General features: G+C 62.4%; 40 protein-coding genes and 3 tRNA genes. 9 read left to right on the top strand and 34 right to left on the bottom strand.

The window, feature by feature from the left end; genetic code table 11:
- Positions 1 to 2: 2 nt before the first annotated feature.
- Together AC2CGW_RS24840 and gltX are read right to left on the bottom strand one after the other, a co-directional pair.
- Positions 3 to 78 (bottom strand) — tRNA-Ala (locus AC2CGW_RS24840).
- A 236-nt stretch (positions 79 to 314) separates the two neighbouring features.
- A complete protein-coding gene (gene gltX, locus AC2CGW_RS24835; protein ID WP_054893088.1) occupies positions 315 to 1796 on the bottom strand; it encodes a glutamate--tRNA ligase in 1482 nt (493 codons plus the stop codon).
- 143 nt (positions 1797 to 1939) lie between these two features.
- Between gltX and AC2CGW_RS24830 the strand changes: the two genes are divergently transcribed.
- Both AC2CGW_RS24830 and AC2CGW_RS24825 read left to right on the top strand, forming a co-directional pair.
- A complete protein-coding gene (locus tag AC2CGW_RS24830; RefSeq protein WP_186666792.1) occupies positions 1940 to 3013 on the top strand; it encodes an HlyD family secretion protein in 1074 nt (357 codons plus the stop codon).
- Positions 3003 to 4553: an MDR family MFS transporter gene (locus AC2CGW_RS24825; protein WP_189657716.1), complete on the top strand. Its 1551-nt coding sequence runs from the start codon at positions 3003 to 3005 to the stop codon at positions 4551 to 4553. Before AC2CGW_RS24830 ends, AC2CGW_RS24825 begins: the two co-directional genes overlap by 11 nt.
- Before the next feature lie 36 nt (positions 4554 to 4589).
- Here the strand turns inward: AC2CGW_RS24825 and uvrB are convergent, their stop codons facing one another.
- The gene (gene uvrB / locus AC2CGW_RS24820) at positions 4590 to 6605 is read right to left on the bottom strand and encodes an excinuclease ABC subunit UvrB (RefSeq protein WP_186666793.1); all 2016 of its coding nucleotides are present in this window, start codon (positions 6603 to 6605) and stop codon (positions 4590 to 4592) included.
- Positions 6606 to 6893: 288 nt separating this feature from the next.
- Here uvrB and AC2CGW_RS24815 point away from each other — a divergent pair, with 288 nt between their 5' ends.
- Together AC2CGW_RS24815 and AC2CGW_RS24810 are read left to right on the top strand one after the other, a co-directional pair.
- Positions 6894 to 8090 carry an amino acid aminotransferase gene (locus AC2CGW_RS24815; protein WP_484574756.1) on the top strand — a complete coding sequence of 399 codons (1197 nt, stop codon included), beginning with the start codon at positions 6894 to 6896 and terminating at the stop codon, positions 8088 to 8090.
- A 62-nt stretch (positions 8091 to 8152) separates the two neighbouring features.
- Positions 8153 to 8228 (top strand) — tRNA-Asn (locus AC2CGW_RS24810).
- Between the two features lie 80 nt (positions 8229 to 8308).
- Here AC2CGW_RS24810 and AC2CGW_RS24805 read toward each other — a convergent pair.
- From AC2CGW_RS24805 to AC2CGW_RS24730, 16 genes are all read right to left on the bottom strand, one after another.
- The gene (locus AC2CGW_RS24805) at positions 8309 to 8869 is read right to left on the bottom strand and encodes a DUF1285 domain-containing protein (protein WP_484574755.1); all 561 of its coding nucleotides are present in this window, start codon (positions 8867 to 8869) and stop codon (positions 8309 to 8311) included.
- Positions 8870 to 8879: 10 nt separating this feature from the next.
- On the bottom strand, positions 8880 to 9485 hold the full coding sequence (locus AC2CGW_RS24800) for a DUF4823 domain-containing protein (protein ID WP_186707945.1): 606 nt from the start codon (positions 9483 to 9485) through the stop codon (positions 8880 to 8882).
- Between the two features lie 65 nt (positions 9486 to 9550).
- Entirely contained in the window at positions 9551 to 10519 is a 969-nt protein-coding gene (locus AC2CGW_RS24795) for a GTP 3',8-cyclase MoaA (protein ID WP_484574754.1), read from the bottom strand.
- Positions 10520 to 10649: 130 nt separating this feature from the next.
- Positions 10650 to 11285 (bottom strand): TetR/AcrR family transcriptional regulator, encoded by a 636-nt coding sequence (locus AC2CGW_RS24790; RefSeq protein WP_065861191.1) that lies wholly within the window; start codon positions 11283 to 11285, stop codon positions 10650 to 10652.
- Positions 11286 to 11855: 570 nt separating this feature from the next.
- Entirely contained in the window at positions 11856 to 12638 is a 783-nt protein-coding gene (locus AC2CGW_RS24785; RefSeq protein WP_186721175.1) for a TatD family hydrolase, read from the bottom strand.
- A gap of 38 nt (positions 12639 to 12676) precedes the next feature.
- The gene (locus AC2CGW_RS24780; RefSeq protein WP_186721176.1) at positions 12677 to 13663 is read right to left on the bottom strand and encodes a DNA polymerase III subunit delta'; all 987 of its coding nucleotides are present in this window, start codon (positions 13661 to 13663) and stop codon (positions 12677 to 12679) included.
- On the bottom strand, positions 13656 to 14288 hold the full coding sequence (gene tmk / locus AC2CGW_RS24775) for a dTMP kinase (protein ID WP_288377837.1): 633 nt from the start codon (positions 14286 to 14288) through the stop codon (positions 13656 to 13658). The genes AC2CGW_RS24780 and tmk overlap by 8 nt, the downstream gene beginning before the upstream one ends.
- A gap of 9 nt (positions 14289 to 14297) precedes the next feature.
- The gene (mltG, locus tag AC2CGW_RS24770) at positions 14298 to 15482 is read right to left on the bottom strand and encodes an endolytic transglycosylase MltG (protein ID WP_484574753.1); all 1185 of its coding nucleotides are present in this window, start codon (positions 15480 to 15482) and stop codon (positions 14298 to 14300) included.
- Between the two features lie 3 nt (positions 15483 to 15485).
- Positions 15486 to 16307 (bottom strand): aminodeoxychorismate lyase, encoded by an 822-nt coding sequence (pabC, locus tag AC2CGW_RS24765; RefSeq protein WP_484574752.1) that lies wholly within the window; start codon positions 16305 to 16307, stop codon positions 15486 to 15488.
- A complete protein-coding gene (fabF, locus tag AC2CGW_RS24760) occupies positions 16307 to 17551 on the bottom strand; it encodes a beta-ketoacyl-ACP synthase II (protein WP_186666803.1) in 1245 nt (414 codons plus the stop codon). Before fabF ends, pabC begins: the two co-directional genes overlap by 1 nt.
- A gap of 175 nt (positions 17552 to 17726) precedes the next feature.
- On the bottom strand, positions 17727 to 17963 hold the full coding sequence (gene acpP / locus AC2CGW_RS24755) for an acyl carrier protein (protein WP_186666804.1): 237 nt from the start codon (positions 17961 to 17963) through the stop codon (positions 17727 to 17729).
- 204 nt (positions 17964 to 18167) lie between these two features.
- A complete protein-coding gene (gene fabG / locus AC2CGW_RS24750) occupies positions 18168 to 18908 on the bottom strand; it encodes a 3-oxoacyl-ACP reductase FabG (RefSeq protein WP_054925392.1) in 741 nt (246 codons plus the stop codon).
- 17 nt (positions 18909 to 18925) lie between these two features.
- A complete protein-coding gene (gene fabD / locus AC2CGW_RS24745) occupies positions 18926 to 19864 on the bottom strand; it encodes an ACP S-malonyltransferase (protein WP_484574751.1) in 939 nt (312 codons plus the stop codon).
- A 127-nt stretch (positions 19865 to 19991) separates the two neighbouring features.
- Positions 19992 to 21002, bottom strand: coding sequence for a phosphate acyltransferase PlsX (gene plsX / locus AC2CGW_RS24740; protein ID WP_186666807.1), 1011 nt, complete (start codon positions 21000 to 21002; stop codon positions 19992 to 19994).
- Between the two features lie 3 nt (positions 21003 to 21005).
- Positions 21006 to 21188: a 50S ribosomal protein L32 gene (rpmF, locus tag AC2CGW_RS24735; protein ID WP_008096416.1), complete on the bottom strand. Its 183-nt coding sequence runs from the start codon at positions 21186 to 21188 to the stop codon at positions 21006 to 21008.
- Positions 21189 to 21201: 13 nt separating this feature from the next.
- Complete coding sequence (locus tag AC2CGW_RS24730; RefSeq protein ID WP_411384067.1) at positions 21202 to 21729, bottom strand: YceD family protein; 528 nt, start codon at positions 21727 to 21729, stop codon at positions 21202 to 21204.
- Between the two features lie 95 nt (positions 21730 to 21824).
- Between AC2CGW_RS24730 and AC2CGW_RS24725 the strand changes: the two genes are divergently transcribed.
- Positions 21825 to 22403, top strand: coding sequence for a Maf family protein (locus AC2CGW_RS24725; RefSeq protein WP_484574750.1), 579 nt, complete (start codon positions 21825 to 21827; stop codon positions 22401 to 22403).
- Between the two features lie 33 nt (positions 22404 to 22436).
- Here the strand turns inward: AC2CGW_RS24725 and AC2CGW_RS24720 are convergent, their stop codons facing one another.
- The 3 genes from AC2CGW_RS24720 to rluC are packed head-to-tail and all read right to left on the bottom strand — an operon-like array spanning position 22437 to position 25078.
- A complete protein-coding gene (locus AC2CGW_RS24720; protein WP_186666809.1) occupies positions 22437 to 23432 on the bottom strand; it encodes a S49 family peptidase in 996 nt (331 codons plus the stop codon).
- Positions 23433 to 23434: 2 nt separating this feature from the next.
- Positions 23435 to 24115, bottom strand: coding sequence for an HAD family hydrolase (locus AC2CGW_RS24715; protein ID WP_484574749.1), 681 nt, complete (start codon positions 24113 to 24115; stop codon positions 23435 to 23437).
- Between the two features lie 6 nt (positions 24116 to 24121).
- Positions 24122 to 25078 carry a 23S rRNA pseudouridine(955/2504/2580) synthase RluC gene (rluC, locus tag AC2CGW_RS24710; RefSeq protein WP_186666811.1) on the bottom strand — a complete coding sequence of 319 codons (957 nt, stop codon included), beginning with the start codon at positions 25076 to 25078 and terminating at the stop codon, positions 24122 to 24124.
- 742 nt (positions 25079 to 25820) lie between these two features.
- Here rluC and rne point away from each other — a divergent pair.
- Complete coding sequence (gene rne, locus AC2CGW_RS24705; RefSeq protein ID WP_484574748.1) at positions 25821 to 29045, top strand: ribonuclease E; 3225 nt, start codon at positions 25821 to 25823, stop codon at positions 29043 to 29045.
- Positions 29046 to 29146: 101 nt separating this feature from the next.
- Here rne and murB read toward each other — a convergent pair whose 3' ends face one another.
- From murB to AC2CGW_RS24665, 8 genes are all read right to left on the bottom strand, one after another.
- Positions 29147 to 30166: a UDP-N-acetylmuramate dehydrogenase gene (murB, locus tag AC2CGW_RS24700; RefSeq protein ID WP_411384064.1), complete on the bottom strand. Its 1020-nt coding sequence runs from the start codon at positions 30164 to 30166 to the stop codon at positions 29147 to 29149.
- Positions 30163 to 30627: a low molecular weight protein-tyrosine-phosphatase gene (locus AC2CGW_RS24695; protein WP_186666814.1), complete on the bottom strand. Its 465-nt coding sequence runs from the start codon at positions 30625 to 30627 to the stop codon at positions 30163 to 30165. Before AC2CGW_RS24695 ends, murB begins: the two co-directional genes overlap by 4 nt.
- Positions 30627 to 31391 (bottom strand): 3-deoxy-manno-octulosonate cytidylyltransferase, encoded by a 765-nt coding sequence (gene kdsB / locus AC2CGW_RS24690; protein WP_484574747.1) that lies wholly within the window; start codon positions 31389 to 31391, stop codon positions 30627 to 30629. Before kdsB ends, AC2CGW_RS24695 begins: the two co-directional genes overlap by 1 nt.
- On the bottom strand, positions 31388 to 31573 hold the full coding sequence (locus AC2CGW_RS24685) for a Trm112 family protein (RefSeq protein ID WP_054893060.1): 186 nt from the start codon (positions 31571 to 31573) through the stop codon (positions 31388 to 31390). The genes kdsB and AC2CGW_RS24685 overlap by 4 nt, the downstream gene beginning before the upstream one ends.
- Before the next feature lie 41 nt (positions 31574 to 31614).
- Positions 31615 to 32610 carry a tetraacyldisaccharide 4'-kinase gene (lpxK, locus tag AC2CGW_RS24680; RefSeq protein ID WP_186666816.1) on the bottom strand — a complete coding sequence of 332 codons (996 nt, stop codon included), beginning with the start codon at positions 32608 to 32610 and terminating at the stop codon, positions 31615 to 31617.
- Positions 32610 to 33044, bottom strand: a complete 435-nt coding sequence (locus AC2CGW_RS24675) for an ExbD/TolR family protein (RefSeq protein ID WP_186666817.1) — start codon at positions 33042 to 33044, stop codon at positions 32610 to 32612. Before AC2CGW_RS24675 ends, lpxK begins: the two co-directional genes overlap by 1 nt.
- Positions 33041 to 33676 (bottom strand): MotA/TolQ/ExbB proton channel family protein, encoded by a 636-nt coding sequence (locus AC2CGW_RS24670; protein ID WP_054893125.1) that lies wholly within the window; start codon positions 33674 to 33676, stop codon positions 33041 to 33043. Before AC2CGW_RS24670 ends, AC2CGW_RS24675 begins: the two co-directional genes overlap by 4 nt.
- 111 nt (positions 33677 to 33787) lie before the next feature.
- Entirely contained in the window at positions 33788 to 36010 is a 2223-nt protein-coding gene (locus AC2CGW_RS24665) for a DNA internalization-related competence protein ComEC/Rec2 (protein ID WP_484574746.1), read from the bottom strand.
- Between the two features lie 141 nt (positions 36011 to 36151).
- Here AC2CGW_RS24665 and AC2CGW_RS24660 point away from each other — a divergent pair, with 141 nt between their 5' ends.
- Complete coding sequence (locus tag AC2CGW_RS24660; protein WP_186666819.1) at positions 36152 to 36778, top strand: DUF2062 domain-containing protein; 627 nt, start codon at positions 36152 to 36154, stop codon at positions 36776 to 36778.
- On the opposite strand, the gene AC2CGW_RS24655 is transcribed toward AC2CGW_RS24660, so the two are convergent.
- The 3 genes from AC2CGW_RS24655 to AC2CGW_RS24645 all read right to left on the bottom strand — a co-directional run bounded on the left by AC2CGW_RS24655 (position 36662) and on the right by AC2CGW_RS24645 (position 39141).
- A complete protein-coding gene (locus AC2CGW_RS24655; RefSeq protein ID WP_186666820.1) occupies positions 36662 to 37441 on the bottom strand; it encodes an ABC transporter permease in 780 nt (259 codons plus the stop codon). The two genes, AC2CGW_RS24660 and AC2CGW_RS24655, sit on opposite strands and share 117 nt — an antisense overlap.
- Positions 37438 to 38370 carry an ABC transporter ATP-binding protein gene (locus AC2CGW_RS24650; protein WP_186666821.1) on the bottom strand — a complete coding sequence of 311 codons (933 nt, stop codon included), beginning with the start codon at positions 38368 to 38370 and terminating at the stop codon, positions 37438 to 37440. Before AC2CGW_RS24650 ends, AC2CGW_RS24655 begins: the two co-directional genes overlap by 4 nt.
- A 147-nt stretch (positions 38371 to 38517) precedes the next feature.
- Entirely contained in the window at positions 38518 to 39141 is a 624-nt protein-coding gene (locus AC2CGW_RS24645) for a glutathione S-transferase (RefSeq protein ID WP_186666822.1), read from the bottom strand.
- Between the two features lie 184 nt (positions 39142 to 39325).
- Here AC2CGW_RS24645 and AC2CGW_RS24640 point away from each other — a divergent pair, with 184 nt between their 5' ends.
- Both AC2CGW_RS24640 and AC2CGW_RS24635 read left to right on the top strand, forming a co-directional pair.
- Positions 39326 to 41773, top strand: a complete 2448-nt coding sequence (locus tag AC2CGW_RS24640; RefSeq protein WP_186707971.1) for an acyl-CoA dehydrogenase — start codon at positions 39326 to 39328, stop codon at positions 41771 to 41773.
- Positions 41774 to 41904: 131 nt separating this feature from the next.
- Positions 41905 to 42315 carry a PA2817 family protein gene (locus tag AC2CGW_RS24635; protein ID WP_186666824.1) on the top strand — a complete coding sequence of 137 codons (411 nt, stop codon included), beginning with the start codon at positions 41905 to 41907 and terminating at the stop codon, positions 42313 to 42315.
- A 99-nt stretch (positions 42316 to 42414) separates the two neighbouring features.
- Here AC2CGW_RS24635 and AC2CGW_RS24630 read toward each other — a convergent pair.
- Positions 42415 to 42490: transfer RNA gene (locus AC2CGW_RS24630), tRNA-Gly, on the bottom strand.
- Position 42491: the final 1 nt, after the last annotated feature.

Raw genomic sequence — 42491 nt, 5'->3', positions numbered from 1 at the left:
ATTGGTGGAGCTAAGCGGGATCGAACCGCTGACCTCCTGCATGCCATGCAGGCGCTCTCCCAGCTGAGCTATAGCCCCACAATGTCGCTTTGAACCGAATCACCGGCTGGGTGCCTGATGCTTCATTTTCGTTCATCGCTGTGGACGGGGCGCATATTAAGATCGGATTGCAGCACTGTCAAACGAATTCGTGAAAATATTCAAAATTTTTTTCACAGATAACAATCACTTACCGCCCTGCCCTGCTCCTGGGGAATGCCGGGTGCCGTGGCAGCGGGACAAGCCCGCTGCCACGGCATTGTGTGACAAGCCAATCAGGCAATGTTTGCCAGCAGCTTTTCCCACTCTTTGTTCTCTTTCTTCGACACACCGCCCAGCAGCTCCAGTGCCTGACGCAGACGGTAGCGGGTCAGGTCGGGGCCGAGAATCTCCATGGCATCGAGCACCGACACCGAGCTGGCTTGCCCCGAAATCGCGGCGAACATCAGCGGCATGGCGTCACGCAGCTTCAGCTCCAGGGCCTCGACCACCGCCTGGATGCAGCCGGTAATACGCTCCTTTTCCCACTGCCGCAGGCTTTCGAGCTTCCACAAGATCAACTGCATGACCTGACGCACCTGATCGGGCGACAGTTTCTTGTGCTCGAACAGCTTGGCATCGAGCTTGAGGGCGCCCTCGAAGAAGAACCCGCCCAGTGGCGCGATCTGGCTGAAGGTTTCGACACGCCCCTGTACATGCGGTGCGATCTTCATCATGTAGTCGCTGTTGAACGCCCACTTCTGCACACGCGCAGCAAACTCCTCGACCGGCAGGTCGCGCAGCCACTGGCCATTGAGCCAGGACAGCTTCTCGATGTCGAAGATCGGCCCGCCAAGGGAAATGCGCGACAGGTCGAAATGCTCGACCATTTCTGCCAGGGAGAACTTTTCACGCTCGTCCGGCATCGACCAGCCCATGCGCCCCAGGTAGTTGAGCATGGCCTCAGGCATGAAGCCCATACGCTCGTAGAACGTGACCGAAGTCGGGTTCTTGCGCTTGGACAGCTTGGATTTGTCCGGGTTACGCAGCAGCGGCATATAGCACAGCTTGGGCTGCTCCCAGCCAAAATACTCGTAGAGTTTGATCAGCTTCGGCGCCGACGGCAGCCATTCCTCGCCTCGCAGGACGTGGGTGATGCCCATCAGGTGGTCGTCGACCACGTTGGCCAGGAAGTACGTCGGCAGGCCGTCGTTCTTCATCAGCACCTGCATGTCCATGCGGTCCCACGGAATTTCGACATCGCCACGCAGCATGTCAGGCACCACGCAGATGCCCTCGCTCGGCACTTTCATGCGAATCACGTGAGGCTCGCCAGCGGCCAGTCGACGCTGCACTTCCTCGGCGCTCATTTTCAATGCGCGGCCGTCATAGCGCGGTGTTTCGCCGCGAGCCATCTGTTCGGCACGCATCTGATCCAGCTCTTCGGCGGTGCAGAAGCAATAGAACGCATGGCCGGCATCGACCAGTTGCTTGGCGTACTTGGCGTAGATCTCACCGCGCTCGCTCTGCCGGTAGGGGCCATGCGGGCCGCCAACGTCCGGACCTTCGTTCCATTCGATCCCGAGCCAGCGCAGGGCGTCGAAGATCTGCTGTTCCGACTCGCGGGTCGAACGCAACTGATCGGTGTCTTCGATACGCAGGATGAACTCGCCGCCGTGCTGCTTGGCAAAGCAGTAGTTGAACAGGGCGATGTAGGCGGTGCCGACGTGGGGGTCGCCAGTGGGCGATGGCGCGATACGCGTGCGAACGGTGGTCATGGACAGTCTCGGACGAAAGATGAAACAAAGGCGAGATGTTAGCAGGGTGCGGGCATCGGGCTCCAGCAATGGCGCTATCGTCACTTGTGGCGGTGCATTGCCGAGCTGTTAAATTTGCTTACATTTCTGGAACGATAGTCCCTATGCCTGCTCAACTCAAACGCCGCCTGCTGATCTTTCTCGCCTTGGTGGTGCTGATCGCCCTCGCCTTTCTCGCCCATTGGTACTTCAAGGGGCGCTTCTACGAAAGTACCGACAATGCCTATGTGCAGGGTGAGATCACACGCATTTCCAGCCAGCTTGGTGCGCGGGTCGACGAGGTTCTGGTAGAGGACAATCAACACGTCATGCGAGGCGACCTGCTGGTCCGCCTGGAGGTCGCCGACTTCCAGCTGGCGGTCGAGCGCGCCCGGGCGGCACTGGCGACGCGAGAAGCCGAGCGTGTCCAGGCGCAAAGCCGACTGATCCAGCAAGACAGCTTGATCGCCGCCGGTCGAGCCCAGGTTGCCGCCAACCAGGCCACTCTCGATCGCTCGCGCCTGGACCTCAATCGTGCCGAAGCCCTGCGCAAACCCGGGTTCGTCTCGGAAGAGCGAGTCACCACCCTGTCTGCAGAAAACCACGTCGCCCGCTCCCAGGTCGACAAGGCCCAGGCCGACCTGCAGAGCCAGCGCCAGCAGATAGATGCACTGACGGCCGAACTCAAGCGCCTCGATGCACAAATTGCCAACGCCCGAGCAGACCTGGCACAGGCAGAACTCAACCTTACCCGCTGTGAAATCCACGCCCCCATCAGTGGCACCATCGGTCAGCGCAGCGCCCGCAATGGCCAGGTGGTGCAGGCCGGCGCCTATCTGCTGTCGATCGTCCCGGACGAAGACATCTGGGTGCAGGCCAACTTCAAGGAGACCCAGATCGGCAACATGCATCGGGGCCTGCGTGCCGAACTGACCTTCGACAGTTATCCCGACACCCCGATCGAAGGCCGTGTCGATAGCCTGTTCGCTGCATCCGGGGCGCAATTCAGCCTGCTGCCACCGGACAATGCCACGGGTAACTTCACCAAGGTGGTACAACGCATTCCGGTCAAGCTGACCTTTGCCGCCAATAACCCCTTGCATGGCCGTATTCGCCCAGGCATGTCGGTAACCGCCACCGTCGACCTGCGCGACACGGCCGATCAGGCAGAGCGCGGCGAGCCCCACGATGGCCGGTGATCAACTGCTGCGACCGACCGCGGAGCCGAGCAGGCGCGACTGGATTGCGGTGATGAGCGTGATGCTCGGCGCATTCATGGCAGTGCTGGACATTCAGATCACCAACTCCTCGCTCAAGGATATCCAGGGGGCACTGTCTGCCACCCTGGAAGAGGGCTCGTGGATCTCGACCTCCTACCTGGTGGCGGAAATCATCATGATCCCGTTGACCGCCTGGCTTGTGCAGCTGCTTTCCGCCAGGCGCCTGGCGGTGTGGGTGTCGCTCGGTTTCCTGGCGTCCTCGTTGTTGTGCTCGATGGCCTGGAACCTGGAAAGCATGATCGTGTTTCGCGCCCTCCAGGGCTTTACCGGCGGCGCCCTGATTCCGCTGGCCTTCACCCTGACCCTGATCAAACTGCCCGAACACCATCGGGCCAAGGGCATGGCAATGTTCGCCATGACCGCGACCTTCGCGCCCTCCATCGGGCCGACCCTGGGCGGCTGGCTCACCGAAAACTGGGGGTGGGAATACATCTTCTACATCAACATCCCGCCGGGGCTGGTGATGATCGCGGGCCTGCTCTACGGGCTGGAGAAGAAACAGGCGCACTGGGAGCTGCTCAAGAGCACCGATTACGCCGGCATCGTCACCCTGGGGGTCGGCCTGGGTTGCCTGCAGGTGTTCCTGGAAGAAGGTCATCGCAAGGACTGGCTGGAGTCCAGCCTTATTGTCGGCCTGGGTACCATGGCCCTGCTCTGCCTGATCACCTTCGTCATCCTCCAGCTTTCCCGAGCCAATCCCCTGATCAACCTGCGCATCCTCGGCAACCGCAACTTCGGCCTGTCGAGCATCGCCAGCCTGGGCATGGGTGTAGGGCTTTATGGGTCGATCTATCTGCTGCCGCTGTACCTGGCGCAGATTCAGGGCTACAACGCCCTGCAGATCGGCGAGGTGATCATGTGGATGGGTATTCCACAGCTGTTCCTGATTCCGCTGGTGCCGCAACTGATGAAGGTCATTGCACCCAAGCTGCTCTGTGCACTGGGGTTTTGCCTGTTCGGGGCTGCCAGCTTCGGCTCGGGAGTGCTCAACCCGGATTTCGCAGGGCCGCAGTTCAACCATATCCAGATCATTCGTGCACTTGGGCAGCCAATGATCATGGTCACCATCTCGCTGATCGCCACGGCTTACATTCAGCCTCAGGATGCGGGCTCGGCCTCGAGTCTGTTCAACATCCTGCGCAACCTGGGTGGCGCCATTGGTATCGCCTTGCTGGCCACCTTGCTGGATGCACGGACCAAGGTGTATTTCGACTACCTGCGCGAATCAGTGGTCCCGAGCAACCCGCAAGTGGCGGAGCGACTGGCCCAACTGGCCGAACGGCTAGGCAGTGACAGCGCAGCACTGGGGCGCTTGAGCGAAATCACCCACCAGCAGGCACTGATCATGGCCTACAACGATGCGTTCCACCTGGTAGGGATCGGTTTGGCAGTCAGCATGGTGGCAGTACTGCTGACACGCAAACTGCCACAGGGACTGAAGGCCGGGGAGGCACATTGACCAGTATCCCGGACGCTTCTGCACCGATGCGCGCGCTTAGCTGGCAATAAGCCGCTCACGCAACTGCCCGATCTCATCGCGCAACTGAGCGGCGGCCTCGAACTCCAGGTCGCGGGCCAGCTGGAACATCTTCTCTTCCAGCACTTTGATGCGCTTGGTGATCTCGCCAGGGGTCTGCAGCTCTGCCTCGTAGCGCGCAGCCTCCTCCGCCGCCTTGGCCATGCCCTTGCGCTTCTTGCTGCGCGCACCGGGCACCGTGGCACCTTCCATGATATCGGTGATGTCCTTGACCACCCCCTTGGGCACGATGCCATTCGCTTCGTTGAACGCGACCTGCTTGTCCCGACGCCGCTCGGTCTCGTCGATCGCCCGCTGCATGGAGCCGGTCACCTGGTCGGCATAGAGGATCGCCTTGCCGTTGAGGTTACGTGCTGCGCGGCCGATGGTCTGGATCAGCGAACGCTCCGAACGCAGGAAGCCTTCCTTGTCGGCATCGAGAATGGCCACCAACGACACCTCCGGCATGTCCAGACCCTCGCGCAACAGGTTGATGCCCACCAATACATCAAAGGTGCCCAGACGCAGGTCTCGGATGATCTCCACACGCTCCACGGTGTCAATGTCCGAGTGCAGGTAGCGCACACGCACATCATGATCTGCAAGGTAGTCGGTAAGGTCCTCGGCCATGCGCTTGGTCAGGGTCGTCGCCAGCACCCGCTCCCCCACCGCCACTCGCTTGCCGATTTCCGACAGCAGGTCATCCACCTGGGTGAGGGCTGGACGCACCTCTACCTGAGGATCGACCAGACCGGTCGGCCGTACCACCTGCTCGACCACGCGCCCGGCATGCTCAGCCTCGTAGGGGCCGGGTGTCGCCGAGACGAAGATGGTCTGCGGGCTGACCGACTCCCACTCGTCGAAGCGCATGGGCCGGTTATCCAACGCCGATGGCAGACGGAAACCGTACTCCACCAGCGTCTCCTTGCGAGAACGGTCGCCCTTGTACATGGCGCCGACCTGGGGAACGCTGACGTGTGATTCATCGATCACCAGCAACGCATCGGCAGGAAGATAATCGTAGAGCGTCGGCGGCGGTGCCCCAGCCGGGCGGCCGGACAGATAGCGCGAGTAGTTCTCGATACCGTTGCAATAGCCCAGCTCCAGGATCATCTCCAGGTCGAAGCGCGTGCGCTGCTCCAGACGCTGGGCCTCCACCAGTTTGTTGGCCTTGTTGAGGTACTCAAGCCGCTCGCCGAGCTCCTCCTTGATGCCGTCCACCGCCTCGAGCAGGGTCTCGCGCGGGGTCACATAGTGGCTCTTGGGGTAGAAGGTGAAACGCGGCAGCTTACGGATCACTTCGCCGGTCAAGGGGTCGAAGGCGGCGATGTTCTCTACTTCGTCGTCGAACAGCTCGATACGGATAGCCTCGAGGTCCGATTCGGCCGGGAAGATGTCGATCACGTCGCCACGCACCCGGAAGGTGGCGCGGGCAAAATCCATCTCGTTTCGGGTGTATTGCAGGTCGGCCAGCCGGCGCAGCAGTGCGCGCTGGTCGAGCTTGTCACCGCGATCGACGTGCAGAACCATCTTCAGGTAGGTTTCCGGGCTGCCCAGACCATAGATACACGACACCGTGGTGACAATGATCGCGTCGCGCCGCTCAAGCAATGCCTTGGTCGCCGACAGACGCATCTGCTCGATGTGGTCGTTGATCGAGGCATCCTTCTCGATGAAGGTGTCCGACGACGGGACGTAGGCTTCCGGCTGGTAGTAGTCGTAGTAGGAGACGAAGTACTCCACCGCGTTGTTCGGGAAGAACGCCTTGAACTCGCCGTACAGCTGAGCAGCCAGCGTCTTGTTCGGCGCCAGCACCATGGTCGGGCGCTGGACCTGCTGAATGACGTTGGCGATGCTGAAGGTCTTGCCGGAGCCGGTCACCCCGAGCAGGGTCTGGTGCGACAGCCCCGCCTCGATACCCTCGACCATCAGGCGAATGGCCTCGGGCTGGTCGCCGGCGGGCTGGAATCGGGTGACGAGCTGGAACTCGGACATGACGGGACCTCGTGGATGTCGCGGCAACTGTAAATTTAGCCAGTAGTCTATACGCAAAAAGGCGCGCCGGGGTGGCCTTCGCCGCTGCAGATGTGAACGCTCATTGCAGTGGACCCGGCAATTCGACCAATGGTCGAAAAATATTTGCGCAAAGCGCCTGAAAACCTGTGCCAGAGTGTCGCAGTGACCGGTCGGTATCACTATACTGACTCCCCGTTTGCACCGCTTCAGTGCACTGGGCTGGAGGGTGCATCTCCTATCACTCTCCTATTCAGAGCCAAGGTAACAATGAGCCTGTTTTCCGCTGTCGAGCTGGCACCCCGCGACCCCATCCTGGGCCTCAACGAAGCATTCAACGCCGACCCACGTACCGACAAGGTCAACCTGGGCGTCGGTGTCTATTGCAATGAGGAAGGCCGCATCCCGCTGCTTCGCGCGGTGATCGAAGCCGAAACCCAGCGTGTCGCCCAACATGCCTCCCGCGGCTACCTGCCGATCGACGGCATCGCCGCCTACGACCAGGCCGTGCAGAAACTGCTGTTCGGCGCTGAATCCCCACTGCTGGCTGCAGGCCGCGTAGTGACCGTGCAGGCTGTCGGCGGCACCGGCGCACTGAAGATCGGTGCCGATTTCCTCAAGCGCCTTTCGCCGAACGCGGTCGTCGCCATCAGCGATCCGAGCTGGGAAAACCATCGCGCCCTGTTCGAGACTGCAGGCTTCCCAGTACAGAACTACCGCTATTACGACGCACCGAGCAACGACGTCAACCGCGCCGGCATGCTCGAAGACCTGAACAAGCTGCCATCGGGCTCGATCGTCGTCCTGCACGCCTGCTGCCACAACCCGACCGGTGTCGACCTGTCGCTCGACGACTGGAAGAACGTGCTGGAAGTGGTCAAAGCAAAGGGCCACGTACCGTTCCTCGACATGGCCTACCAAGGCTTTGGCGACGGTATCAGCGAAGATGCCTTCGCCGTGCGCCTGTTCGCCGAGTCGGGCCTGGAGTTCTTTGTCTCCAGCTCGTTCTCCAAATCGTTCTCGCTGTATGGCGAGCGCGTTGGCGCACTGTCGATCGTCACCGCCTCGAAAGACGAGAGCACCCGCGTGCTGTCGCAGGTCAAGCGCGTGATCCGCACCACCTACTCCAACCCGCCGACCCACGGTGCAACCATCGTCGCCACCGTGCTCAACAGCCCGGAACTGCGCCAGATGTGGGAAGCCGAGCTGGGCGAGATGCGTGAACGCATCCACGGCATGCGCAAGCAGATGGTCTCGCTCCTGGCCGAGTACGGCGCCAACCGCGACTTCAGCTTCGTCGGTCGCCAAGTCGGCATGTTCTCCTACTCAGGCCTGACCGTGGAACAGGTCGCGCGCCTGAAGAACGACTTCGGCATCTATGCGCTGGACACCGGTCGCATCGCCGTGGCCGCACTGAACCAGAGCAACATCCACGTGGTCGCCAAGGCCATCGTCGAAGTGCTGTAACTGTTTGATTTGCCAGGGGGCGGCTTGACTTCCCCTTGGCATTCAGTAAGATACGCGCAGATTCCGCGATAGCTCAGTCGGTAGAGCAAATGACTGTTAATCATTGGGTCCCTGGTTCGAGTCCAGGTCGCGGAGCCAGACACTGAAAAACCTCCAGATGCGCAAGCACTGGAGGTTTTTTTGTTTTCCGGGATCAGAAAGATCGCCGCAAGATGCGCTCAGCGGTCGCGCCCGATAGGGTAGAACACCCCACCACTCCAAACCCCCAACCACTCCTCGCCATTGATCACGCGCGGCACGGCAAGCTCCACCAGTTGGTAGAACACATTGCGGTGGATGAGCGCTTCGAGGTTGCTGCGCATCAGCAGGTAAGGCGATGGCTCATGCGTTGTCGGATCGGTCTCTACCCGAATAGGGTGATCAGGACCGGCATCGACCTGATCCTCGACATTGCTGGTGAAACGCAGGACCTGCTGCTCACCACTACCCTCCACTTCCAGGCTGACCGCCACGAACGGCGCATCATCGACACGAATGCCGACCTTCTCCACAGGCGTTACCAGAAAATAGTCATCACCGTCACGACGAATGATGGTAGAGAACAAGCGCACCATTGGCTTGCGCCCGATCGGCGTCCCCAGGTAATACCAGGTGCCGTCGCGGGCGATGCGCATGTCGATATCGCCGCAGAAATCAGGATTCCACAGGTGCACGGGAGGCAGTCCCTTGTCCTTGGGAATCTGCGCCAGAAGATCGTTGGCCTTACCCGTACCTGTCATCACCCGTTCCTTACCGACTCATTCCCAGGAGACTACGAGCGTACTCGCGCATGGGTGCCGCGAGCAAATCCTGCGGCGTGTTGTCGTGGAACGTCAACAAACCGCCACGGCTCTTGATGCGCGCTGTATCGATCAAGTAGCGAGTGCTGGTTTCGATCAGCATCATCTGCACTACACCGGTATCCCAGCCAAGGCGATCCACTGCCTGCTCGTCGTACCATTCATCGCCATTACCAATGCGGTCATCGGTGCGGGCGAAGCGGGTATAGAGCACGTAATGGGCGCCCACCGAACGCGCCTGCGCGATGGCGTCCTCCAGACCCAACGGCGCCTTGGCGCGACGCACCAGCGGGAAATACTCGACGAAGCTCTTGAATGCCTCTTCGGCAACGGCATTCTGCTGCGGCACCGGGCCTTTTCCAGGCGGAACGAAAGCGCCCTGGCCAATGAAGATGAACGAATCAGGCTGCAGCCGGACCGACAAGGTTCGAGTGGTATCACTGTGATCGAGCAGACCGGCGTCGCTCATCTGATAGCGAACACCTTCGCCCATGTCGCTGACTTTCATGCAGCCGCTCAACGCCATCAGCGCCAGCAGCAAGACCAGGCTACGCATCTTTCCTCCAGTGACCGGTGACGAAAAACCGGCGAATAGCCGCCAGATGCAGCTTTTGCGCCAGCTCAGCCGCCGATCACCTTCATCACGGTCACACCACCCGAGAACGCCAGCTCCTGCTTGTCCGCCAGGGCCTTGACCAGCAGCCGCTGAATCACCGGAAGCGCCTGGTGACGCGGCTTGTCGAGCAGGTCGCCGATAAAGTGACGATTCCCCGAGGACAGGCAGCCATGCAGCCAGCCGGTAGACGACAAGCGCAAACGCGAGCAGGTCCGGCAAAACGGCACGCTCTCGTTGGCAATCACACCAAAGTGACCTTGGCCGGGAATCTGGTAGCGCAGGGCCGTCGCATCCAAGGCCGCTGGCGCCTGCTGGAAGTGATATTGATGGCCGATCAGTACCAGCAATTGCTCGAGACTGACGAACTGACGCAGGAATGCATTCGAATCAAGCGCCAGATGGCCCATGCGCATCAACTCGATAAACCGCAGTTCATAGCCTCTTGCCAGGCAGTAGTCGAGCAGCGGCACCACCTGATCGAGGTTGTGTCCGCGCATCGGCACCATGTTGACCTTGATACGCATACCCGCTGCACTCGCCTCCTCCATGCCCCTCAGCACGCTGGCCAGGTCGCCGCCCCGGGCAATGCTGCGAAACGCGGTCGGGTCAAGGGTGTCGAGGGAGACATTGAGCCGGTCGATACCTGCCGCGCGCAACACGGCAAGCTTGCGACTCAACAACTGGCCGTTGGTGGTCAAGGCGATATCCTTGAGCCCCAAGCCACCGACAATCTTCAGGAACGGCTCCAGGCGAGGGCTGATCAACGGTTCGCCACCGGTAATGCGCAGGCGCTCGATACCTGCGGCATCGACCAGATAAGCCACCCCGCGCGCCAGCGCATCGGCGCAGAGCTCATCCTGTGCAGCCACCAGGCGCTTGCCATCGGGCACGCAGTAGCTGCAAGCATAGTTGCAGGCAGCCGTCAGGCTGACGCGCAGGTTGCGAAAACGCCTGCCTTGACGATCGACGATCATGGATGACTCCGGCATGAGAAAAAGCGAGCCGGCAAAACTTGACTCAAAGATCAAGTTTTTGCAAGCCCTGTCGCCGAAGCGGGCGTGGCTGGCGGAGCCTGCCCATCATGGGCAGTACCCCGCAGGGGTTTCAGGCTGCCGGTTCCGGATCGCGCTTGCGCTTGTTGCCCATGCGCACGCCGATGTCCATCAGGAACTGGAAGAAACCTTCCTGATCCTCGAGAACGTTGCTCCAGAACGGCGAGTGATACAGCGCTACAGCGCCATGCACCAGCGCCCAGGCAGCACAGTAGTGGAAGTACGGCGGCACATCCTCGAGCTTGCCTTCGCTGATACGGCCCTTGATCAACTGGGTCAGGCGCTCGAAATTGGAGGCGCGGATACGGTGCAGTTCCTCGACCATCTCCGGCACTTGGTTACCCTTGACCACCTTCTCTTCAAGACGGTCGAACAAGCGGTAGCGCTGAGGATCACGCATCCGGAACTCGAAGTAGGCACGCGACAGGGCTTCCTTGTCGCGGTCGACGTCGTCCGAATGCAACAGCGCATTCAAGTCACGCTCGTAGTCGAGCATCAGGCGCAGGTAGATCTCCGCCTTGGACTTGAAGTGCTTGTAGATCGTGCCTTTGCCGATACCGACAGCGTCGGCGATCATCTCGACGGTGACACTGTCTTCACCCTGTTCGAGAAACAGCTTGAGCGCCGTGTCGAGGATTTCTTGCTCGCGGCGGCGAAACTCACGGACCTTACGAGGTTCTTTCTGCATAGGAAGGACTGGATGACAATCGAAGCAGATTATTATGCCTAACTTGCGGCAAATTGCACGGATCATCCAACCATATCTATGTTTCATGATGAGTTTGCATGCAAACCGTGCCTGTCCGGCTTGAATCGCATGAGTGCGTGCGACGCCCCGCGCCCGGCCGACTCTCGCCTCCAACCGACGCAGCACGGCTCGCCAAGGCCACCACGCTCATCGAATTCCGCACGTCGGCACGAAGAAAGCGTACGAGTCGCGCACTCTTCAACCTTTTAACCGCACCTCTATACAAATCGGCACCTGATAGGCGCAAATTCACCCAGAGTCCGCCCAATGCCATGCCCTGATGGCCCATTGGCTGTCAGGTGTATTCCAAATCTGTTTAAAAAACGACCAACTGGCGCTGGCAGTGCGAGGATACTCGCCAATACTTGAAGTGTTGGCGCGGCGCATCCCCCCCAAGTGGCGCGCCGATAAAGGTGCCCAGGGACCGCGTACCTTTGTTTTACTCCTAATGGTCTTAACCCGGATTCCTCCCCCAGAACCCGGGTTTTTTTTGCCCGCCCGGCCTTATCCTCAGGCGACGCGCGCCAACGGGAACAGGCGCTTGAAGTTGGCGGTCGTCTGCTCGGCCAACTGCGCATAGCTCACCCCCCGCAACGATGCGATGTACTCGGCGACCTCACGCACGTACTGCGGCAGATTGGGCTTGCCGCGATACGGGATGGGCGCCAGGTACGGCGAGTCGGTCTCCACCAGCAGGCGCTCGACAGGCACCTGGCGTGCAACCTCGCGCAGCGCATCGGCGTTGCGGAAGGTGACGATTCCGGAGAGCGAGATGTAGTACCCCAGATCGAGTGCGGCCTTGGCCATGTCCCAGTCTTCCGTGAAGCAGTGCAGCACACCCGCCTGCGGCAGGCTGGCCTCGCGCAGCAGCGCCAGGGTGTCCGCCCGCGCCGCGCGAGTGTGAACGATCACCGGCTTGCCGGTCTGCCGGGATGCCTCCAGGTGCAGGCGGAAAGATGCCTGCTGCAGCTCGGCGGCCTCCGGCTCGTAGTGATAGTCCAATCCGGTTTCGCCGATAGCCACCACGTGCGGGTGGGCCAGCTCACGCAGCAGCCACTCCAGCGCAGGCGTCTCCCCCGGAGCCAGGTCGAGGGGGTGCACGCCTACCGAACAGTCGACGTCGGCGTACTGCTCGCTCAGGGCCTTGACCGCCCCGGCGTTCTCGGCGCTTACGCCGATGCATAGAAAATGCCCGACTCCACGCTCGCGAGCCGCCTGCAGTGCGGCATCGAGCGAGCCGGCATGGGCGCTCAGGTCAAGTCGGTCGAGGTGGCAATGGGAATCTACGAGCATGGAATGAGAGCACACATGAAAATAAACGATGGGGGGAATCAGCGCGTGGCCAGCATCTGCAGCCAATGGGCCAACAAGGCTTCGAGCAGCAACACGCGATTGAGGTTGGCCTTGCCCTGCACTTTCTGGCGCTGTTCGAGAATCCAGGCCTGGACCTCGAGCACCCTGCCCTGCCTGCTCTTCTGCGCAAGGTATTGTACGACCTTGCGCATGTCGGCCAAGCCTAGCCCGTCCTCGTCCTGGGTCAATTGATAGCGCAGGATCAGGTGCGACCAGTCGCAGAACCAGTCGAACAGCAACAGCAGCGGCACATTGCTCCAGGCTTCAGCCAACTGAGAGGGCGATTGCTGCTGCTTGATCAGCTTCTTCACCCCCTCGGTGACCAGCGCGCGCTGCTCGCGCACACCCTGGGACTGCAAGGTGACGGCCATCAGTGGCGATCCCGCCGCCAGGGTCAGCAGTTCGTCACGCTCGATCTGATCGAGCTCCGGCAGGGCCGTCGCCAACCAGGCGTGACTCTGCGCAAGCGTCGGCTGGGCACAGGCCACCTGCTGACAACGGCTCTTGATGGTAGGCAACAAACGGCTGGGCTGATGGCTCACCAGCAGCAGCACGGTATCGCCCGAAGGCTCTTCGAGGCTCTTGAGCAAAGCGTTCGAAGCATTGACGTTCATCGCTTCGACCGGCTCGATCAGCACCACCTTGCGCCCGCCCAACTGCGCAGTCTGCACCACGAACGAAACCAGATCTCGCACCTGGTCGACCTTGATGGGCTTGTCTGCCTCTTCCGGCTCCAGCACGAAGTTATCGGGGTGGCTGCCAGCCTTGAGCAACAGGCACGACTTGCATTGCCCGCAGGCATCCACGCCATGCGGCTGCTGGCACAACAGGCGAGCCATCAGGCGTTCGGCCATGGCTCGCTTGCCGATGCCCTGCGGCCCGTGCAACAGGTAGGCATGGGCATGCTGGCTGCGCCCGGCCAACTGCTGCCAGAGCGCTTGCTGCCAGGGGTAGGCCTCAGCCACGGCAACGCTCCAGGATACCTGGCAGCAATGCATCGATGGCGCGCTGTACCGCCTCGAGCGACTGCCCGGCGTCCAGCAGGCTGTAGCGCTGTGGTGCCTGGGCTGCGCGTTGCAGATAGGCCTGACGCACCGCCTCGAAGAATGCCTGGCCCTCCTGCTCGAAGCGATCCAGGCGTCCGCGAGCGGCAGCACGGGCAAGGCCGACTTCCACTGGCAGATCGAAGACCAGGGTCAGGTCCGGGCGCAGCGCACCCTGAACGAAGTCTTCCAGCACCGCGATGCGCTCCACCGGCAGGCCACGCCCGCCGCCCTGATAGGCGTAGGTGGCATCGGTAAATCGGTCGCACAGCACCACGGCGCCCCGCGCCAGCGCCGGGCGAATGACCTCGGCCAGATGCTGGGCGCGTGCAGCGAACATCAACAGAAGCTCGGTGTCGGCCGCCATGGCTTCGTCGCTGGGAGCGAGCAGCAACTCGCGGATACGCTCGGCCAACGGCGTACCGCCAGGCTCACGGGTCATGACCACATCCACGCCCTGCTCACGCAGGCGTGCGGCCAGGTACTCGCGGTTGGTGCTCTTGCCCGCGCCTTCGGGGCCTTCCAGAGTGATGAACAAACCGCTCACGGGCATTCCTTACTGTTTTTCGGTGGGCGCCGGCGCCTGTTCGGGCGCGGGCTCTTCGGCGGACTGGGTTGGTGCGCCTTCAAGGGGTTCGCCGGACCGAGGCGAGGCTTCAGTTGGCGGCTCGGCGTCCGGTGCCTGATCGACCGTACCCTGCGGGGCTTGTGGTGCTGGGCTGGAGCGGTAGTCGGCGCGGCGCTTGAGCTGATATTCGCGCACAGCCGTATTGTGGTCGTCCAGGTCATCGGAGAATACGTGGCTGCCATCGCCACGCGCGACGAAATACAGGCTGGTACCGTCTGACGGATTCAGGGCAGCGTGAATCGCCTCGCGCCCGACCATGGCGATCGGTGTCGGCGGCAGGCCGGTCATGGTGTATGTGTTGTAGGGTGTCGGTGCACGCAGGTCGGCACGCGTGATCTTGCCGTTATAGCGCTCACCCATGCCGTAGATCACTGTAGGGTCGGTCTGCAGCATCATGCCCAAGCGAAGGCGGCGCACAAATACACCTGCGATCTGCCCTCGCTCCTGGGGGATACCGGTTTCCTTCTCCACCAGCGAGGCCATGATCAGCGCCTGGTAGGGATCACGGTATGGCAAATCGGTTACCCGGTCTGCCCACTCCTTGGCCAGCACCTCCTCAAGGCGCATGTAGGCTTGCTGCAACAGCTCCACATCGCTCATGCCGCGCACGAAGCGGTAGGTGTCCGGGAAGAAACGCCCCTCAGGGAACACACCGGTATGCCCAAGCTTGTCCATCACTTCAGTATCGGACAGCCCGTCGAGGGTGTGCTTGATCTTTTCATGCCTGGCCACGGCCGAGCGCACCTGGCGGAAGGTCCAGCCCTCGACCAGGGTGAGGTTGTACTGCACCACATCACCACGGCGCCAGGCATCGAACAGCGCTTCGACGGTCATGCCGGGCGTCAGGCGGTATTCCCCCGTGTGCAGTGCAGTGCCAGCCATGTTGAAACGCCAGTAAAGTCGCAACCAGAAGGCGTCGTCGAGCAACCCTTCACTCTGCATGCGATAGAACATGCGGTTGGGGTTGGTGCCATTGGGCACATCGAGCAGGCGCTCTTCGGTGACATGCAACGGCTGCTCCAGGACCGAGTTGACCTTCCAGGCCGACCAGCCTACGGCCAGGCCGGCAAGGATCAGGCCCATTTCCAGCAGCAGCAGGATTTTGCGTCTCACGAATCAGGTATCCAGTAACGTACGGGCAACGGCCTGCAGTTTACGGGTGAGCGGCCCGGCCGGCCAGTCGAGGTTGAGCGCAGCGAACGAGCGCACAGGCCAAATTCCATACACGCTATTGCAGACGAACACTTCATCGGCCGTCTCCAGATCGGCTTGCACGAGGTCAGCTGTTCGGACCTCGATACCCAGCGCCGAGGCTTCGTCCAGCAGCGCAGCGCGCATGACGCCTGCCACGCCGCAGCGGCTCAGGTCGGCGGTCAGCAGCACGCCATCGCGGACCAGGAACAGATTACTGTAGACCCCTTCGATCAGGTGCCCTTGCACATCACGCATCAAACCCTCGGCGCAGGCAGGGTCCTGCCATTCGGCGCGAGCCATTACCTGCTCCAGACGATTGAGGTGCTTGAGCCCGGCCAGCAGCGGCTGCTGCGCAAGACGGGTCTGGCAGTCGAACAGCCCGATCCCCTGCTCCGCGTTGGCCACGGGATAAGCAGGCATTGGACTGCCCTGGAGAATGCGTCGGGCCACGGCTTCGGAGGCGGGCGCATAGCCGCGCTGGCTATCACCGCGAGTGACGATCAGTTTGGCTACGCCTTCACCGAGCTGGCTGGCGTAGCGCAGCAACTCGTCGCAAACACACGCATGATCGATATCGATCGCAAGCCGCTGACAACCCTGCTTGAGTCGATCGAGATGTCGCGACAGCAGGCTGGGCCTGCCGCCGCGAACGGCGATAGTCTCGAACAGACCATCGCCGTAGGCCAGGCCGCGGTTCTGCAGGTTGACTGCAGTCGCCGGCTGGCCATCGATCCAGCTGTGCATCAATCGGCGAACCGGCGGAAGACCAGCGAACCGTTGGTACCGCCAAAGCCGAAGGAATTGGACAGCACGACATCGATCGGCATGCTGCGCGCCTGGTGCGGCACGAAGTCCAGGTCGCAACCTTCGTCCGGCTCGTCCAGGTTGATGGTCGGCGGCGCCATCTGGCTGTTGATCGCCAACACGCTGAAGATCGCCTCTACCGCACCGGCAGCCCCAAGCAGGTGACCGGTCATCGATTTGGTCGAGCTGACGGCCAGCTTGTAGGCGTGCTCGCCGAACACACGCTTGATGGCCGCCACTTCGGCGATATCGCCAGCGGGGGTCGAGGTGCCGTGGGCGTTGATGTAGCTGACGTCTTCAGGCTTCACACCCGCATCGCGCAGGGCGTTGACCATGCAGCGTGCAGCGCCGTCGCCGGTATCCGGTGGCGACGTCATGTGGAACGCGTCCCCGCTCATGCCGAAACCGACCAGTTCGGCATAGATGGTCGCGCCACGTGCCTTGGCATGTTCAAGCTCTTCCAGTACCAGGGCGCCGGCACCATCGGACAATACGAAACCATCACGCCCCTTGTCCCACGGACGGCTGGCACGGGATGGCTCGTCATTGCGAGTCGAAAGTGCCCGCGAGGCGCCGAAACCGCCCATGCCCAGGCCGCACGCGGCCATTTCCGCGCCACCGGCGATCATCACGTCAGCCTCGCCATAAGCGATATTTCGTGCGGCCATGCCGATACAGTGAGTACCGGTGGTGCACGCCGTGGATATCGCATAGTTGGGGCCCTGCAGACCCAGATGGATCGACAGGAAGCCGGAAATCATGTTGATGATCGAGCCCGGCACGAAGAATGGCGAAATCCGGCGCGGCCCTTGCTCGTGCAGGGTACGGCTGGTGTCTTCGATATTGGTCAGGCCACCGATCCCCGAGCCCATGGCCACGCCGATGCGCTCGCGGTTGGCGTCGGTCACTTCCAGGCCAGCATTGCGCACCGCCTGGAAACCGGCCGCCAGGCCGTACTGGATGAACAGGTCAAGCTTGCGAGCTTCCTTGGCCGACAGGTACTGCTCGACCTCGAAGCCCTTCACCGAGCCGCCAAAACGGGTGGAGTAGGCACTCAGGTCCGTGTGTTCGATCGGACCGATGCCACTGCGGCCAGCCAGAATGCCCTGCCAGGTGCTTGGTACATCAGTACCCAGTGGCGACAGCATACCCATACCGGTGACCACGACGCGTCTACGCGACACAGCACTCTCCTTTTCTAATAACAGAGTCTCTTGCGATTGCACTCAGCACGGCCGAATGAAATGGCAACAGGCTCTCGATTGCCCGGTGAATGACGCCAATGGCTCGCAAAGAAAAAACCGCACGCCGGCAAAGGCAGTGCGGTTTTTCCCGACAAGAAGCGTCGACTGAAACGTCTTAGGCCTTGTGGCTGTTGACGTAGTCGATTGCAGCTTGAACGGTAGTGATCTTCTCGGCTTCTTCGTCAGGGATTTCGGTCTCGAATTCCTCTTCCAGAGCCATCACCAGCTCAACGGTGTCAAGCGAATCGGCACCCAGGTCTTCAACGAAGGAAGATTCGTTCTTGACTTCCTCTTCCTTGACGCCCAGTTGCTCGGCGACGATTTTCTTGACGCGTTCTTCGATGGTGCTCATACCTAGTTTTCACTCCTAATGGACATATGTCAGGCAGCTGGCCGGTGACCAAGTTTATAGGAAGACGCCTGCTTTTCAAGCGTAACGCGCCTTCACGAGAGACACCCGGCCTGCCACCTGGAATCTGGTTGCAGCTTTATAACGGATTTTAGGCTCGCAGTATGACTGTTTTTTTAAGCAATCCGTCACATTGAGTTGCTGATGTTACATGTACATCCCGCCGTTCACTGGCACGGTAGCGCCAGTGACATAGGCTGCGCCGTCGGATGCCAGGAAGGAAACCACTTTCGCGATCTCCTCGGCCTGACCCAGGCGGCCCAGCGGAATCTGGGTCTGCAGCGCTTCACGCTGCGCCTCGGGCAGCTCGCGGGTCATGTCGGTATCGATGAAGCCCGGGGTGACCGAGTTTACAGTGATACCGCGCGAACCCACTTCACGCGCCAGGGCACGGCTGAAGCCTTCGAGGCCCGCCTTGGCAGCGGCGTAGTTGGCCTGGCCGGCGTTGCCCATGGCCCCGACGACCGAACCGATGCTGATGATACGACCCCAGCGCGCCTTGGTCATGCCACGCAGCACGCCCTTGGACAGACGGTAAAGGCTGTTGAGGTTGGTGTCGATGACATCGAACCATTCTTCATCTTTCATGCGCAGCATCAGGTTGTCGCGGGTGATACCGGCATTGTTGACCAGGATCGCCGGCGCACCGAACTGCTCGGTGATCGCGGCCAGAACGGCACTCACGGACTCTTCGCTGGTGACATTCAGCTCAAGACCCGTACCAGTGATGCCATGCTCCTTGAGGGTCTCGGCGATGCGCTGGGCACCCGAAGCGGAAGTGGCGGTACCGATTACGGTCGCGCCCTGGCGGCCCAGCTCCAGGGCGATGGCCTGGCCAATACCACGGCTGGCGCCGGTGACCAGTGCAACTTTACCTTGCAGGCTCATGCAAGTTTCTCCAGATATCAGGCCAGCGCCGCACGGGTGGCGGCGACGGCGTCAGGGGTATTGAGGTTGTAGGTGGTGACGCCATCGGCGCAACGCTTGTTCAGGCCAGCCAGGACCTTGCCCGGGCCGCACTCGACCAGGTTGACCGCACCGCGGGCCGCCAGGGTCTGCACACACTCCACCCAACGTACCGGCTGGTGCAGTTGCGCCAACAGGTCGTGCTTGAGTGCGTCGAGATCGGCCGCAACGGCGGCGGTGACGTTCTGCACCACCTGAATCTGCGGCGCCTTCCACTCGATGGCGTTGACCGCTTCAGCGAAACGATCGGCAGCCGGCTTCATCAGCGCACAATGCGACGGAACGCTGACCGCCAATGGCAGCGCACGCTTGGCGCCCTTGGCCTTGCACAGCTCGATCGCACGATCGACCGCCGCCTTGTTACCGGCGATCACGACCTGGCCCGGGGAGTTGAAGTTGACCGCACTGACCACTTCATCCTCGGCCGCCTCGGCGCAGATGGCAACCACATCGGCATCATCCAGGCCGAGAATCGCAGCCATGGCACCGTGACCCGCAGGCACGGCCTCCTGCATCAGCTGACCACGGCGCTCGACCAGACGAACGGCGTCCTTGAGCGACAGGCTGCCAGCCGCGACCAGGGCACTGTACTCACCCAGGCTGTGACCAGAGACCAGAGCAGGTTGCGCGCCGCCCTCTTCCAGCCACAGACGCCAAAGGGCGATCGAGGCTGTCAGAATGGCCGGCTGGGTCTTGTCGGTTTGATTGAGTTGTTCTTCCGGACCTTCCTGGACCAGCTTCCACAGGTCGTAGCCCAGAGCCTCGGAAGCTTCCTTGAAGGTCTCGACGATCACCGGCTTTTCAGCGCCGAGCTCGGCGAGCATGCCCAGCGACTGGGAGCCTTGACCAGGAAAGACGAATGCGAGGGATGCAGACATTGAACAAGCCCTTATGATCTTGTCGTCGGATAGGGTGCGCCCCACCAATGGCGAGGCGCGGAATCTGAAAACTTGGATGGAAACGCAGACCAAGCGGTCACATTTAACCACTTCATCGCCGATATGCCTAAAGCAACAGGTCTTCTAGACGACCATGCAGCCGCTGCGGCAGATTTTCCTGGATCTCGATCAGCGCACGCTGAATCGCACTCTGCAAACCTTGCACGCCCGCCGAGCCATGGCTCTTGATGACGATACCCTGCAAACCGAGAAAGCTTGCGCCATTGTGTCGCGCCGGCGCCAGGTCGGCCTGCAGGCGCCTGAGCAACGGCATCGCCACCGCCCCGGCTGCACGGGAAAACAGCCCCCCCTTGAACAGCGCTTCTATACGCGCCCCGATCATGCTCGCCAGCCCTTCGCTGGACTTGAGCAGGATATTGCCGACGAAGCCGTCGCACACCACCACGTCGGCCTCACCGCGATACAGACCATCGCCTTCGACAAAACCGATGTAGTTCAACCCACGGGCATTGTGCAACAGACTGGCCGCCAGCTTGACCTGCTGGTTGCCCTTGATGTCTTCGGTACCGACATTGAGCAGCGCCACGCGCGGGCGCTGGATCCCCAGCGCCTGAGCCGCCACCGATCCCATCACGGCGAACTGGTAGAGGTTCTCGGCACTGCAATCGACATTGGCACCCAGATCGAGCAACTGACAATAGCCAGCCTGGGTTGGAATCGCCGCCACCATGGCGGGGCGATCGATGCCCGGCAGCGTCTTGAGGACAAAGCGCGACAGCGCCATCAGCGCCCCGGTATTCCCGGCGCTCACACAGGCCTGCGCCTTGCCGTCGCGCACCAGCTCGAGGGCGACGCGCATCGACGAATCAGGCTTGCCGCGCAACGCCTGCGAAGGCCGCTCGTCCATGCCCACCACCTCGCTCGCCGCGACGATTTGCAGGCGCGCACGATCGGCAGCTGCAAGGCCACTGACAAGTTCTTCAAGGAGAGAGGGTTGACCGACAAGGGTCAGGTGCAGCGAGGGAGTAGCCGAAAGGCAGGCAATGCTAGCCTGGACAATGCTGCGGGGACCGAAGTCCCCGCCCATTGCGTCGATCGCGATGATCTGAGCGGACAAGGATTACTCGTCAGCGCCCTTGTCGATCACTTTGCGACCACGGTATACGCCTTCTGGCGAAACGTGGTGGCGCAGGTGTACTTCACCGGTGCTCTTCTCTACGGACAGCGCGTTTTCCGACAGGGCGTCGTGCGAACGACGCATGTCACGGGCAGAGCGGGATTTTTTGTTCTGCTGAACAGCCATAATTGATTAACTCCTAAACGTTTGGGTCACGCTTTAACTGCGCCAAGACACTGAACGGGTTGGACCGCGATACCTCGTCCTTGCTCGATTCGGGCTCGTCTGCGCCCGCCGGCTGCTGGCATTCTTCCGGATGATGAGCAGGCACGATAGGGAGGGCGAGCAACAGCTCCTCCTCGATCAGCGCCTGCAGATCCAAAGGATCTTCGCCCAGTTCCAGCACGTCATAGCCTTTCGGCAACGACTGGGTATTCGCACCCTCCTTCACCACGGCGTAAGTACATTCGCTGTGAATCGGCAGGGTGACCAGCTCAAGACAACGCTGGCAAACCATTTTGACTTCGACGCTCAGATCGCTGTGGATAACCACAACGTGCTGCTCGTCTCGCTCAAAATCGAACTTCGCCTGCACCGTACCGACATTATCGGAAAGCGGGTCGCAGAGTCTTTCCAAATCAGCGAGTTGCAGCGAACCTTGGAGGGTTACGCCACGATCGGCCAATTTGCGCGGGTCAACGTGAGGTGGAATCGGGTCATTCAACATAGGCGCAGCATTCTAGGGATGCCCCCCGCCCCTGTCAAAGGAAATTAGGCGGCATCACGCATGTTAGAATCGGTTCAATTGCGAAGGAGTCTACCATGCTTCCCCTGCTGCTTGCTTCAAGCTCCCCCTACCGGCGCGAACTGCTCCAGCGCCTGCGCCTGCCTTTCACCTGGGCAAGCCCCGATATAGACGAAAAGCGCAACGCCGAGGAGCCTGCCACCGAACTGGTCCGTCGCCTGGCCCGACAAAAAGCCGAAGCCCTGGCAAACAGCCATCCGCAACACCTGATCATCGGCTCGGACCAGGTCGCTGTACTGGGCGAGCAGATCCTTGGCAAGCCGCACACCTTCGAGCGCGCCTGCGAGCAATTGCTGGCCGCCAGCGGGCAGCAGGTCACCTTCCTGACCGGCCTCGCCCTGCTCAACAGCAGCACGGGACAATGCCAGGTAGACTGCATACCGTTTACCGTAACCCTGCGCGAACTGGACCGCGAACGGGTCGAGCACTACGTGCAGGCAGAACAGCCCCTGGACTGCGCAGGAAGCTTCAAGGCGGAGGGATTGGGGGTGACACTGTTCCAGAGCACCCACGGCTGCGACGCGACGAGCCTGATCGGGCTACCGCTGATTCGCCTGGTAGACATGCTGCACGCAGAAGGTGTGCAGCTACCCTGAAAGAGGGGGCTGCCCGGCAGCCCCGCTCATGACTCAACGCAGGGATGGCCCCTGGAAGCCCATGTACATGGCCAGGCGCTCGGCGACGCTGGCCCCGATACGCTTGGAGAAGCGGTCGAACGGCGATTCCTGCACCGTGAAGTCCACCAACTCTTTCTCGCCGACGATGTCACGCGCCACGTAGCTGGCACTGCCCAGTCCATCGATCAAACCCAGCGCCTTGGCCTGCTCGCCCGACCAGATCAGACCACTGAACAGCTCTGGGTGCTCCTTGTCTTTCAGACGCTCCCCTCGGCCCTGCTTGACCATGGCGATGAACTGATTGTGCGTGGTATCCAGCACGCCCTGCCAGAACGCAGTCTCTTCAGGCTTTTGCGGCGAGAACGGGTCGAGGAAGGCCTTATGCTCGCCAGAAGTGTAGGCACGACGCTCCACACCGAGCTTTTCCATGGTTCCGACGAAGCCGTAGCCGGCCGCAGTCACGCCAATGGATCCGACCAGGCTGGCCTTGTCGGCGTAGATCTCATCCGCCGCACTGGCGATGTAGTAGGCACCCGAGGCACCAAGGTCGGTGATCACTGCATACAGCTTGATCGCCGGATATTCGGCGCGCAGGCGACGAATCTCGTCATATACATAACCCGCCTGCACCGGACTCCCGCCCGGACTATTGATACGCATCACCACAGCCTTGGTCTTGGCATCCTTGAACGCGTCACGCAGGCTCTTGATGATATTGTCGGCGCTGGCAGCTTCCTGGTCGGCGATCACCCCGCGCACTTCCACCAAGGCGGTATGATTGGCACTGCGCGAGGCCGTACTCTCCATGTCCATCAGCGGCGAGAACAGGAACAGGAGACCGAACAGGTAGAGGAAGGTCAGCAACTTGAAGAAAATCCCCCAGCGCCGCGCACGACGCTGCTCCTGAACACCTGCCAGGAGGGTCTTCTCGAGCAGCTTCCAGCTCTTGCGCTCTTCCTTGTCCTGCGCTGCGCCCTCGGGCTCAGGGGCTTTCCACTCGTCAGCCATGCTCACCTACCTTGAAATTGAAGCCGCGCGGGACCAGCCAGCCACTCACGCAACTGTGAAAAATGCTCGACGCACACCTGCGGCCCAAACTCGCCCAGCGCCTGCAGCGACATCGCGCCATAACCCACGGCAACCGAGTGCATGCCCGCATTGCTGGCCATCTGCAGATCGAATGCCGAATCTCCGACCATCAGCGCGCTGCCAGGTTCGACCTGGCAATGAGCGAGAATTTCCTCAAGCATCAACGGATGAGGCTTGCCGCGGGTTTCGTCAGCGGCACGAGTGATATCGAAATACCCCTCCCAGCCATTGGCCTTGAGCACCCGATCCAGCCCGCGACGCGCCTTGCCAGTGGCCACCGCCAGACGATACCCCTCACCGCGAAAGGCTTCCAGCGACTCCACCACCCCGTCGAACAGCGGTGACGGCTGCTGATCCAGCGCTGTGTAGATATCCGCGTAGTGCTGGCGGAAAACCTCGAGCTGCCGGGCGTCCAGATGCGGATAGAGCACCGAGATCGCCTCGCTCAGGGCCAGACCAATGATGCCCTTGACCGCGGCGTCGGCACTGGGCGCCTCGCCGGCACGCTCGGCAGCGGCGTTCATCGCCTCGACAATGCGCCCGATGGAGTCGGCCAAAGTGCCATCCCAATCGAAGATCAGCAGCTCGTAGGGTTTGCTCATGACAGATCAGGTCGCACTCAGGCGCTCCACGGTCTTGGCCCACATCTCGTCCACCGGCGCCTCGAGCTTCAACTCGCCACCATCCGGCAGGGGCACGGTCAACGCATAAGCGTGGAGGAACAGGCGTTTACCCCCCAGATCACGAATTTCGCGACTGAAGTCTTCATCGCCGTACTTGCTGTCACCGGCGATCATGTGCCCGGCATGGAGCGTGTGCACACGGATCTGGTGGGTGCGACCGGTAATCGGTCGCGCCTCGACCATGGTGGCGAACTCACCGAAGCGGCGCAGCACACGGAAAAGCGTCAACGCCTCCTTGCCCTCTTCGTCTACCTCGACCATGCGCTCTCCCGAGCGCAGGTTGCTTTTCTGCAGGGGCGCATTGACCTGTTTCTTCGAGGTTGGCCAGTGCCCGCGCACCAAAGCCATGTAGCGCTTGTCGACGCCATCGCCGCGCAGGGCTGCGTGCAGGTGACGCAGCATGCTGCGCTTCTTGGCGATCATCAGCAGCCCCGAAGTGTCGCGGTCCAGTCGGTGCACCAGTTCGAGCTCCTTGGCATCCGGACGCAACTGACGCAGCGCCTCGATCACCCCGAAACTCAGGCCACTGCCGCCGTGCACGGCGATACCGGCAGGCTTGTTCATCACGATCAGCGCCTTGTCTTCGTAGACGATCGCCGCTTCCAGCCGCTGCAACAACCCCTGCGCCACGGGAGCAGGCTCGTCGCGCTCGGGCAATCGGACAGGCGGCACGCGCACGATGTCACCAGCCTGCAGCTTGTATTCGGGCTTGATGCGCCCCTTGTTCACCCGCACCTCTCCCTTGCGCAGGATGCGATAGACCAGGGTCTTGGGCACGCCCTTGAGGGCCGTGATGAGGAAGTTGTCGATGCGTTGGCCGGCAAGTTCCGGCGCGACTTCGATCAGCTGAACGCCGGAAGTCGGGGGATTATTGGTCGTCATTGCTGGATCATAACAATTTTTTATGGAATTGAAGCACTTAATGATTACTGCTATAGTCGCGAACGCCGCCAAAAGCGGTAGGTCAGTACCGCACGGTTTCGAACCGGCCCTGACCAACGCAATTCTCGAGGACGCGAGGCCGTCCGACGGGGTTTTCGCCAGTTTACCGAAATGCCTGGAATCGCCACCAGCGCCGAGCAGAGAAGAACGAAAAAAAACGACAAGTGCGGTGTTTCACCTCCCTCCTGTTCTTTTTCGCATGCCCCTGCCCCGCCTCGTCGCTTCCGTGCAGCGCCTGGCGAATGCTTCGGAAATACCTGCCTTGGACATGAATGGCGCCAGCCCAGAATCTGCGCTGGCGAAAAATGCAACCCGTTGCGGATTCAGCGCGCGGCAGCACCCGAATTATCAGGGATACGTGCAGGGTGGAGATGTACAGCCCGGACCGTACAGCACGGCCGGCCACCGGCCCACTGTAATGGCCCGGCGAGCGGAACCGGTGTTTGCAGATGCCCCAGAGGCGTCCACGGCCCTCGGCTGATTCCTCCTCCTGACTGAGTGCGATAGGCACCGCAGCAAACAGGACGCGTCGTCGCGACAACGGCAGGCTGGGCAACCGGCTGGTGCCGAACGTCGTTTGACACGGGGGTGGCACGCTACCCTTTGCGCACCTTGGCACCGACCATGAGAAGTCGTGTGTGCCGAACGCCGTTTCCGGCAGCCCGGAAACCGACGGTACAACATGAAAAGAATGCTGATTAACGCGACTCAACCCGAAGAGTTGCGTGTAGCCCTGGTGGATGGCCAACGCCTCTACGACCTGGATATCGAATCCGGCGCGCGTGAGCAGAAAAAGGCCAACATCTACAAAGGCAAGATCACCCGCATCGAACCCAGCCTCGAAGCCGCCTTCGTCGACTTCGGCTCCGAACGTCACGGCTTCCTGCCGCTGAAGGAAATCTCCCGCGAGTACTTCAAGAAGTCCCCTGAAGGTCGGGTGAACATCAAGGAAGTGCTGAGCGAAGGCCAGGAAGTCATCGTTCAGGTCGAAAAGGAAGAACGTGGCAACAAGGGCGCAGCCCTGACCACCTTCATCAGCCTCGCCGGCCGCTACCTGGTACTGATGCCCAACAACCCACGCGCTGGCGGCATTTCCCGTCGCATCGAAGGCGAAGAGCGCAACGAGCTGCGCGAAGCCCTCAACGGCCTGACCGTTCCCGGCGACATGGGCCTGATCGTGCGCACTGCAGGCCTGGGCCGCAGCAGCGAAGAGATGCAGTGGGACCTCGACTACCTGCTGCAGCTCTGGACCGCCATCAAGGAAGCCTCCCAGGACCGCGTCGCGCCTTTCCTGATCTACCAGGAAAGCAATGTCATCATCCGCGCCATTCGCGACTACCTGCGCCAGGACATCGGCGAAGTACTGATCGACAGCATCGACGCCCAGGAAGAAGCCCTGACCTTCATCCGCCAGGTGATGCCGCAGTACGCCAGCAAGGTCAAGCTGTATGAAGACAGCGTCCCGCTGTTCAACCGTTTCCAGATCGAAAGCCAGATCGAGACCGCGTTCCAGCGTGTGGTCGACCTGCCGTCCGGCGGTTCGATCGTCATCGACCCGACCGAAGCACTGGTCTCCATCGACATCAACTCGGCGCGCGCCACCAAAGGCAGCGACATCGAGGAAACCGCCCTGCAGACCAACCTGGAAGCGGCTGAGGAAATCGCCCGCCAGCTGCGCCTGCGTGACATCGGCGGCCTGATCGTCATCGACTTCATCGACATGACCCCGGCCAAGAACCAGCGCGCCGTCGAGGAACGCGTACGCGAATGCCTCGAAGCCGACCGCGCCCGCGTTCAGGTCGGTCGCATCTCGCGCTTCGGCCTGCTGGAGATGTCCCGCCAGCGCCTGCGTCCGTCGCTGGGCGAAAGCAGCGGCATCGTCTGCCCACGCTGCTCGGGCACCGGCATCATCCGTGACGTCGAATCCCTCTCGCTGGCGATCCTGCGCCTGATCGAGGAAGAAGCGCTGAAGGACCGTACCGCCGAGGTACGCGCACAAGTGCCGATCCCGGTAGCTGCCTTCCTGCTCAACGAGAAGCGCAACTCGATCACCAAGATCGAACTGCGCACCCGTGCGCGCATCATCATCCTGCCGAACGATCACCTGGAAACCCCGCACTTCGAAGTCCAGCGCCTGCGCGACGACAATCCGGACGTGCTGAACAACCAGTCGAGCTATGAGATCGCCACCAGCGAAGCCGAGGAAGCGCCGCAACCAACCGCTACCCGCACCCTGGTTCGCCAGGAAGCTGCAGTGAAGACCGCTCCGGCTCGTACCAACGCCCCTGAGCCGAGCGCGAGCGAAGCACAACCTGCTGCAACCGCTCCAGCGCCTGTCGCTGCGCCAGAGCCAAGCCTGTTCAAGGGCCTGGTCAAGTCGCTGGTCAGCCTGTTCGCCGGCAAGGAAGAACCTGTCGTCGCTCCGGCCGCTACTCCCGAGAAGCCAACCACCGAGCGCACCCAGCGCAACGAGGAGCGCCGCAACGGCCGTCAGCAGAGCCGCAACCGCAATGGCCGCCGCGATGAAGACCGCAAGCCGCGTGAAGAGCGCAGTGAGCGCGCCCCACGCGAAGAGCGCCAGCCACGTGAAGAGCGTGCGCCACGCGAAGAGCGCGCACCTCGTGAAGAACGCGCTCAACGCGAAGAACGTGCTCCACGTCAACCGCGCGAAGACCGTCGCGGTAATCGTGAAGAACGCGTCCGCGAATTGCGCGAGCCACTGGATACCGCCCCGGCGGCCCGTGAGGAGCGTGCTCCACGCGAAGAGCGTGCACCTCGCGAGGAACGCGTAGCCCGCGAAGAGCGCACACCACGCGAAGAACGTGCCCCACGCGAAGATCGCGCACCTCGTGAAGAGCGTCCAGCCCGTGAGGAACGCGCACCACGCGAGGAGCGTGAAGAGCGCGCACCACGTGAAGAACGCCAACCACGCCAGCCGCGCGAAGAGCGCCAGCCACGCGCCGCCGAACAGGCTGCCGAGGCAAGCGAGGAGCAACTGCCGAACGAAGAACTGCTGCAGGACGAGCAGGAAGGCGCCGATGGCGAGCGCCCTCGTCGCCGCTCCCGTGGCCAGCGTCGTCGCAGCAACCGTCGTGAGCGCCAGCGCAATGCCAATGGCGAGCTGATCGACGGCGACGAAGAAGCCGGCGAAGAGCAACAGCCACAGCAGCACAAAGCCACTGAGCTGGGTGCCGAACTGGCCGCAGGCCTGGCGGTCACCGCCGCCGTTGCCAGCAGCAATATCAGTGCCGACGCCGAGGCCCAGGCCAACGAGCAGGCCGAGCGCGCTACCGCTACCGTCGTCGAGACCGACGACCGTGAAGTAGTTCAGAGCGCCGAGCCGGCAGAGGTTGTCGCCAAGGCCGAGGAAGTCGCGATCGCGCCTGTTGTCGAGCAGCCGGTCAATGAACCTGTGGCCGTGGTCGAACCCGGTATCGAGCCTGTCGTCGAAGCACCTGCACAACCACAGGCCGAAGTGGCCACAAGCAAGCCTGCGCCTGCAGTCGAAGCACCAGCCATCGAAGCACCGGCCGTGGAAGCGGGCGAAGCAGAGAAAGCACCGGTTGCTGAGACTGTCGTAGAGCAAGCACCTGCTGCCGAAGCCGAAGTGATCGAGCCTGTCGTGGTCGAGCCAGTGGCTGTCGAGGCAGCACCGGTCGTCGCCGAAGCAGCCCCTGCCGAGGCGCCTGCGCCTGCTGCAGCCGAAGCGGCTCCTGTCGAAGAGCCGGCTGTCGCCGAAGCGACCACCGTCATGCTGCCGAACGGCCGTGCGCCGAACGACCCGCGTGAAGTGCGTCGCCGCAAGCGTGAGGCTGAAGCCGCCGCTGCTGCCGCAGCCCAGGCTGCCGCCGAAGCGGCCCCGGCGCTGGAAACCACCGAGGATGAGCACAAACCTCACCACGGCTGATTCCGACAGCTGAATGAAAAACCCCCGCCAGTTCGCACTGGCGGGGGTTTTTCTTTATCGCTCAAAACCCAGGGAAGCAGGGCCAGCCTGACAGGTGGCAATCAGTACAGATTCGGCTCCATCTCCAACTCGACGCCGAACCGCTCCAGAATATCTGCCTGGATTCGCTGCGCCAGGGCATGCAACTGTGCGCCACTCGCCTGGCCGTAGTTGACCAGCACCAGCGACTGCAAACGATGCACGCCAGCATCACCCTCACGGTAGCCCTTCCAGCCCGCCTGCTCGATCAGCCAGCCTGCCGCCAGCTTGACCTGCCCCTCAGCCTGGGGATAAGCCACCAGGTTCGGATAACGCGCGCGAATACCCTCGGCCAACTGCGCCGAGACCACCGGGTTCTTGAAGAAGCTGCCAGCATTGCCCAGCTCCGCCGGATCCGGAAGCTTTTCGCGACGAATACTGCAGATGGCATCGCTGATGGCCTGTGCAGTCACCTCCTGCACACCCTGCTCTTGCAGGCGCTGTCGAACCGGCCCGTAGTCCAGGTGCGCACGCAATGTACGACTCAGCACGAAACGCACCCGCAGGATCAACCAACGACCTGGGTTGCGCTTGAACACGCTGTCGCGATAGGCGAACGCACATTCGTCCAGCGTGAAGTCACGCAACTCGCCAGTCTCACGATCCAGAGCGGTCAAGCCTGCGAACACATCCTTGATCTCGACCCCGTACGCGCCGACGTTCTGCATCGGTGCCGCGCCGACCGTACCGGGAATCAGGCTTAGGTTCTCCAGCCCGCACAGGCCCTGCGCCAGGCTCCATTGCACGAAAGGATGCCAGGGTTCGCCTGACTCGGCCTCGATCACGACACGCTCGCCATCATCACTGAGGATGCGTCGGCCACAACTGGCCATGTGTAGCACCAAGGCATCGACGTCGCGTGTCAGCAACAGGTTGCTGCCGCCACCGACAATCAGCACCGGCAGCTGCCGTTGCTCGGCCAGCTTCAGGGCCTGGCGAACTTCTTCGTCGTCATGGGCCTGGGTGAGGTAGCGCGCTGCGACGTCGATACCGAAGGTGTTGAACGGCTTGAGCGATACACGCTCCTGCCACTGCGCTGTCATAACCGCCCCTTGATTTCCACGACCAGCTCATGGCAGGCCGCTTCGATCAGGTCCAGAACCTGCTCGAATCCCTCGGCACCGCCATAGTAAGGGTCCGGCACCTCGTCCAGCGCCGCGCCATACCTGCGCAGAAACAGGTCGAGTTCGCCGCGAGCATCGTGTGGGCGCAGCGCCTGCAGATTACCCAGATTGCTCTTGTCCATGGCCAGGATCAGATCGTACTCACCGAAGTGAGCGGCCTTGACCTGCTGCGCGCGCTGGCGCGACAAGTCATACCCCCGCGCCAGGGCAGCCTTGCAGGTGCGACTATCGGGCGCCTTGCCCACGTGCCAGCCTCCGGTCCCTGCAGACGCCACCTGTACGCGCTCAGCGAGTCCGGCAACCTGTAACTGGTGGCGCAGCACACCCTCGGCGGTGGGTGAACGGCAGATATTGCCCAGGCAAACGAACAGTACGCGCATCAGCCCTCCAGCAAGCGCCGGACGCGCTCCAGGTCTTCAGGGGTGTCGACACCCACCGCGGGCGCTTCGATGGCGTCCTCGACGTGGATCCGCACGCCATGCCAAAGCGCCCGCAACTGCTCCAGGGCCTCGGTCTGCTCGAGCCAGCACGGGCCCCAGCCGACGAAATCCTGCAGGAAGCCGACACGGTAGGCATACATGCCGATATGACGGCGATACGGCACACCTTCCGGCAGCACGTCGCGCTGTTTGGCGAAGGCATCGCGCGCCCAGGGCAGCGGCGCACGGCTGAAGGTCAGGGCAAGGCCGTTCTTGTCGCTGACCACCTTGACCGCGTTGGGGTTGAACACGCTTTGCGGCTCGTGGATCGGCTCGGCCAGGGTTGCGATACCCGCCTCGGGGTGAGCAGCCAGGTTGGCGGCCACCTGATCGATGATCACCGGCGGGATCAACGGTTCGTCGCCCTGCACGTTGACCACGATGGCGTCTGGCGGCAAGCCCAGGTGCGCGACGACCTCGGCCAGACGATCGGTGCCCGACTCATGGTCGGCACGGGTCATCAGCGCTTCGGCGCCAAAGGCCTGGCATGCCTCGAGGATGCTGGCATCGTCGGTAGCAATGACTACCCGTGCAGCACCGCTCTTGCGCGCCTGCTCCCAGACATGCTGGATCATCGGCTTGCCAGCGATCGGCAGCAACGGCTTGCCCGGCAGGCGGGTCGAGCGCAGCCGGGCAGGAATTACCACAGTGAAGTCCAGGCTCATTTGTCCAGACGCTCGTCGTCGCTCAGGGTGCGCGCCTCGCTCTCCAGCATGACCGGGATGCCGTCGCGGATCGGATAGGCCAGGCCGGCGCCCTTGCTGATCAGCTCAGTCTTGTCGGCGCTGAGCTTGAGCGGGCTTTTGGTGATCGGGCAGGCCAGGATATCGAGCAGTTTGGTGTCCATGGAGGTGTCCTTGAGGCCGAAGGCCGGAAAGTGGAAGTGATTCAAGGCAGCAGACGAGCGAGCTGCGCATCGAACCAGGCGACGAAGGATGGAGACGGTTCGGCATCTACGGCCAGGTACCACCAGTCGTCACCTGCAAAGTCACGGCATTTCACCGCGTCCTTTTCGGTCATGACCAATGGCAGTGGTGGTTCGAATGCCAGGCTCTGGGCATTGAACTGCGCATGGTCGGCGAAAGGATGCGGCACAGGCTGCCAGTCTAGCCCTTGCAAGGTATTGAAGAAACGTTGCGGGTTGCCAATGCCAGCTACGGCATGAAGGGCCTGACCCGCAGGAAAATGTGCGAGTGGACGGCGCTCGCCGGTGCGCAGATTGACCAATGCACTCGGGCGCAGACCGAACGCGAATCCACCCGACGGATCGACGGTGGCACCGTTGTGCAGCACTGCACCGACGCCCTCCAGGCGCTCGACCGGCTCACGCAAAGGGCCGGCAGGCAGGCATCGGCCGTTGCCAAGGCCGCGGGCCGCGTCGATCAGCACCAGCTCCAGGTCGCGCGCCAGCCGGTAATGCTGCATGCCGTCATCACAGAGAATCAGGTCCAAGGACTCGCTGGCCAACAGCGCTTGCACGGCACGGGATCGGTCAGGGTCGATCATCAGCGGCACGTCAGTACGCTGCACGATCAGCAACGGTTCATCTCCAGCCTGCACAGCGCTCTGGCTGGCCTGGACCCGCCAAGGGAAATGCGGCGGCTTGGCGCCATATCCACGGCTGACCACACCAACCTTCAGCCCCTGGCTTCGACAATGTTCAATCAGCCAGAGGATCATCGGCGTCTTGCCGGTTCCTCCGACAGTGATATTACCCACCACGACGACCGGCACCGGAGCCCGATAGCTGGGGCTTTCGCCACTGAGGAAACGCGCACGCTTACGCGTCACCACACGCCGGTAAAGGGCTTCGAGCGGACGCAACAGCGCCAGGGCGGGATGGCCTTGGTACCAGGCGGCGAGCAGACGATCGGCGAAAGCCATCAGGGCGTCCCCGGGGCCGCCTCGACGGTGGTCATGCGCAGGTGGCTGAAGCCGAGCTTGCCAGCAGCATCCATCGCAGTGATCACCGCCTGGTGCGGGGTCTTGCCATCGGCACTGATCGCCAGGGGCAAGGTGTTGTCTCCCCCGGATTCGCGCTCAAGTGCCTCGGTCAGGGTGGCCAGGTCGCTCTTGGGTAGCAGGTGGTTGTTCACCGAATACACGCCATCGGCGCTGATCGTCACCTCCACCAGCTTGCCATCCAGCGGCGCCGCCGGTGCGCCGCTGGCCGCCTCGGGCAACTCGACGCGCAGCTGGGTCTCACGGGTGAAGGTGGTCGTGACCACGAAAAACAGCAAGAGCACGAACACCACGTCGATCAGCGATGCCAGGTTGATGTCGACGTTCTCGCGCTGTCGATTGCGCCGGAACTTCACGCCTTGCCTCCGGCCACCTCGACCTCGCGGTCGCCCTGCAGCACCTCGACCAGCTTGATCGCCTCCTGCTCCATGCCGACCACCAGCTCATCGATGCGGCGCAGCAGGAAACGGTGGAAGAATACCGCGGGGATACCCACCATCAGGCCCGCTGCGGTGGTGACCAGCGCCTTGGAGATACCACCAGCGAGCACCGCGGCGTTGGCCGTCATCTGCGAGCCCATGAACGCACTGAAAATGTCGATCATGCCGAGCACGGTGCCAAGCAGGCCGAGCAGCGGCGCCATTGCAGCGATGGTGCCCAGGGTGCTGATGTAGCGCTCGAGCTCGTGGATGACCCGGGAGGCGGCCTCCTCGATGCATTCTTTCATGATCTCGCGGCCATGGCGGGAGTTTGCCAGGCCCGCGGCGAGAATCTCGCCCAGGGGGGAGTCGGCACGCAGGGCCTTGAGCTTGTCACTGGTCAGTTGCTTGTCCTTGATCCACATCCATACCTGGCCCAACAGATGCGGTGGCGTGACGCGACTGGCACGCAGGGTCCACAGGCGTTCGACGACAATCGCCATGGCTGCGACGGAGCTCAGAATGATCGGCAGCATCATCCAGCCGCCGGACTTGACCAATTCCCACACAGTAAGCATCCCCCTGAAAAAGGCCGCCACTCTACCATAGGCAGGCATGGGGCTCATCTGCCGAAGGTCAGCGGGCTGTCGGGTGATTCGCATATTTCAGGCCTGCACAACCTACGAAGGCGGCTCACGCCAAAAGCGCCGCTGCGCACGCAATCCCTCGACCTCTCCCCGACTGCCCAGTTGCAGGCGCAGCGCCCCGTGCAATGCCGTGTCATGCACCGCCAACCCATGCCGCCGATAGCGCTCGATTACCTGCGGGTGCGGGTGACCAAAGCCATTGTATCGCCCACGGGAAATCATCACGCCACGCGGCGCGATAGCGCGGATGAAGGGCTCGGTGGAGGAACTGCGGCTGCCGTGATGCGGTGACTGCAGCCAGTCGACACGCGCCGCATCGGCGGATACCAGCCAGGCGCGCTCGGCGGCTGCCTCCATGTCACCAGCCAGCAGCAAGCGCTCGCCCTGAGCCTCGACCAGCAGCACGCAGGAGCGGTCGTTACTGCTCTTGCCACCCGGCCAGTGCCAAAGCGAGAAAATCACGCCATCCCACTCCCAGCGCTCACCACTGCTGCACACCTCCGCGTTCAAGGCTGCGGGCAACTCCCGCGCCTCGCCAGCCAGCACCCGCACCACTGGCAGGCCGCGCCGCACAGCCAGAGCGCCACCAGCGTGGTCGGCATGTGCATGGCTGATCAGCATCAGATCGAGCCGGTTGACGCCCAACCCGCGCAAGGTCGGCAATACCACGCTCTGCCCAAGGTCACTGGTGCCCATCGCCGGCCCGGCATCGTAGAGCAGGCTGTGATGCTGCGTGCGCAGCAACACCGCCAGGCCCTGACCGACATCCAGTTGCCACACCTCCACCTCTGCGTGCGGCACCTGCTCGCGAGGCGTCCACAGCGCCAGCAGCATCACCGCACCCAGCCCTCGCAGCGGCACGCCACGTGGCAGCAGGAGCAGCACCGCACCCGCACAGACCAGCCCCCACGCCCACAGCGAAAGCGACGGGGGCGTCCAGGCTGGCCGCCATTCGGCCAGCAGGCCGAGCCCGCGAAACATCAGGTCGATCAATCCACCTGCCAGCCACAGCAATGACTCGCCCACCCCCGTCAACGGCAATGCTACCGTTCCAAGCAGGGCCAACGGCAACACCGCCAGGCTAATCCAAGGTACTGCCAGGAGATTGACCAAGGGCGCGGTCAGACTGACCGGTAGCCCCAACGCCAGCAGCGCGGGCAACAAACCGACAGCGATCGCCCATTGAGCGCGACTCCAGGCCTGCCAAGGCCGCCAGCCACCCAGGCGCGCGCTGAAGCAGTAGATCAATACCGCCACCGCAGCAAAAGACAGCCAGAAGCCCGGCATCAGGCTGGCCAAGGGCTCGAACAGCAATACGCCGACCAATGCCAGCAACAGGGGGAAAAACGCTCCTAAATGACGAAAGCGCAGACGCCAGGCCAAGACAGTGGCCAGCATCAGGCAGGCACGCTGCACCGGCACCTGAAAGCCAGCGAGCGCGCCATAAGCCAGGGCTGCCGCCATCGCCAGGCCACACGCCCAAGGCAACCAGGGTAGCCTCCCAGGCCAGGCGCCCAGCCGCGCCAACCCAGCAACCAGCCCATAGACCAACCCCGCCAGCAAGCCTATGTGCTGCCCCGAGATCACCATCAGGTGCACGGTGCCGGTCGCCTGCAGTGCCTGCCAGTCCTCCCGCGCCAGTCCAGAACCGTCACCGAGCACCAGCGCAGCCAGCACCGCCTCCCGCCCCTGGGCGTCCACCGCCAGCACGCGCTGGCGCAGCCTGTCGCGCCAGCACCCGGTTGCCGGAGCCAGCATCTCCCCGGCCTTGACCGATCCGGTGGCACCTATTCGCCGCGCCAGCAGCATCGCTTCGCGGTCGGGACCATGAGGATTGAGCAGCCCCTGAGGGCGTCTGAGGTTGACCGCGAGTCGCCAGCGCTCGCCAGCCCTGACCATGGGACCCTCGAACCAGCTCAGTTGCATCCGGCGGGGCAACTGCGCACGTCGGGACTGCGCTTCGTCCAGTTCGAAACGCACGCTGCGACCAGACTGGGTCGCCAGCCCTATCACCCTGCCCTCCAGCCACAGCGTGCGCCCATCGAGCTCGGCGACCAGACGATCATCAAGGGCCTGCTGCGCCGACCAGCAGGCCCAGCTCATCCCCAACAGGAACCACCCTATCGGCCACGCACGAGTGAACAGGCACATCAGTGCCGACAAGAACAGAAGGAACAGCCACCCGACCGACGGCAAGGCAGGCAAGAGACCCAGGCTCAACAACCCGAGCGCCAGCGCAGACATCCCTGTGCGCATGAAGTAAAGCTCCGCAGCGTAATCGCCCCGTCAGGCTAGGCCTGTTTGGCCGCCGAGCTCACTCAACAATTGTCACAAACTCTGAACGAGGCTGACGTGGAATCAAGGCATACTCGCCCTATTCGAGCCCCGGGAGCCTACATGCCGCGCCGTCTCTTCAAACGCTACATGCCGGATCCGACCAGCATTCGGGAACACAAGTCCTTACGCTTTTTCGGCCGATTGCTGCACGACCCCAACCTCTGGCACCTGAATCGCCATTCGGTGGCGCGCGCCATGGGCGTCGGGCTGTTCGCGGCGCTCATCCCCATCCCCATGCAGATGCTGCTGGCTGCCGCCCTGGCGATACCGGTACGCGGCAACCTGCCCATCGCGGTCAGCCTGGTCTGGCTGACCAACCCGCTGACCATGCCACCGGTGTTCTTCGTCACCTACATGACCGGCGCCTGGCTGATGCAGATTCCCCCGCGAACGCTACCGGAGGAACTGACCTTCGAATGGATCACTGACCAGTTGTCCACCGTCTGGCAGCCGTTCCTGCTCGGCTCGGTGGTGTGCGGCGTGATACTGGGCCTGGCCGCCTACTTCACCACCTTGCTCTACTGGCGCTGGTGGGTCGGCCGGCAGTGGCGCCGGCGCAAATGCAGGATGTCATGCACGCATGCCGCGACCACTGACCAGCAGGCGGACGCACAGGGCATAGAGCACCACGGTAGCCACCAGCATGAAGGTGATCGCCGTACCAATGCTGATATCCGACACCCCTAGAATGCCGTAGCGGAACGAGTTGACCATGTGCAGCACCGGGTTAGCCAGCGACACGGTCTGCCAGAAAGGTGGCAGCAGGTTGATGGAGTAGAACACGCCACCCAGGTAGGTCAGCGGTGTCAGAACAAAAGTCGGGATGATCGAGATATCGTCGAAGTTGCGCGCAAACACGGCATTGACGAACCCCAGTAGCGAGAAGATCGTCGCCGTCAGCAACACCACGACGATGGTCACACCCAGGTGATGCACCTGCAGATGGGTGAAGAACATCGACAGGAGAGTCACGATCACGCCCACCGCCAGGCCACGCAAGACACCACCAAGGGTGTAGCCGACAAGAATGGTGTGCGGCGAGACCGGCGAGACCATCAACTCCTCGATCGAACGCTGGAACTTGCTGCCGAAGAAGCTCGATACCACGTTGCCGTAGGAGTTGGTGATCACCGACATCATGATCAGCCCCGGCACGATGTACTCCATGTAGGTGAAGCCACCCATGTCGCCGATCTGACGGCCGATCAGGTTACCAAAGATGACAAAGTACAGAACCATGGTGATCGCCGGCGGCAGCAGGGTCTGCGGCCAGATACGCAGGAAGCGTCGAACCTCGCGATAGACAATCGTATTCAGGGCGACCCAGTTGGTGCGCAGTTCCACACTCATACCGCCACCTTCGACAGGTTCTTTTCCACCAGGGCCACGAACAACTCCTCGAGTCGGTTGGTCTTGTTGCGCAGGCTCTGCACCTCGATGTTCTGCAGCGCCAATTGGCCGAACAACGCAGTGATGCCGATATCCTTTTCTACCTGCACTTCCAGCGTATGCGGCGTGATCAGCCGGCACGGGTAGCCTTGCAGCGTCGGCGCCACGGGCAGGTCCTGCTTGAGATCGAGGACAAAGGTCTCGACATGCAGCTTGCCCAGCAACTGGCGCATGCTGGTGTTCTCGACGATGGTGCCGTGGTCGATGATGCCGATGTTGCGGCACAGCTGTTCGGCTTCCTCGAGATAGTGCGTGGTGAGGATGATGGTGATGCCTTTCTGGTTCAGCTCGGTGAGGAAACTCCACATCGAGCGACGCAGTTCGATGTCCACGCCAGCCGTCGGCTCGTCGAGGATCAACAGGCGCGGCTCATGGATCAGCGCACGGGCGATCATCAGGCGCCGCTTCATGCCGCCGGACAGCGACCGCGACTGCACGTCACGCTTGTCCCACAACCCCAGTTGGGTGAGGTACTGCTCGGCACGCTCCTTGGCCAGCTTCGGCGGGATGCCATAGTAGCCAGCCTGGGTGACGACGATGTCGAAGGTCTTCTCGAACTGGTTGAAGTTGAACTCCTGGGGCACCACGCCGATGCTGCGCTTGAGCGCGGCAGGCTGGCGGTCCAGGTCGTGACCGAAGACATTCACCGTGCCGCTGGTCTTGTTCACCAGGGTCGAAAGAATGCCGATGGTGGTGGATTTGCCGGCGCCATTGGGGCCGAGCAAGGCGAAGAAATCACCTTCGGCGACCTCCAGGTCGATGCCCTTCAGGGCCTGAAAGCCGTTGCCGTAGGTCTTGGTCAGCTGTCTTATGGACAGGGCAGAACTCATAGCGGGTCACGTACCGAAGAAAAAGGTTCAGGACACGCCAGGTCAAGTCACTGGCGCAGTGAGTAGTGCGGCCATGGTGCAAGGCCTGACCGCACAAGTACAGTCATGTGTATCGATAGTGACTATCGAAACGGGCGGGGTATCCGCTCAAGTCAGTGCCGTCATCACCGCTTTCTGATAGGCCGGACGCGCCTTCAGGCGCTCGTACCAGGCCTGCAGGTGAGGGAGCTCGGGGCGTTCGATGGGCATCTCGAACCAGCCGTAGGCAAAGCAGCCCAGCGGAATGTCGCCCATGCCGATCTGCTCACCGGAGAGGTAGGGCTGGGTGGCCAGCGCCTTGTCGACGATCGCCAGCAACTCGCCGCACTTTTCCCGCGCAGCGTTGATCGCCGTCCAGTCACGCTCGTTCTCTGGCGTACGCAGCATGCCCCAGAACAGCGGGCGGAACGGCGCGGCGAAGGACGAGGTGGTCCAGTCCATCCATTTGTCCGCTAGGGCGCGCTGACGCGGATCGTCCAGATACCAGCCCTGCTCGGCACCATATTCGGCGCTCAGGTAGCGCACGATGGTGTTGGACTCCCAAAGGACGAAGTCGCCATCTTCGAGCAACGGCACCAGGCCATTGGGGTTGCGGTCACGGTACTCAGGCTCGTCGACCAAGCCGAACGCCCCACCGGCGTCGATCGATTCGAACTCTAGCCCCAACTCGTGGGCAATCCACAGCGCCTTGCGCACATTGCTCGAATTCTTGCGACCCCAGATCTTCAGCATGACGACGTCCTTAGTGAGTGCAGAGGGCGAACAGTCTACTCCACAGTGACGGCACCTGTACCAGCAGACAATGCGCTGAAACTCCTGTCGCCACACCCTGTCACTGTTCATAGCGAGCCATCCGGCGCATCGCGTCTAAGCTATCCGGGATGGCGCGAGCCCAAGCTTCCAAGGAGGAAGAACTATGCTGCTGTTGTGGTTGGTGGTGCTGGTGATCGGCGCCGCATATCTCACCCATCGACGTCTGGCACCGCTGCAGATCCTCGGGGTGATCGCTGCCTATGTGTTGCTGATGGGTATCTTCGCCGACGCACCCGGCTGGCTGCTGACCGTGATCTGGCTGGTGCTGGCCGCCAAGGCCGCCCTGCTGGTGCTGCCGCAGTGGCGGCGCCAGGTGTTCACCGGCCCCGTGTTCAAATGGTTCCAGCGCACCCTGCCACCCATGTCGCAGACCGAGCGCGAGGCGATCGACGCGGGTACCGTGTGGTGGGACGGCCAACTGTTCAGCGGCCAGCCTGACTGGAACACCCTGCTCGACTACCCTGCCCCCACGCTCACCGCAGAAGAACAGGCATTCATCGATGGCCCCACCGAGGAACTCTGCGCCCTGGTCAGCGACTGGCAGATCGGCCAGGACCTCGACCTGCCGCCCGCAGCCTGGGAACACATCAAGCAGCACGGCTTCTTTGCCCTGATCATTCCCAAGGAATTCGGTGGCAAGGGCTTCTCCGCCTATGCCCACTCGCAAGTGGCGATGAAACTTGCCACCCGCAGCGGCGACCTGGCCTCGACCGTGATGGTGCCCAATTCGCTCGGCCCCGCCGAACTGCTGCTGCACTATGGCACCGATGAACAGCGTAACCACTACCTGCCGCGTCTGGCCCGTGGCGACGAAATCCCCTGCTTCGCCCTCACCGGCCCACTGGCCGGCTCCGACGCAGGCGCCATGCCTGACACCGGCATCGTCTGCAAAGGAGAATGGAACGGCGAGGAAGTCATCGGCCTTCGCCTGAACTGGGAGAAGCGCTACATCACACTCGGCCCGGTGGCCACCCTGCTGGGCCTGGCCTTCAAGGCCTACGACCCCGATCACTTGCTGGGCGAACAGGAGTCCCTGGGTATCAGCCTGGCACTCATCCCCACCGACACCCCGGGCGTGCAGATCGGCAAGCGCCATCTGCCGCTGGGTGCCGCCTTCATGAACGGCCCGAACAGCGGCAAGGACGTGTTCGTGCCTCTGGACTTCCTCATCGGCGGCAAGGACATGCTCGGCAAGGGCTGGATGATGCTGATGAACTGCCTGTCGGTCGGTCGCTCCATCTCGCTGCCCGCGGTCGGCACTGGCGCTGCCAAGTACACCAGCCTGGTCACCGGCCAGTACGCCCGCATCCGCGAGCAGTTCAACGTGCCGCTGTCCGCCTTCGAGGGCATCCAGGAATCGCTGGCACGGATAGGTGGCAACGCCTGGCTGATGGACAGCGCCCGCCTGCTCACCGCAAAGGCAGTGGACCTGGGCGAAAAACCCTCGGTGCTTTCGGCAATCCTCAAGTACCACCTGACCGAACGCGGCCGTGAATGCATCCAGCACGCCATGGACGTACACGGTGGCAAGGGCATCATCATGGGCCCGAACAACTACCTGGGTCGCAACTGGCAGGGCGCGCCGATCTTCATCACCGTCGAGGGCGCCAACATCCTGTCGCGCAACCTGATGATCTTCGGACAGGGCGCGATCCGCTGCCACCCCTTCGTCCTCAAGGAAATGGCCCTCGCCGGGCGCGAGGATCGCGAGCAGGCGCTCAACGAGTTCGACGATCTGCTGATGAAGCACATCATGTTCGCCGCCAGCAATGCTGCCAGCACCTTCGTGCTCGGGATCGGGCTGGGACGCTTCGAGAAGGCGCCGGGCGACGCCCTCAGCCAGGGCTACTTCCGTGCACTGAACCGTCAGGCGGCCGCATTCGCCTTGCTTGCCGACCTGTCGATGATGCTGCTCGGTGGCGCACTGAAGCGGCGCGAACGCCTGAGCGCGCGCCTGGGGGATGTCCTCAGCTACCTGTACCTGTCATCTGCAGCGCTCAAGCGCTATCACGACCTCGGCTCACCCGAGCACATGCAACCCCTGCTGCGCTGGGCGCTGGAAGAAAGCCTGGGGCAGGCCGAAAAGGCCCTCGATCGGCTGCTCGACAACTTCCCCAATCGCTTCATCGGCTGTGCGTTGCGGGTTCTGGTATTCCCGTTCGGTCGCCGCCATACCGGGCCAAGCGATGAACTGGATAAAGAGGTGGCTGAACTGATCGGCCGACGCAAGGGTGATCCGGCCCTGGAGGAGCTGCTGGCGGGCTGCTTCCGCCCTGACGGCGAAGGTGATCCGGTAGCCGCCCTGCAGACAGCTTGCGACCTGCTGGACGAGGTGGCGCCACTGCACAAGGCGCTGCACCAGGGGCTCAAGGAGGGCAAGGTGCATCCGGCACCGGGCCAGTCGGACATCGAAGCCGCCGTGCAGGCTGGCGTGCTGCAGGCTGATGAGGGCGAGAGACTCCATGCAGCCGAAGCTGCACGTCGGACAGTGATCGATGTGGATGCTTTCGACAAGGCACAACTGCTGCCCGTGGAGGGCAAGGTGCGCTAAGTACCGTCAGTCGCACGGATCGCCGGCACCTGACGGTCCGGCGGTCAGGGCAGAGCGAGGCTGCGCCTGCCCCGGCGGGGCAAAACCTGCGTATACTCCGGCCCCCGTTTCAATACCAGAGGATCGCCCCCATGGCCAACCCCCACCTGGAGTACCACCTGCAACTGCTCCAACACCTGCGCACCATCCTGGTGGCCCTGGGCGACGCCGAGCAAGTGCCGGAAGAAAGCCACGCCCTGTTCCTCGAACGCTTCGACGAACTGCTGACCCTGCTGCCGCAGAATCCACTGGAAAGCCAGTACCTGGGCCAGGACCTGATCTGCCAGGTGATCACGCGCTACCCGCAGATCGCTCACCTGGTCCCGCGCGACCTGTTGTGGTTCTTCGGCGGCGACTGCCTGCACTACATGCCCGATGAGGAACTCGAGCTGTACCAGACCCTTGAAGAGCGTCGCTACGAAGCCGAGCAGAATGACGAGCCCTTCGACTGGAACCTGGAGAAGCAGTTGCTGAGCGCGCCTGACCAGGGCGAGCGCCACTGAGCAAAAAGGCCGCGGGCATTACAAATGCCCGCGGCCCCGTGGCTGCGATGTTTTTGAAGGTAAAAAAAAACGCCACTTCAACGAAGTGGCGTTTTCGAATGGAGCGGGAAACGAGACTCGAACTCGCGACCCCGACCTTGGCAAGGTCGTGCTCTACCAACTGAGCTATTCCCGCA

This window comes from Pseudomonas sp. SYWMCR5 (assembly GCF_057197165.1).
The sequence above is the reverse complement of the archived record's forward strand: the minus strand, read 5'-3'. Positions and strand labels throughout refer to the sequence as shown.

Excerpts from the sequence above, each read along its gene's own strand:
- gltX (WP_054893088.1), bottom strand. The coding sequence starts at position 1,796 with ATGACCACCGTTCGCACGCGTATCGCGCCATCGCCCACTGGCGACCCC.
- AC2CGW_RS24830 (WP_186666792.1), top strand. The coding sequence starts at position 1,940 with ATGCCTGCTCAACTCAAACGCCGCCTGCTGATCTTTCTCGCCTTGGTG.
- AC2CGW_RS24825 (WP_189657716.1), top strand. The coding sequence starts at position 3,003 with ATGGCCGGTGATCAACTGCTGCGACCGACCGCGGAGCCGAGCAGGCGC.
- uvrB (WP_186666793.1), bottom strand. The coding sequence starts at position 6,605 with ATGTCCGAGTTCCAGCTCGTCACCCGATTCCAGCCCGCCGGCGACCAG.
- AC2CGW_RS24815 (WP_484574756.1), top strand. The coding sequence starts at position 6,894 with ATGAGCCTGTTTTCCGCTGTCGAGCTGGCACCCCGCGACCCCATCCTG.
- AC2CGW_RS24805 (WP_484574755.1), bottom strand. The coding sequence starts at position 8,869 with ATGACAGGTACGGGTAAGGCCAACGATCTTCTGGCGCAGATTCCCAAG.
- AC2CGW_RS24800 (WP_186707945.1), bottom strand. The coding sequence starts at position 9,485 with ATGCGTAGCCTGGTCTTGCTGCTGGCGCTGATGGCGTTGAGCGGCTGC.
- AC2CGW_RS24795 (WP_484574754.1), bottom strand. The coding sequence starts at position 10,519 with ATGATCGTCGATCGTCAAGGCAGGCGTTTTCGCAACCTGCGCGTCAGC.
- AC2CGW_RS24790 (WP_065861191.1), bottom strand. The coding sequence starts at position 11,285 with ATGCAGAAAGAACCTCGTAAGGTCCGTGAGTTTCGCCGCCGCGAGCAA.
- AC2CGW_RS24785 (WP_186721175.1), bottom strand. The coding sequence starts at position 12,638 with ATGCTCGTAGATTCCCATTGCCACCTCGACCGACTTGACCTGAGCGCC.
- pabC (WP_484574752.1), bottom strand. The coding sequence starts at position 16,307 with ATGCACAGCTGGATCGATGGCCAGCCGGCGACTGCAGTCAACCTGCAG.
- acpP (WP_186666804.1), bottom strand. The coding sequence starts at position 17,963 with ATGAGCACCATCGAAGAACGCGTCAAGAAAATCGTCGCCGAGCAACTG.
- fabG (WP_054925392.1), bottom strand. The coding sequence starts at position 18,908 with ATGAGCCTGCAAGGTAAAGTTGCACTGGTCACCGGCGCCAGCCGTGGT.
- fabD (WP_484574751.1), bottom strand. The coding sequence starts at position 19,864 with ATGTCTGCATCCCTCGCATTCGTCTTTCCTGGTCAAGGCTCCCAGTCG.
- rpmF (WP_008096416.1), bottom strand. The coding sequence starts at position 21,188 with ATGGCTGTTCAGCAGAACAAAAAATCCCGCTCTGCCCGTGACATGCGT.
- AC2CGW_RS24730 (WP_411384067.1), bottom strand. The coding sequence starts at position 21,729 with ATGTTGAATGACCCGATTCCACCTCACGTTGACCCGCGCAAATTGGCC.
- AC2CGW_RS24725 (WP_484574750.1), top strand. The coding sequence starts at position 21,825 with ATGCTTCCCCTGCTGCTTGCTTCAAGCTCCCCCTACCGGCGCGAACTG.
- AC2CGW_RS24720 (WP_186666809.1), bottom strand. The coding sequence starts at position 23,432 with ATGGCTGACGAGTGGAAAGCCCCTGAGCCCGAGGGCGCAGCGCAGGAC.
- AC2CGW_RS24715 (WP_484574749.1), bottom strand. The coding sequence starts at position 24,115 with ATGAGCAAACCCTACGAGCTGCTGATCTTCGATTGGGATGGCACTTTG.
- rluC (WP_186666811.1), bottom strand. The coding sequence starts at position 25,078 with ATGACGACCAATAATCCCCCGACTTCCGGCGTTCAGCTGATCGAAGTC.
- rne (WP_484574748.1), top strand. The coding sequence starts at position 25,821 with ATGAAAAGAATGCTGATTAACGCGACTCAACCCGAAGAGTTGCGTGTA.
- murB (WP_411384064.1), bottom strand. The coding sequence starts at position 30,166 with ATGACAGCGCAGTGGCAGGAGCGTGTATCGCTCAAGCCGTTCAACACC.
- AC2CGW_RS24695 (WP_186666814.1), bottom strand. The coding sequence starts at position 30,627 with ATGCGCGTACTGTTCGTTTGCCTGGGCAATATCTGCCGTTCACCCACC.
- kdsB (WP_484574747.1), bottom strand. The coding sequence starts at position 31,391 with ATGAGCCTGGACTTCACTGTGGTAATTCCTGCCCGGCTGCGCTCGACC.
- AC2CGW_RS24685 (WP_054893060.1), bottom strand. The coding sequence starts at position 31,573 with ATGGACACCAAACTGCTCGATATCCTGGCCTGCCCGATCACCAAAAGC.
- lpxK (WP_186666816.1), bottom strand. The coding sequence starts at position 32,610 with ATGGCTTTCGCCGATCGTCTGCTCGCCGCCTGGTACCAAGGCCATCCC.
- AC2CGW_RS24665 (WP_484574746.1), bottom strand. The coding sequence starts at position 36,010 with ATGCGCACAGGGATGTCTGCGCTGGCGCTCGGGTTGTTGAGCCTGGGT.
- AC2CGW_RS24660 (WP_186666819.1), top strand. The coding sequence starts at position 36,152 with ATGCCGCGCCGTCTCTTCAAACGCTACATGCCGGATCCGACCAGCATT.
- AC2CGW_RS24655 (WP_186666820.1), bottom strand. The coding sequence starts at position 37,441 with ATGAGTGTGGAACTGCGCACCAACTGGGTCGCCCTGAATACGATTGTC.
- AC2CGW_RS24650 (WP_186666821.1), bottom strand. The coding sequence starts at position 38,370 with ATGAGTTCTGCCCTGTCCATAAGACAGCTGACCAAGACCTACGGCAAC.
- AC2CGW_RS24645 (WP_186666822.1), bottom strand. The coding sequence starts at position 39,141 with ATGCTGAAGATCTGGGGTCGCAAGAATTCGAGCAATGTGCGCAAGGCG.
- AC2CGW_RS24640 (WP_186707971.1), top strand. The coding sequence starts at position 39,326 with ATGCTGCTGTTGTGGTTGGTGGTGCTGGTGATCGGCGCCGCATATCTC.
- AC2CGW_RS24635 (WP_186666824.1), top strand. The coding sequence starts at position 41,905 with ATGGCCAACCCCCACCTGGAGTACCACCTGCAACTGCTCCAACACCTG.